Genomic DNA, 57,671 nt, shown 5'->3' with positions numbered 1-57,671 from the left:
ATCGCGAAGCCGCCCATCTGCCACGGCGCGTTGATAACACCCGCGCTGTTGGTCCACGTATCGTTGCCCGCGCGCCATGACCCCGCTCCGCCATTGACCACGCCATTGTTGAACTGCGTCGGCGCGACGCCGTCCCAGAACGTCAGCGGACCCGCGCCAACCGCGTTCACGACATTGATCTGATTCGGGATCGAGGTCTGCAGCAGCAGATCGACGTTGGCGGTGGAACCGGCGGGAACCGTGCCGAGCGTCATGCCGTTGTTCGTGAATGCGCCGCTGTACTGCACGACGCGATAGACGCCGGGGCCGAATGTGCCTGCCGACGTGATGTTCATCTTTCCGCCGAGCGTCAGGTCTCCGGTGACGTTGAACAGTCCGGCGGTACTGGGCGCGGCGAGCGTGACGTCCATCTGCGCGTCCGCGCCGAGCAACAGCCCGCGCATCGTAAGCATCTGGCCCTGCGTGCCGAGCAGATGGCCGCCATCGGCAATGGAGACATCGCCGCCCGTCACGCCCGTGCCGCCGAGCGTGGCACCCGATGCCACGCTCACCGCGCCGGTCGCCGCGCCCTGATTGCCGTCGATGAGCAGCGTGCCCGCATCGACGCGGGTCGCGCCCGTGTAACGGTTAGCGCCGGTCAGCGTCAGGACGCCGGGGCCCGTCTGCGTCAGCCCCCCCGTACCGCTGATGGCGCCGCCATGCGTGTAGGCGTTGCCACGCTGGAACGCCAGCGTGCCGTTGTTGACGATGTCGCCGGCGATGCTGCCGGTGGAACCGCCGGTGCCGAGCTGAAGCGCACCGCTATCGATGGTCGTGACGCCCGTGTGCGTGTGGTCGCCGGTCAGCACGAGCGTGCCCGCGCCGGCGTGGGTCAGCGCACCGCTGCCGGTCAGCGTGCCGGCATATGTCAGTGCGTCGCCGCGATTGAACACGACGAGGCCGTCATCGGCAATGTTGCCCGCGTAGCTGCCGGTGGTGGCACCGGCGCCAATCTGCAGCGTTGCACCGGACGCCACGGCCGTGGCGCCGGTATAGGTGTTGGCACCGCCGAGGGCGAGCGTGCCGCCGTCGATCCGCAGATTGCCTGTGCTGCCGCCAATCGCGCCGTCGAAGGCGCCACCGCCCGCGATGTCGAGCGTGCCGCCATTGACCAGCAGATTCCCGCCCCCCGTCAGCGCGCCGATGCGCTGCGCATGGCCATTGACGTCCGTGGTGGCGCCGCTTGCAATGGTCAGTGACGCGGTTTGCCCCAGCGCGGTATCGCTGCCCAGCCGCAGCGTGCCGGTGCCGACAGTGGTCGCGCCGGTATAGTCGTTCGCGCCGTTGGTCAGCGTGATGGCCGTGGTGGCATCGATCCGCAATGCACCGCTGCCCGTCATGCGCGCGCGCATCTCGTCCGCGCCGGCGGACGCGGTGGTATCGCCAGAGAGCGCGAGCGTCTGCGACGCCTGCAGATCGATCTGCGTCAGCTGATTGGTCGCATACAGGCCATCGCCGGCACCCGTCGACAACGCCGCGGTGTAGCTACCGACCGCCACCGTATTGCCGCCCTGCACGATGGCGGCCGTGCTGTTGCCGCCGAGCGGATTGCCGTTCAGATCGGCGAGCGACAGCGCGGTGACCGCGCCGCTTACGGCGGAGGCACGCACCAGCGGCGCGCTGATGCCGTCGTCCTGCGTCAGCAGCGTGCCGCCGCCAAGGGTGACCGGATCGATGCGAACCTGACCACCAGCAAGCACGAGCGGGCCTGTGGAGATCAGCCCGGTCGGCGCGTTGCCGTAGGCAAGCGTGCCGCCATTGAGGATCAGTCCGCCGATGGCCTGCGTCCCGGTGCCGACGTTCGTGGTGTTGCCCGCATCGAGCTGCAGCGTGGCGCCGGTCAGGCTCGACGTGTTGGTACCGGAAAGCGCGAACGTGCCGGTGCCGAGATCGAGCGTGCCGCCGAACGCCGTGCCCGTGCCGCTGCCGCTGCCGAATGCGAAGGTATTGGATGCGGCCGACAACGCAGCGCGCAGCGTGCCGCCGCCAGACAGCACGTTGCCGAATGTGTAGTTGCCCGATGCCGGAGTATCGACGAACATCGTTCCGCCGATGACGATCGATACGGCACCCGGCCCGATCGTGCCGATGCCGGTAATGCGCAGTGTGCCGGCCGTGACCGACGTCGTGCCGCCGTATGTATTGACGGCTGTCAGTGTCGTGGTGCCGATACCGCCCTGCGTCAGCGTTCCGGTGCCGCTGATCGTCCCGCCATGAATCACATCGGCGCGATGGTTGAATAACAGCGCACCATTGTCCGTGATGGGGCCCGTCACGAACCCGCCCGTTCCCGTGAACCCGTCACCTAGCTGAAGCGCGCCGCCCGAAATCGTCACCGCGTTCGGGAAGGGCACCTGGCCTGTGAGGACCGTGGCACCGCCACTGTTGACGAGCGTCCGCGAACCGAACGTGGCGCCGGTGTCGAAGACAAGCGAGTTGGTGAAAGGCCCTCCCATCGTGATGCCCGCCCCCGTGCCCGTCATCGCGCCGGCGATACGTAGCGTGACCGGACCGGTGGCGGTCGCCGGATTCGTGACGCTGCCACCGAGCAGCGACGCGCCGCTGTCGAGCGTCAGCCCACCCTCGAGCAGTTGCCAGTTCTGCGTCTGATTGCTCGCGTTGCCGGTCAGCGTCCACGTACTGCCTTCGATCTTCTGCAGCGTGCCGAACGACCGGTACTGCGCGCTCGCACCCAGCTGGCCAAGCGCGAACGTGCCGCTGCCGCTCTGCCCGCCCAGCGCGAAGGTGTTGGAACCGCCCCCGCCGGTGACCCAGCCGGTAATGACCGACGTCGGCTCCAGAATCAGCGTGTCGGCCGCGCCGCCCATCTGCACCGCCGATTGCGCCGCGCCGCCACCGGTCGCCAGCGTACCGGCGTTGCGGAGCGTAGTCACGCCGCCGGAGACGACGGCCCCGAGCGATGTGCTGAGGCTTTCGATGGTGGCACCCGCCTCGTTGGTGATGGCGAGCGTGGTGATCGCCGGCTGATAGATCGACCAGTTCGATTGCGACCGGATGACGCCGCCGCTCTGGTTGACGATCGTCGTCGTGCCGGAGCCGTCGGCCCAGACCGCCGGGCCGCCGTTACCGGAGATCGTCCCGCTATTGGTCAGATCGAGGCTGGTGTTGTTGTTGGTCGAGGCAATCGTGGGCCGGTTGCCCGCCGTGTTGTTCTGCATCAGCCCCGTATTGCGAATGATGCTGAGGCCCGGCGCGCCGCTGCGCCCCACGAGGTCCGCATCCAGCGAGTTGACCATGGATCCGTTGTTGATCAGGGTCCAGGTCGAGATGCCGGCGCCCCTGACGCCCACCATCTTCTCGTAACCGCGGCCGCCCGGCGCATCGCTGCCGACGAACGACGCACCGGCATCGATCGTCAGCGTCTGGTTGTTCGCCGTGAAGTTCATCCAGCCCGAATAGGTCGCGGGACTCTGGACGAGAACCGCGCTACCCGCCGTGCCGATCGTGCAGCCGGCGGTAACGGAAGCGGCGATGGTGCCGCCGCTCGTCGAGCATTGACCGTACGCATGCATCGAGCCGATGCCCGCGAAAATCGCAGGAATGGCCTGAAGCGGGAAGTTGACCTTGCAGCGGCTCGGCATGCGGACTCCCTTTGTGCATGTCGGCCAATATAGTCACAAATCGCCCAATGAAATGAGGCCTTCCCGGAACCAGATATCGCGTGAAAACAAGCCGCGAGATCACTGAGATCGCCGAGAGACAATGCGATCTCAGTGAATGAAAAGAGGTAGCGGGTACCCGTGCTCCGACCACGCAGAAACGGGTACGCTTAGTCCCAACCTTCTCCTGTTTCGTCAGGACTCGCGCGGCAGGAACGTGTCGCCTTCGGTCAGCGGCGCATGCCGGTATGTGGCCGGCGTGCGGCTCAGTTTGACCGGCGCGCCGAGACCCTTGTAGCCGCCGGGCATCTCGACGACCATCTCGCGGTGCGCCGTGTGCGGATGCTGGAGGGCGTCCGGCACCGACAGGACCGGGGCGCAGGGCACGCCCGCCGCGGCCAGTTCGTCGGCGAAGGTCTTGCCGTCGACGTCCTTCATGCGCGCTTCGAGTTCGACCTTGAGCGTCGCGCGATTGACCGAGCGCGCGCCAGCCGTGGCGTAGCGCTCGTCGTCGGCCAGTGCCGCCATGCCGAGCCGCTCGCACAGGATGCGGAACTGACGGTCGTTGCCGACGGCGAGGAAGATCGGGTCTGTGGCCGTGGCCACGGTGTCGTACGGATAGATATTCGGGTGCGCGTTGCCGGTACGCTGCGGCGTCTTGCCGCTCATGAACCAGTTGGCCGCATGCGGATGAAGCAGCGAGATGCCCGAGTCGTAGAGCGCCGCTTCCACGAACTGCCCGCGGCCGCTGCGCGCGCGCTCCTGCAGGGCCAGCAGCACCCCCAGCGCGGCATTGAGGCCGGTGACCATATCGACGACGGGCAAACCCGCGCGCAACGGCCCGCCTTCCGCCTCGCCATTGATGCTCATGATGCCGGCCATCGCCTGGATGGCCGCATCGTAGCCGGGCAGGCCGCCGAGCGGACCGTCCGCGCCAAAGCCCGACACGCGACAGTGGATCAGCCGCGGAAAGCGCTGCGACAACGCGTCGTAACCGAGGCCCCACTTCTCGAGCGTGCCGGTCTTGAAGTTCTCCACCAGCACGTCGGCATCGGCCAGCAGTGCGAGCAGGACTTCCCGATCGGCTTCCGTCGTCAGATCGAGCCGCATCACGCGCTTGTTGCGATTGAGCCCGAAGTAGTAGGACGCCACGCCATCGCGGAACGGCGGGCCCCACGTGCGGGTGTCGTCGCCCTGCGGCGGCTCGATCTTGAGCACGTCGGCGCCATGATCGCCGAGGATCTGTCCGCAGAACGGGCCGCCGAGGATGCGCGAGAGGTCGACGACGCGAATGCCAGCCAGTGCGCCCGTCGTTGTCCCGGTTGTCGTCATGTTGTCTCCTGTATTGTCAGTCCAGCTGCGCGCCGGACTTCTGCACCACAGTGCGCCATTTTCCGACCTCGGCCTTGACGAAGGTGCCCAGTTGCTCGGGCGTCGTCGACGGTGCGAACTCGAGGCCCTGGCCCTGCAGCGTCTTGCGGACCTCGGGCTGCTGGAGTGCCTCGGCAAAAGCCGTGTTGAGCTTGCGGACGACCTCCGGCGGCGTGCCGGCCGGCGCGACCACTCCGAAGAATACAGAAACATCGAAGCCGCCGAGCCCTAGCGCCCCGCCCTGTTCGGCCACGGTGGGCACGTCGGGCAGTGCCTGCGACCGGGCGCGCGTGGTCACGCCGAGCGCGCGCAGCTTGCCGCTCTTGATGAACGGCAGCGCGGTGAGCACATCGGTGAATGTCATGCTGACCTGGCCGCCCAGCAGGTCGTTGAGCGCCGGGCCCGTGCCCTTGTACGGCACGTGCTGGAAGTCCGTGCCCGCGAGGTTGTTGAACAGCACGCCGGCCAGATGCGACGACGCGCCGTTGCCCGACGACGCATAGGTCAGCTTGCCCGGGTGCGCCTTCGCGTAGGCGACGAGCTCCTGCACATTCTTCGCCGGCACGTTCGGATTGACCACGAGCACGTTGGGCAGCAGGCCGATCTGGATCACGGGGGCGAAGCTCTTGACCGGGTCGTAGTTGATCTTGCGGTACAGGCTCACGTTGATCGCGAGCGGCGCGGACGTGCCGAACATCAGCGTGTAGCCGTCGGGCTCCGCGCGCGCCACGGCCTCGGCGCCGATATTGCCGCCCGCGCCGGCGCGATTCTCGACCACCACGGTCTGGCCGAGGCTGTTCTTGAGCGCGGCCGCGAGCGTGCGGGCCATTGCATCGGTGGGCCCACCCGGCGGGTAGGTGACCACGAGCATGATCGGCTTGGTCGGGTAGTCCTTTTGCGCGTGCGCGGGGGCGACGGCGAAGCAGAGCGTGCAGGCGGCTACGGCCGCCACGCGTTTCCAGAATGGCATGAGGTTGTCTCCGGTATTGTGGTTGTTATCGGGTTCAGAACACGTTGACGTCGGCGACGGCACCGGCGTCGCGGACATGGGCTTCCGGCGGCATGACCGCATCGGCGAGCCACGAAGGTTCGACGTCGCCCGCGAGCGGGTCCTGCGGCAACACACGATGGACCAGCACGGCCTGCGCCAGCCGCATGCGGCGTGCCGAGCCGATGCGCCCGGCTTCCCACGCCATCGCGACCGCGCTGGTCACGTGATACAGGGCCGAAGCGGCCTGCCGCGCGAGCACGTCGCCATCGGCGTTGGCATCGGCCGCGCGCTGCGCCTGCGCGACCGCGCCCGCCAGCACGCGCTCGAAGCGCTCGCGGGCCGCGCCATGCAGCGGCGTATCGGCCAGCAGCGATTGCAGATGCGCCTGCAGCACCGGCAGCGACTGCTCGCGTCGAATTGCGCGCAGCACGTCCAGCGCCACGATATTGCTCGTCCCTTCCCAGATCGATCCGAGGTGCGCATCGCGCACGAGGCGTGGGTCGCTCCATTCCTCGATATAGCCGCAGCCGCCGCGCATCTCCATCGCGTCGCCGGTCACCTTGCGCGCGTCGCGGCAGGCGCGGAACTTGATCAGCGGCGTGAGGATGCGCATCAGCGCATAGGCATCGGTCTCGCCCGCATCGGCACGGCGGAGGGCTTCCGCGGTCTGGAACACCATCGTGCGCGCCTGCTCGGTCGGCAGCGTCAGCTTGAGCAACTGGCGCCGCATCAGCGGCATGTCGATCAGCCGCTTGCCAAATGCCTGGCGTTCGCGCGCGATGAACAACCCTTCGGTCAGCGCGCGCCGCATGAGGCCGGCCGCGCGTACGCCGTTGGAGAGGCGCGAGTTGTTGATCATGTCGGCCATCTGCACGAAGCCCCGGCCCGGTTCGCCGACGAGCCACGCGTGCGCGCCTTCGAGGCGAATCTCCCCGCTCGCCATCGAGCGCGTGCCGAGCTTGTCCTTGAGGCGAATGATGCGATAGTGATTGGCGCTGCCATCGGCGAGCGTGCGCGGCAGCAGGAACAGCGACACGCCCTTGATACCGGCTACCGCGCTGCCATCGGCTTCCTCGACGCGCGCGAGCACCATCGCGAGCGCGGCGTCGGGATTCGAGCAGAACCACTTGTCGCCGAGCAGCCGCCAGCCGCCCTCCGCCGACGGGTCGCGCACCGCGCGCGTGGCCGTGGCCGCGACGTCCGACCCCGCGCCCTGCTCGGTCATGAACATCGCGCCCTGATACAGGTCGTCGAAGACCTGCGTGGTCAGGTTCGGCAGGAAGCGCTCGACCAGCGCGGGGTCGCCGAACTTGCGCAGCGTGCGCGTGAGCGAGTCCGTCATCGACAGCGGGCAGCACAGGCCGAACTCGGCCTGCACGAACAGATAGGTCAGCGCATATTTGGCCGCGGGCGGCATCGGCTTGTCCCACCCGAGCACGCCACCGCGATGCGAGGCCGCCGCGAGCCCGAACTCCGCGAACGCCACGCGTTCGAGTTCGACATACGCGGGATGCTTGTGAATGCGCTGCGCGTCCAGCCCGCTGCGCGTGCGATGCGACAGTGTCGGCGGCGCATGGTCGGCGACGTTGGCAAGCTCGTCGAGCACGCCGCCCGCGAGGGCACCCATGCGCTCGAGATGCGGGAGCAGATGCTGATACAGGTCGGCGGGCAGATACAGCGGCAGCAGCGCACGCAGGTCGGGATCGGCCGTGAACAGGCTGCCGCCATGGCGGTCGGGCACGGGATGGACTTCCGGCGGGGCTGACGGATGCGCGGCCGCCGGGGCCGCGCGCAGGGCGCTCGTGGGCATGAATCGTCTCCTGAAGCTATGCCGGCCCTCGTGGCGTGCGGTGACCGGATCGGTTTGGGCTTCATTATTCGGATGCCAACGATTCGTGTCTAATTCTAAAATTGGCTCGATCCATATAATTTTCATATCGCCATGGAATTCCGCCACCTGCGCTACTTCCTCGTGCTCGCCGAGGAACTCCACTTCGGCCGCGCCGCCCGGCGGCTTTCGATTTCACAGCCGCCGCTGTCGCTGAACATCCAGCAACTCGAGGCCTCCGTGGGCGCCCGCCTGTTCGAGCGCGACAGCCGCGGCGTGCGGCTGACCGCGGCCGGTCGCGCATTTCGCGAATCGGCCACGGCGCTGCTGGCGCAGGCGGAGGCGGCCCGGCAACTTGCCCGCGAGATCGAGGCCGGCGCCGTAGGCCGGCTGCGCGTGGGCTTCGTCGGATCGATGCTGTATCGCGGCATGCCGCAGTTGTTGCAGGACTTCGAGGCGCGCTTCCCGGGCATCCAGGTGGCGCTGACCGAACTGAACTCGCAGGAGCAGATCGACGCGCTGCTGCACGGCGAGCTCGATGCCGGCTTTGTCCATACGCGGCGCGTACCCGACGAGCTGACCACGGTGCTCGCCCATCGCGAGCAGTTCGTCTGCTGCATGCCGGCCGGCCATGCGCTGGCCGAACGGGGCAAGGTCGCGCTGACCGACCTGCGCGGCGAGCCGTTCGTGCTGTTCTCGCGGCAGGCGTCGCCCGACTATTACAGCCGCATCTTCGAGATGTGCGTGGCACAAGGCTTTTACCCGCAGGTGCGCCACGAGGTCCGGCATTGGCTATCCGTGGTCTCGCTGGTCTCGCAGGGCATGGGCGTGGCGGTGGTGCCCGCGGCGCTTGCGCGCTCCGGCATGGCGGGCGCGGCGTTCCGTCCGCTGACCGATACCGACGTGCCGTCGGAGGTGTACTGCGTGTGGCGGCAGCACCCTGACGATCCCGCGCGCGATCATTTCGTGGAGACCGTGCGCCGGGCGGCAAACGCTGCGTGACGAAAAGAAAAAGCCACCGGTCCCGAGGGCCAGTGGCTTGGAAAGTACGCGTGGAACGGGGTGTTCAGCGTGCTTGCAGCTTACCGCCCGGCTGGCGGCGGACCAATAACGCAAATGTGGTATTCCAATAAAATCGGGCGTTTGGCGTGAATTTTTTACGTAATTTTTATATCCAAGGCGTGCTGTACGCCTTGCCCGACGCGGCCATGGCGGAGCGACCGGCGCCGATCTCGCGGCAATTGCTATACAATCGAGAACGATTTTTATTTACGACCCAGCAAGGGCCAAAGCATGATGCGGTTGTCTGAACTTCCCCGGCGTACCGCCGCCGTTGTGCAATCGGTGGAGGATCTCTCGCCCGACGATGCCATCGCGCGCCGGTTACGCGATCTCGGCTTCGTGCCGGGCGAAGCGGTGCAGATCATCGCGTTTGGTCCATTTGGCAGGGATCCGATCGTCGCGCAGGTCGGCTTTACGCGCTTCGCGCTGCGACGCGCGGAAGCCGCGCGCATTACGGTCGATCTGGCCAGCGCGTCGGTGTCGAGCATCGCCCCCGAGCCTGCCGCCGAGCCTGCCGAACAAGCGGCGCAGCAAGCCGCCGCCAAGCGACTGGCCTGACGGCCTCGCGCTTTCAATCCTGCCTATGTCCGTTGCTCCGAACTCCTCCGCGCTGCGCATCGCGCTCGTCGGCAATCCCAACTGCGGCAAGACCGCGCTGTTCAACCGCCTGACCGGCAGCCGCCAGAAGGTGGCCAACTACGCCGGCGTCACCGTCGAGCGCAAGGAAGGCCAGTTCGTGGCGCCGAGCGGCCGCACGGTGCGTATTCTCGATCTGCCCGGCGCGTATAGCCTGCGCGCGGCGAGCCTCGACGAGACGGTCACGCGCGAGGTCGTGCTCGGGCAGCGCGCCGACGAACCGCGCCCCGACCTGCTGGTGTCGGTAGTCGACGCCACCAACCTGCGGCTGCACCTGCGCTTCGTGCTGGAGCTGCGCCGCCTCGGGCTGCCGATGGTCGTGGTGCTCAATATGAGCGATGCGGCCGCGAAGCGCGGCATCCTGATCGATCGCGACAAGCTTTCCGCCGCGCTCGGCGTCCCGGTGGTGCAGACCGTGGCCGTCAAGCGCGATGGCGCCGCCGCGCTCGTCGAAGTGCTCGAGGGCCAGTTGCCGAAGGCGCTGCCCGCGCAACCGCTCGACGGGCTGTCGGACCTCGACACCCACGACGAAGTCAGGAAACTGCTTGCGGCCGCCGTCACGATGCCGGCGCGCACGGCGCGCGTCGACGATGCGCTCGATCGCGTCCTGCTGCACCCGGTGTTCGGGCTCGTGATTCTCGCGGTGCTGCTGTTCTTCATGTTCCAGGCGGTGTTCTCGTGGGCGGAGCCGCTCATGGATGGCATCGAGGGGGGCGTGCACATGCTCGGCGAAGTCGTCGGCACCTGGATGCCCGACGGCATGCTCAAGAGCCTGATCGTCGATGGCATGATCGCGGGCCTCGGCAGCGTCATCGTGTTCCTGCCGCAGATCCTGATCCTGTTCCTGTTCATCCTCACGCTCGAGGAATCGGGCTATCTGCCACGCGCCGCGTTCCTGCTGGACCGGCTGATGATGGGCGCGGGCCTGTCGGGCCGTTCGTTTATCCCGCTGCTGTCGAGCTTCGCCTGCGCGATTCCGGGCATCATGGCCACGCGCACGATCCAGGATCCGCGCGACCGCCTGACGACCATCCTCGTGGCGCCGCTGATGACCTGCTCGGCGCGGCTGCCCGTCTATGCGCTGCTGATCGGCGCGTTCATCCCCGAACGGACGGTGGGTGGCATCTTCAACCTGCAGGGGCTCGTGCTGTTCGTGCTGTATGTGGCGGGCATCCTCAGCGCGCTGATCGTGGCCTACGTGCTCAAGTATTTCCGCCGCGACCGCACGGATCACCCGCTGCTGATGGAACTGCCGTCGTATCGCATTCCGAACCCGCGCGACGTGGCCATCGGCCTGTGGGAACGCGCGCGCATCTTCCTGTCGCGCGTCGGCAAGGTGATTCTCGCGTTGACGGTGCTGCTGTGGTTTCTCGCAACCTTCCCGTCGCCGCCCGATGGTGCCACCGCACCGGCCATCGACTACAGCTTCGCCGGCATGATCGGCAAGGGGCTGGAGCACATATTCGCGCCCATCGGCTTCAACTGGCAGATCTGCATCGCGCTGGTCCCGGGCCTGGCCGCGCGCGAAGTGGCCGTCGGCGCGCTGGCGACCGTCTATGCCCTGTCCGGCAGCGACGATACCGTGGCCACGCAACTGGCCCCGATGATCGCCGCGCAGTGGTCGCTGGCCACCGCGCTGTCGCTGCTCGCGTGGTACGTATTTGCGCCACAATGCATCTCGACGCTGGCCGTGATCCGCCGGGAGACCAACTCGTGGAAGGTGATGGCGGCGTCGGCGGCCTACCTGACCGGGCTGGCTTACCTGGCATCGTTCGTGACCTATCGCGTGGCCCTGATGTTTAGCTGAACCGGCGAAAGACTCGCCGGTCGAACCGACCATGACGCTCTATCATGCCTTTGAAACCCTGCTGGTCCCGCTGATCGTGATCGCGTGCGCGCTCTCGGTCGCGGCACGTTATCTGCCCCGCACGCGCGAGCGCGTCAAGGCCGGTCTGGCCGGCATGCTCGGCGGCGCGATGGCGCCGGGCTGGCGGGGCTGGATCGCCCGACGCCTGAGCCCCACTGCGGCGGCAGGCTGCGCGAGTGGCTGCGACACCGGCGGCGGCTGCAATACCTGTGGATCGAACACCTCGGCGTCGGCAACGCCTTCGTCCACCGTCAGCGACGAGCAGGTGATCCGGTTTATGCGGCGACCCTGAGGCCTCGACCTTCCCCCCAAAAAGCGACCCACCGGGTCGCTTTTTTTTGCGCCCGCCTTGGCGCGGACGCGCGATAGCGGGCACGCAGAAACGGGTACGGTCTACGCAGAAACGGGTACGGCCTCCGATTTTCGGCGCGCCACATCGTGCGTCGGCGACGCAGAAACGGGTACGCCTTACCTTTTCCCTCCCGCGACGCGACCTCCTCCGAAACCGGTAAAAGTGGCGCGTAAATCTCAACGTATCTAATTGTCGCGAGTTGTAAATTCTTGTACATGAGAATGTTAACCATTATCATTTGCACCTTCATTCGCAAAAGAACGATTTCAAAGTGCCTGTACCGCCCTTCCAACTGCGCCGAAGCTGTATCGCAGCCGTCGCCGGCGCGCTACTTTGCCCCGGCTTTGCGACCGAGGCCTGGGCGCAATTCGCCACGGGCGATGCCCCGCTGCTGCCGTCCATCGTCGTGACGGGCACGCGCTCCGAGAAGCCGATCGACGAGACCCCCGTCAAGACGGAAGTGGTCGACCGGCAGGAAATGGATCGTACGCATGCGCGCACGCTGAAGGACGCGCTCGAGAACGTGCCCGGCCTGCAATTGCGCGAAATCCACGGAAAATCCGGTTACGAGGTGACGCTGCAGGGCATGACCAGCGACCAGGTGCTGATCCTGATCGATGGGTTGCCGATTACCGCCAGCACGGGCTCGACCGTCGACGTCTCGCAGTACCTGCTGACAGAAGTGGACCGCGTGGAAGTGGTCAAGGGCGCCAGCTCCGCGCAGTACGGCAGCTCCGCCATGGGCGGCGTGATCAACGTGATCACGCGCCCGATCTCGAAGGGTCTTTCCGCCGCGGCCACGGCCGATGCCGGCACGTACGGCGGCCAGAACGCCGACGGTACGCCGGGCCTGCTCCACGGCAGCATGCGCGTCGAAGGCGGTACCGAGACGCTGCGCGCGCGCGTCGCCGCCGACGCCCTCGACAACAAGGGCTTCGCGGTCGATCCCGATGGCTGGACCCAGCATGGCGACAAGGTGCGTCGGCAGCAGTATTCGGGACGCCTCGAATGGCTGCCCAGCACCGCCGGCAATTTCTGGGTCGATGCGAGCGCGTACCGCGAGACCGACGAGCAGCGCTACCAGTATTACGCGCCGCCCAACTACGTGCCGCAGCGCAAGTCGGAGGACATCGATCGCAACCGCTTTACCGGCGGCGGCCAGTGGAAGTTCGACAACGGCGTACGCGCGCGCGTCGCGGGCATGACCGAGGGCTACGACAGCACCACGCGCGAATACTCGAACACGGTGCAGACGGGTACGCGGATGTCTTCGCAGCGGACCGACCATCTGTCGATGCAATTCGACATGCCGGCCTGGCGCTCGCAGCTGTGGCAGTTCGGCGCGGACCTCCACCGCGAGCGCCTGAACCAGACCAACAACAGCGTCTCCGAACTCGCGGGCAATGCCGAACGCCGCAACGGCGAGGTGTACCTGCAGAACGACATCCTGTTCAGCGAGCGCTGGGAAATGATCGTCGGCCTGCGCGGCCAGCACGACTCCGACTTCGGCAGCCACTTCGCGCCCAAGGTCGGCCTGCGCGGCAACCTGCTGCAGAGCGATGACTGGAAGGGTGTGGTACGCGCCAACTTCGGCCAGGGCTATCGCGTGCCGAACCTCAAGGAGCGCTACTACCTGTTCGACCACAGCTCGCTCGGCTACATGGTGCTCGGCAATCCGAACCTGAAGCCCGAGTCGTCGAACAGCTTCCAGCTCGGCGGCACACTGAACTGGCGCGACCGGCTCGTGCTCGACACGAACCTGTTCTACAACCACGTCAGCAACCTCATCCAGACCGACATGGCCAACTTCACGGTCGTGAATGGCATTGCGGTCTACACCTACCGCAACGTGTCGCGTGCGCGCACGCGAGGTGTCGAGACGGCGCTGAGATGGGTGGCCACCGATGCGCTGCGCTTCAACCTCTCGTACACGTACACGGACACCGAAGACCTCAATACGGGCACCGAGCTGACCCGCCGGCCGCGCAACATGGGCCGCTTCGGCGTGGACTGGCGTCTGCTGCCCGGTACCGAACTGACCACGCGCGCGCGCTTCCAGAGCAGCGAGCTGGTCGACTCCGCGAGCACCGCGCGCTCCGCGGGCTGGGGCACGCTGGACCTCGTGCTGAACCAGAAGATCGGCCGCAACGTGACCGCCTTCGTTGGCGTGAACAACCTGTTCGATCGTCAGCGCGATTTTTCGAATGCCAATGACTTCGGGCCGGTGGCAGGCCGATTCGTGTACCTCGGCGCGCGCGTCAACGTCGACGTGCTGCGCTAGTTCAACTGGGAGGAAGCTCAAATGAAAAACAATCGAACGATTTACGCATCGGCGCTCAACACCGCGATGCTGGCTCTCGTCACCGCGGCGCTGGCGGCGTGCGGTGGCGGGGGCGACAGCGCGCCGGCCGCCCCGGCCTCCACCACGCCGACCACGCCCGCCACACCCGTGACGCCGACAACGGCATTCACGCAGTCGGGTACGTGGACGTTCACCCTGCCGGCCAACGGCACGTCGATCTGCTACGACTTCAACGCGCAGGCGCAGACCGCGGATTGCACCGGCACGGCATGGGACCTGAAGGTCAAGAGCAGCGGCCTGACCGCCACGCTGTGGACCAACAGCGGCACGAGCGGCACCGGTGGCGGCGGCGCGTTCGGCGGACCGTTCGACCACACGTGGACCGAACTCCAGGCATGGAAGAATGCGACGACCGATCCGGTGAACGGCGCCATTCCGTCCACGCTGTTCTTCAAGGATGCGGCGAGCGGCGTCTTCACCAGCGCCAACGACATCCAGTCGGCCGCGTTCGAGTATGGCGTCGGCGGGTCCACCGACCACCTGCTGTATCCGACGTGGCGCACGTTCCTGATCACCACGAACAGCGCCGTTGCCGATGCGACGGGCGCCGGCGCACAGGTGTTCGCCCTGCAGGTGACGGGCTACTACGGCGGCGCGGGCGGCACCACGTCCGGCAACCCTTCGTTCCGCTGGGTCGATCGCGCCAACCCGGCCGCGGTACGCACGGCGACCGTCAATGCCGCCACGGACTGGGTCTACTACGACCTCAATGCGGGCGCCGTGTCTACGGCCACCGGCACGTGGCATATCGCGTTCAATCGCTACAACTTCAAGCTGAACGGCGGCGAATCGGGCTCGGGTACCGTTGCCGGTTTCGTGGGCCGCACGCCGGCGGGCTTCTATGACGCGAGCAACAAGCCCGTCGCGGCGAAGTTCACCGATGCGACCAATGCCGCCACCCGGCTTGCCGACCTGAGCGACACCACGCTGTCGGTGCCCGCGAGCGCCGCTGCGTGGGTCAAGGATGCGACGGCATCGTCACTCAATCCGAAGTACACCGGAACCTACCCGAACGCCCTAAACTATGGCTGGTTCTCGTACTTCCCGACAGCAGCCGCGGCGACTGCGGCGGGCCTGCCGGCCGTGGCGCACGTGATCGCGGCAAACCCGGCGAACGCGTCGCTGATCCGCGGTGGCGAGGGCACGACGTATGCACGCTTCCACCTGACGCAGATCCAGTATGCAGACCCCAGCAATTCGAGTAGCGCGCAGACCTGGACCATCCAGTACGACGTGCAGCCCTGATTGGCAAGTTCCCTGGCTTCCATGCAAGACACTATGCAACAAGACAGTTTCGACACCCTGCGCGCGCGCCATCGGCAGCTCACCGACCAGGAGCCCGGCCTGCGCATCCGCGACCGCGCGCGCAAGCTCGGCGCGACCGAAGCCGCGCTGGTCGCCGCCGAATGCGGCGTGACCTCGCGCGAGCTCAACGGTCCCGCGCAGGCGCTGTTTCGCGACCTGGGCTCGCTCGGCCCCGTCATGGCGCTGTCGCGCAACGACTCGGCCGTGCACGAGCGTCACGGTACCTACACGGATATCCAGGCCGAAGGGCCGGTCGGTATCGTGCTGGGTCCCGATATCGACCTCCGCATGTTCTTCGGCAGCTGGAAGTATTTCTATGCCGTCAGCGAGAATGGCCGCGACAGCATCCAGTTCTTCGACAAGAGCGGCGAGGCCGTGCACAAGGTCTACCGCACCGATGCGACCGACGCGGCGGCGTGGGAAGCCTATGTCGCGCGCCATGCCAGCGACGCTCGCACGCCGGTCGTCGCCGAAGCCGTGCAGGCCACCAGCGAGGCCGAGGCCCCGGCGGATATCGCGGCATTCCGCGCACACTGGCGGGGCCTGACCGATACGCACGACTTCTTCGGCATGCTGCGGCAGTTCAAGGTGTCGCGGCTCGGCGCACTGCGCGCCGCGGGCGACGACCTTGCGCAGGCCGTCGATAACGCGGCCGTGGAAACCATGCTTCAGCGCGCGGCCGAGACCCGTCTGCCGATCATGTGCTTCGTCGCCAATCGCGGCATCGTGCAGATCCACACGGGACCGGTGCAGCGCCTCGTGCGAACCGGTCCGTGGTTCAACGTGCTGGACCCGACGTTCAACCTGCACCTCAACACGCAGGCCGTGACGACGAGCTGGGTCGTCAACAAGCCCACCGTCGATGGCTGGGTCACGTCGCTCGAGCTGTATGGTGCCAACGGCGAACTGATCGTGCAGTTCTTCGGCGAGCGCAAGCCCGGCAAGCCCGAACTGCCAGCATGGCGCGCGCTGCTGCAGTCGCTGTGCACGCATGCGCTGGCGGCCTGACATGATGCGCGCTGTCTCCATGAAGACCGTGCGCGGCGCGTTGCTCTCGATGCTGTGCATCGCGGGTCTGGCGCACGCCGCGCCCCCGGCGCGCGTGGTGGGCCTGGGCGGCGCGGTGACCGAGATCGTCTATGCGCTCGACGCGGGCAACAGCCTCGTTGGCGCCGACGCCTCGAGCATCTACCCGCCCGCCGCGCTCAGGCTGCCGAAGGTCGGCTACTACCGTACGTTCTCGGTGGAGGGCGTGGCGAGCCTCAAGCCGGACCTCGTGCTGGCTTCCGATCAGAGCGGTCCGCCGCAGTCCCTCGAACAATTGAAGCGGCTCGGCAGCAAGGTGGTGGTACTGCCGTCGGCGCCGACCGTGGCGGCGCTCGACCAGCGCATTCTGGGCGCGGCCACCGCGCTCGAACGCGGCGCGCAGGGCAAGGCGCTCGTGGACCGCATTCATGCGGAGCTCGATGCGATCAAGCCTGCCGCGCAGTCGCCGCGCGTGCTGCTGGTCAGTGCCCACACGGGCAAGATGCAGGCCGCCGGGGAAGACACCGCGGGCGCCGCGATGCTCAAGCTCGTCGGTGCCACCAACGTCCTTGGCGACCAGACCGGGTACAAGCCATTCTCGGCGGAAGCCGCGGCGGCGCTGCGTCCCGATGTCATCGTCACGACGACCATGTCGATTCAGGCAAGCGGCAGCGTCGAAGCGTTTCTTGCGCAGCCCGGGCTCAATGCGACGCCGGCCGCCCGCAACAAGCGCATCGTGGTGATGGACGACCTGCTGCTGCTCGGCTTCGGTCCGCGCCTGCCCGAAGCGCTACGGCAGTTGCAGGCGGGGTTCGTGCCGCCTGCGGCGCGATAGCGGTATCGATAGCGGCATCGATGGCGGAATCAACGACTCCGGCCGTGGCGAAGCTGCGCGCGTTGCGATATCTGTCGCCGCCGCAGGTGCTTGTCGTCCTGTGCGTGCTCGTGGTGCTGGTCGCGCTGATGGCATCGGCCAGCGGCGCGCTGGCGATTCCACGGAGCCGGCTGCTCTCGCTGCTGTGGACGACCGATCTCGACGCCGAAGCCACGATCTGGCGCAACGTGCTGATCGAGGTGCGGCTGCCGCGCATCGTGCTGGCCGTCGTGGTCGGCGCCGCGCTGGCCCTGTCCGGCGCCGTCATGCAGGCCCTGTTTCGCAATCCGCTCGCGGAACCCGGCCTCGTGGGCATTTCGCTGGGCGGCGCGGCCGGCGCGGTCATTGCGATCGTGCTCGGCGCCAACGGCCTCTGGGGCATCGCGCCGCTCGCATTCGTCGGCAGCCTGATCGCCACCGCACTGGCCTACAAGCTGGGCACGCGGCGCCCCGGCGTGGCCAATCTGCTGCTCGCGGGTGTGGCCATCAATGCGATCTGCGCGAGCGTCGTCGGCTTCTTCACCTATCAGGCCAGCGACGTCCAGCTGCGCAACCTGACGTTCTGGAACATGGGCAGCCTGGCGGGCGCCACGTGGAGCATGCTCGCGTGGATTGTGCCGCTGGTCGCCGTGCTGTGCGCGCTGCTGCTCCGTGACTGGCGGGTAATGAACGCACTGCTGCTCGGCGAGCGCGAAGCCCATCATCTGGGATTCGATATCCGCCGCGTGCGTCGCCGGCTGATCGTGCTCACGGCCCTGCTCGTGGGCCCGCTCGTCGCGGTCACGGGCACCATCGGCTTCGTCGGGCTTGTCGTGCCGCATCTGGTGCGGCTGCCGCTCGGGGCCGACCACCGCTGGCTCTTGCCCAACACGATCGCGGGCGGCGCGATGGCGCTGACGCTCGCGGACTGGCTCGCCCGCATCGCCGTGATTCCCGCGGAATTGCCGATCGGCATCGTGACCAGCCTCGTCGGCGGCCCCTTCCTGCTGTGGATGCTCACGCGAAAATCCTGAGACGCCGATGCTTTCCACCCGACAACTGACCTGCGCGCGCGGCGATCGCACGGTGCTGCATGCGATCGACCTCGACCTGCACGCCGGCGAGGTGCTGGGCGTGCTCGGCGCCAACGGCGCGGGCAAATCGACCCTGCTCGGCACGCTCGCGGGCGAACTGGCGCCGACCGGCGGCACACTCACGCTCGATGCGGCGCCGCTGGCGCGCTGGTCCGCGCGGGCGCTGGCGCGGCGGCGCGCGGTGCTGCCGCAATCGCCGAGCCTCGCCTTCGACCTTTCCGTGCGCGAGGTCGTGGAGATGGGCGCCTACCCGTTTCCCGAGATCGATGCGGATACGGTAGCCGCCCGCGTCGATGAGGTGCTTCAGCTGGCCGACGTGACGTCGCTGCGCGACCGGCGCTATCTCGGCATTTCGGGCGGCGAGCAGCAACGGACGCAGTTCGCCCGCGCGCTGCTGCAGGCGCTGACCGGCCGGGCCCCACGCGAATACCGCGCGCTGTTTCTCGACGAACCGACCTCGAGCCTCGACCCGCGGCACCAGTTGCTGCTGCTGCGTGCGGTGCGCACCCTGGCGCGCGACGAAGGGCTCGCCGTGCTCGTGGTGCTGCACGACGTCAATCTCGCCGCGCGCTGGTGCGACAGGCTGCTGCTGCTGGCGGACGGGCACGCGATCGCGCTGGGCAGACCCGCCGAGGTATTGGTGCCCGCCGCGCTGGCCCGCGTCTACGGATTGCGCGCCGAGGTGACCGCGAGCGAGGCCGGGCCGTCCGTCACGTTCGCGCTGGATTGACCGGCCGCGGTTACCGCAGCAGGTACGGCAGCAGGCACGTCAGCAGGCACGTCAGCAGCAGCGACGCTCGCTCCGGTCAACGGCTGGCGGTGCGCAGCACATTGGTGGCGCGCGGTACCCGGACACCGTTGAAGTACAGCACCCCCATCCTGGGGCCGTCGCCCAGTATCCAGGGCGCGCGTACGACCGTGTGCTCGTGCGCCTGGATCCTGCCAGGACTGTAGACGCCCATGTCCGCCGCGATGTCGATGCGGCCGTTCGCCTCGACGTTGCCCAGATTCAGAAGCATGCCATCGCCGAATAGCGGCCAGCCTGACTGACGGTCGCGGCTCGCGCGGATGTCCATGCTGCCGCCGCGAAGCGACGCATTCCTGTCGATGAACACACCCTTCGCCTGCACGCGCACGGCGTCGTTCGCGGCCACGGTCCCCTGCAGCTGCACCATCGCATCGCTGAAGACATCGACGCGTTTGCCCATCACGACGCCCGGATGCACGTAGTCGCCTTTCGACTGGATCGTCACATCGGCATCCCACTGGCCCACGAAACCGGGCGTCCGCACGCCCGTCCCCTGCTCCGTGGCGATCAGCCGGATGCGCTCGCCGTGCATCGCGCCGAACTCGGTGCCGTCGATCGCGAAGCGCTGCGAAGGTGCATCGCCCGGGCTGGTCTGGCCCACCACCTGACGCGTGCGATAGTCGAAGCGGTTCGGCCCCGCGATCACAGTCAGGTCCCGCACCTGGACACGACTTTCCACCTTCACGTTGCGCGCCACGACGTCGAGCGTGCGCAGTCCGTGTCCGGCCTTGCCTGCCTCGAACGCGACGTCGCCGCCCATCACGTCGAAGCCCGCCAGCGCGCCCTCGGCGTCGAGGTGCGGCGTGCCTGTCGTCAGCGTGACGCGATCGGTATTGATAAACCCGCAGCCCCTGCAGGTCATGCCGTGCGGATTGGCGACCACGACATCGGCGCGATCGCCATGCACTTCCGTCATGCCGGCCAGCACGCTTCGATTGGCGGACACCACCTCGTTGAGAACGAGATTCGCGGTACGGTAGAGATGCGGATTGCCGGCGATGGCGCCGGCAATCTCGGACGGCCTTGGCGCCTGCCCTGGCAACGCATTGTTGAGCACGAGCCCGGCAGCGTCCACGTTGTAGGCGTCATAGCGGTTGTGCGAAATTCCCGCGGCATTGGGCACGGCGATATCGACGATGGTGGCGCCGTTGTCCGCGAGACGCACGGTGGCATTGCTGCCCGCAACGGTAACGGATTGGGCGGACGCCGCCCCGACCGGGACGGCGCCGCCCGCCACCAGACAGGCGAAAACACGGACGACAAAGCGGGCGTGAGCAATGTGTGGCATGTCGGAGCTCCGGTGAAGAGGGAGCGCCTACGGTCTCACGGATGCATCCTGCAGGCTGTAGCCGATCCGCGAAATGTCCGAGCGGATCGGCGCGCCGGCTACATGACGGTACCCGCGATCGTCATGGTCAGCGGCATCTGCTCGGCGCCCGCCGTGCAGGTCACGGTGACCGCGAACGGTCCCGGTGCGCTCGGCTGGATCTGGATGGCGTTGGGCGCGAACACGACCGGGACCAGCGAGACGTTGCTCGAGCCCGTGGTCCAGTTCCATCCCGCGCATTGCATGATGCCTTCGTCGATACCGCGATGGACCACCTGCACGGCCACCGTGGCCGGAATCGGGTTGACCAGCTTCAGCGGCTGCGGACCGTTGTAGATCAGCGCCCAGGTCGGCTGCTCGGTCACGAACAGGCTCGCGCGCGGGCGTGGCGTCAGCGTGAGGCTCCCCGCGGTGACGGACAGCACGCTCTGATACGCATCGGCGCCATTCGCCAGGCTCGTGCCAATCGTCGTCGTGCGTGTGCTGGCATCGGGCTGCACGGCAAGCGTCGGGGACGTCGTGGTGAACGTCCAGAGCCCGTCGAATGCGCTCGTGGTATCGACCTCGTCGTTACGGACCACGCGCGAGGCGAACGACTGCGGACGCCCGTTGAGCACGGAGAGCGCATTGATCTGCGCGCCGCCCTGCGACAGCACGAGGCGGTAGCTGGCCACGCCGGCACCCACCACGGAGACCGGGAACAGGCCCGACAACGTGCCGCCATTCGGCGCCGTAACGGACACGCTGACGAGCGCCTGCGCCACCGCCGCGGCCGTGTTGAACGCGCGCAGCGTGCCCACATTGGCCGCGCCCGTGACCTGCACCGCGGCACCGCTGCTGTTCCACGTCCATGCCGTGCCCGCGGAGGAACGGTCCGCGCCATGGCTATCGATCAGCGACGCCGTAACGGGCAGTACCTGGCCATGCGTCATCGACAGCGCCGGATACGGCAGCGCGAGCGCGTAGGTCGTGGCGCCCGCGGCCAGCACCGTCACGCTTGCCGACTGCATCGGCAGCTGCGTGACCGCGCCATCGGCGGCCGTGACCGTGCCGACCACGCTGATGGTGGCCACGCCCACGCCCGTGCCGCGCACGTTGGCGGTGCCCGGCGCGCTCGCTGGCGTCACCGTGGCGATGGCGCTGTTGGACGTCGACCACGTGAACTGCGTAGAGACGGTGACGTCGTTGCCGTTGCCGTCGACGACGGTCGCGGTCATCGGCAGCGTACCGCCGACGGCGACCTGTCCCGACGTCAGCCCGAGCTGCATCACGTAGGTCTTGGAGGCGGAATTGTTGGAGCCCGAGCCACCACCCGACCCACCACCCGACCCGCCGTTCGATCCGCCGCTGCCGCCCGCACCGGCCGTCGTCGGGGTGCCCGACCCGGAGCCGCCGCCGCCACCGCCGCACGCCGCGAGCGTCAATGCGGTAAAGATGGCCAGCAGCCACGTTGTCCACGTATTCGTTCTCATGATCTGTCCCCTCGGTCCCGGTTGCGGCGCCGCAGCACCTGCTCCGTTCTCTGTTTGCGTACCACGTTCGCCTGCAATGTCTTCGTGCCCGCGCATGGGCCTTCTTCGTGCTATCAGCCTATGCGCGATAGGACCGTGGCAATACCGGTCAGAGGACTGAGCGGCGGCCCACACAACGGGCGTAGGTCAGCCATTTTTCGCGCGCGCGATACGCGGGATCATCCGTTTGCCCGATCCCGCCACGTGGCGCGCCGCACCGACGCGGTTGACGCAAGGCGCGGTTTTCGACTACGCTCCCTCATTCGTCCGATACATGCCCTTCGCTTCAACGCATGCACGCCACCGCTGCCGCCCCTGTCGATTTCGCCGATGCCCCGCGCATCGCGGCGAACTCGCGCGCGCCGCGTGTGCCGGTTTGCGGCGGTGCGGCATCTGCTTCTCCCCTCCTTCTCGCGCTATCGCTAACCCTAGTGATCGGTTGCCGGGCCTAGTGCCTGTGGCAGTTCGGCAGCCTGTCGCCACGCGTTCGCGTTATCTGTTTTCCGCGTTTCCCGTTTTTAAGATTTCCCGTTTCCGTACTGGAGCTTCCGCGAGGAAGGAGAACCCATGCTGTCCAATCCCGCCGCCAAATACCGTCCCGCCACCGCCGTAGACTTGCCCGACCGCACCTGGCCCTCGCGCCAGATCACGCGCGCGCCCCTCTGGATGAGCACCGACCTGCGCGATGGCAATCAGGCGCTGATCGAACCCATGAGCGTCGAGCGCAAGCTGCGATTCTTCGAGCAGCTCGTGAAGATCGGCCTGAAGGAAATCGAGGTGGGCTTCCCGTCGGCCTCGCAGACCGACTTCGACTTCGTGCGCATGCTGATCGAGCAGAAGCGCATTCCCGACGACGTGACGATCATCGTGCTGACGCAGTCGCGCGAGGATCTGATTCGCCGTACCGTCGAGTCCGTGCGCGACGCGCACCGGGCCACCGTGCACCTGTACAACCCGATCGCGCCCGCATGGCGCCGCATCGTGTTCAATGCCTCGCGTGAAGAGATCCGCGAGGTGGCGGTGACAGGCACGCGGCTCATCCGCGAGCTGACCGACGCGCAGCCGGGCACGCACTGGGGCTACGAGTACTCGCCCGAGACGTTCAGCCAGGCCGAACTCGATTTCGCGCTCGAGGTGTCGAATGCCGTGGCCGAAGCGTGGGGCGCGGCGCCGGGGCGCAAGATGATCCTCAACCTGCCGACCACGGTGGAATGCAGCACCCCGAACGTGTTCGCGGACCAGATCGAATGGATGCATCGCCATCTCGCGCGGCGCGAACACATCGTGCTGTCGGTACACCCCCACAACGACCGTGGCACAGCCGTGGCCGCCGCCGAGCTGGCCGTAATGGCCGGTGCCGATCGCGTCGAAGGCTGCCTGTTCGGCAACGGCGAGCGGACCGGCAACGTGGACCTCGTCACGCTCGCGCTGAATCTCTACACGCAGGGCGTGTCGCCGGGCCTCGATTTCTCCGATATCGACGAAGTGCGCCAGTGCGTCGAGCACTGCAACCAATTGCCCGTGCATCCGCGCCACCCGTATGTCGGCGACCTCGTGTTTACCGCGTTCTCGGGCTCGCATCAGGACGCGATCCGCAAGGGCTTCGCGCAGCAGCAGGCCGACGCCATCTGGGAAGTCCCCTACCTGCCGATCGACCCCGCGGACCTCGGCCGCAGCTACGACGCCGTGATCCGCGTCAACAGCCAGTCCGGCAAGGGCGGCATGGCCTACCTGCTCGAGCAGGTGCACGGCATCTACATGCCGCGCCGTCTGCAGATCGAGTTCAGCCGCGCGGTGCAGGCGATGACGGACGAGACGGGCCTCGAAGCCAGCGCCGAAGATCTCTACGCGCTGTTCCGCCGCGAATACCTCGATCGCGAGTCCCCGCTCCAGTACGTGGCCCATCGAATGACGTCAGCCGCCAACGGCAATGTGGAGATCGATATCGAACTGATGCGCGACGGACAGCCGACCCGCGTGCGCGGTGCCGGTAACGGTCCGATCGATGCGGTGGTCGATGCCTTCGTGCGCGAACTTGGCGTACCCGTGCGCGTGATGGACTATCACGAGCACGCGCTGTCGGCTGGCGCCGATGCGAAGGCCGCCTGCTATGTGGAAGTACGGGTGGGCAATTCGGGCACCGGATTCGGCGCGGGCGTCGATGCGAGCATCGTCACCGCATCGCTGCGGGCGGTCGTGTCGGGCGTCAATCGCCATCTGGCGAGCGAGGCGGGCCAGATCGTGGCGCCTGTCGAGGCCAAGGCCGCCTAAAAACGGGTGTGCCCCACCCCCATGGGGCACACCACGAAAGACGTCCTGTTGGACGCCCACGACATGCGCGGTACAAGACCACGTGCCCACAGCGTAACGGGCGCCACGTGGCCGCGCCACGAATAAATCCGCATGTAAATAGAAGCCGCATGTCGCGAGGGATTTTCGCGACATCGCAATACCTTGCGTTGGGTCAATGCCGGCGAATGCCGATGGCGCCACACTGGTCTCGCAGTTTGACGAAAAAAGCGAAGACCAAAATGACCGCCACTCTCTCCGGATATTTCTCTCGTATTACCCCGCGCATTACGCCGCGCATTACCTCTCGCATCCCGTCCCGCTTTGCCCTGTCACTGGTCGCCGCCCTGATCGGCACCATGCCGCTCGGCGCCGCCGCGGCCGACGACGCCACGCAGGGCAACTGGATGATTCGCCTGCGCTCCACGTATCTGAAGATGGACGACAAGTCGGACCCGATCGGCGGCGTGGGCGCCTCGGACCGTATCGGGGTCAACAACAAGTGGATTCCCGAGATCGACGTGACCTACTTCGTCGTCCCGCATGTGGCGCTGGAACTGATGGCCACGGTGCCGCAGAGCCAGGATGTGAGCCTGGACGGAAACAAGATCGGGACCTTCCGCCATCTGCCGCCGGCGCTGGTGCTCCAGTACCACTTCCTGCCCGAAGGCACGTTCCGGCCCTACGTGGGCGCCGGCGTGAACGTGACGCGCATCTACGGTGCGAATCTCGCGGGCAACTCGCTGCAGCTCGACCGGTGGAGCGTGGGGCCCGTGCTGCAGATCGGCATGGACTACAAGCTCACGAAGCACTGGTTCCTGAACGTGGACGCCAAGAAGTCGTGGATCTCGAGCAACGTCTATGCGGGCGGCACCAAGGTGTCGACCGTCAACCTCGACCCCTGGCTGTTCAGCGCCGGCGTCGGCTACCGGTTCTGACGCGCGGCGCCCGCGGGCCTAGCGGAACGCGGGCTCGTCGAAGCTGCGCAGCTTGCGCGAGTGCAGCGCTTCCACGCCGCTCTCGCGCAGGATGCGCACGGCCTCGAGACCGATCGTCATATGCTGGCTGACGCGCTGGCGATAGAACGCATTGGCCATGCCGCGCAGTTTCAGCTCGCCATGAAGCGGCTTGTCGGAGACGCACAGCAGCGTGCCGTACGGCACGCGCAGGCGAAAGCCGTTGGCCGCCACGGTCGCGCTTTCCATGTCGATGGCGATCGCGCGCGACTGGTTGAACCGCGCGTAGAGCGCCTTCGACTTGAGCTCCCAGTTGCGGTCATCGGTCGATACCACGGTGCCCGTGCGCATGCGCGTCTTCATCTCGTTGCCCGACAGACCCGTCACGCGCGCCACGGCTTCCTGGAGCGCCACCTGGATCTCCGCGATCGGCGGCACGGGGACCCACGGCGGCAGGTCGTGGTCGAGCACATGGTCGTCGCGCACGTACGCGTGCGCCAGCACGTAGTCGCCCAGCTGCTGCGAGCGGCGCAGGCCGCCGCAGTGGCCGATCATCAGCCAGCAGTGCGGACGCAGCACGGCAAGATGATCGGTCATGGTCTTGGCGTTCGACGGCCCCACGCCGATGTTCACGAGCGTCACGCCGAGCTTGTCCTCGCGGACGAGGTGATAGGCCGGCATCTGCGGCAGCGCCCGCGGCCGTGCGGCCTCGTCGGGATCGCTCGCGCCGAGTTCCTGCGTCACGTCGCCGGGTTCGACAAATCGCACGTAGCCGTCGCCGCCATCGCTGGCCATCAGCGAGCGGCCGAGCGCCACGAATTCATCGACGTAGCGCTGGTAGTTCGTGAACAGCACGAAGCGCTGGAAATGGTGAGGGGCGGTCCCCGTGTAGTGATACAGCCGCTGCAGGGCAAGATCGACGCGCTCGCCCGGAAACAGCGAGAGCGGCCATGCCTCGCCCGGTACCGGCTCGTACGTGCCATTCGCGATCGAATCGTCGATGCGTGACAGCTCGGGCAGGACGAACGACGCCTCGAGCTCGCGGGCCTGCGTGTAGCTGATATCGGTGGTCGATGCCTCGATGACGAACGGCAGCGGAATCGGCCGCCGCGACAGGCCCACCACGACCGGCACGCGGTGATAGCGGATCAAACGCTCGATCTGGTCGCGATAGTAATCGGCCAGCAGGTCGGGCCGCGTCACGGTGGTGCCATACACGCCGGGATACGCGACGGTACCCCAGGCCGGGCGGCTGTCCGTGACCATGGTCTCGAGATTGACCGAGACGCCCAGGTACGGGTAGCACGCGTGCGCGGCGGACGGCAGGGACTCGCCGCGCGCGAACGCCTCGAACCGTGCGCGTACCGCGGCGACGGAACTGTCGTAGATTTCGCGGATGCGCGCCAGCGCGCTGTCGGCGTCGGAGAACTCGGCCAGCTGATCGGCCGGATGGGCGGAGGAGTAGATGGCGGCGTTCATGCTGGTCATCATACCGCGCACCCATGCCACCGTGCCAGTTTGACGCGATGGCTAGCGCTCGTTACACTCTGTCGCCATTCAGAAGGAGTGCCGATGGAAATCCGGAATCCGTTACCCGTGGAAGTCGAGGCTGCCAGACGTCTGCTGGCGGCGAACGGGTGGGACCACCGGGTTGGCAACGCGGAACGCTTCGCGCAGCTGATCGCCAATTCGCAACGGGTGGCGGTGGCCGTGGAAGACGGCGAAGTCGTGGGCTTCGTGCGCGCCCTGTGCGACGATATCGCGAACGGCTATATCTCGATGATCGCCGTCGCGCCGCAATACCGCCGCCGCGGCATCGGCCGCGCGCTAATGCGCCATATCATGGGTAACGATCCCGATATCACGTGGGTCCTGCGCGCCGCGCGCTCTTCCGAGGCGGCCTTCTTCGGCCAGCTCGGCTTTTCCCCGTCGATGGTCGCGATGGAGCGGCGGCCGCTGTAGGCGCGCCCCCCGCGCTCCCCTCCCCGCTATACCTCGCAACGACCTCACCTCACTGCTGCGCCATCGCGCGCCGGAATTCCTCGGCGGTCCCCATCTGACGGAACAGTTTCCCGCCCGGCGCGAAGCGATCCGCCGTCGATAGACCGCCCACCACCACCGGTTCGAATCCCGCGTCGCGCACCAGTTGCGAGGCGACCTCGAGCGCCTGCGCATCGTCGCCCGCGATCGGTACGGCCAGCGGCGCCCCGCTGCGATGGCTCTCGCGCGCGAATTCGGTCGCGCCGGTGAAGTTGAACGCGCGGACGATCTTCGCGCCACGCAGGTATTTCGACGTCGTGGCGCCGATGCCGTTTCGCTGCACCTCTTCCACCACCGCGCCGTCGCGCGCCGCAATGGCGTTGGTCGCGTCGAGCACGGTCTTGCCGCGCCACGCCGATGCATTCTGCTCGCCGATCGCCGGCACCGCGCCGTAGGGCACGGCCAGCAGCAGCACGTCGGCAAAGGCGATGGCCTGTGCCACGGTGCCCGTCTGCGCGAGCGGGCCGAGCTTGTCGGCCATCGACTTCAATTCCTCGGGATGCCGCGAGGAGAACATCACGGAATGGCCGGCCTTGACCCACAGTCCGCCAATCGTGCCGCCGATGCGGCCGGACCCGATCACGCCGATACGCGCTTTCGCCGCGTTGGACGCGTTCGCCACGTTCGTCGTAGTGGCTGCCTTCGCCGCCGGGGCCTGCGCGCGGACAAGGCCGCCTGTCACGGCCAGCGCGACGCCGGCCAGCAGCACGGTGCGCCGTGACACGCGCGCAGAAATCTCGGGATGACTCATGGTTGCCTCCGCGTTGTTCCGACCCAGTCACTCTAGGCCAAAACGCGCCCGGTTTCCGGTCCCGGCTGTCTCGCCAGGTGATCAGGCTGTCACGCCGCCGTCATCGGGGGTGCCTAGACTGGCGCGCGGCACGCACGACCACAAGGACAAAGAACAATGACACGCGATTCGAGGAAACCGCTCGCCCTGCCCTGCCTGACCCGCCTGACCATGCTGGCGCTGGCCACCGTCGCCCTGACCGCCTGCGGCGGCGATGGCGACGGCGGCGCCAACGCCAGCCCGAGCACCGGCAATAACGGCGGGGGCAGCACGCCTGGACAGACCGTGACCGTCAAGCCGCTGGCCGGCGGCACGACCTATGTGGGCGCGGTCAGTTTCGGCGATACCCTCTCGGTCACGCTCGACCAGCCCGCGGCCGGTCAGCTGACGGTGCGCTTTCTCGATTCGCGCGTCGGCCTCGCCGGCAGCCTCGTCGGCCAGTACGGGCTGGACGCAGCCAGCGGCACCTACCGCGTCTCGGGCCTGACGGCCAGCGCCGACGCGCCCGCGGCACTGGCCACCGCCGCATCGGCCATCACGTTCACGTTCACGATCGACGAGGGCGTGCTGTCCGGCGCGCTGGGCAAGGTGCCCAACGTCAGGCTGGCCGATGGCACCCTGCTGCAGGGCTATATCAGCGCGGCCAACCGTGGCGCGCAACTGTCGGAGATCGCCGGCACCTACGCATTCCTGCGCCAGACTGGCGCCAGTGCCTCGGCAGGCCAGCTCGATATCGCCGCCGACGGCAGCGTGCGCGTCTGCGCGGGTCAGGGTTTCGCCGCGGACTGCGCGGGCGGCCAGATCGGCAGCCTGACCGCGGATGCGGACCAGACGCGCTACCCCGGCGCTTACACGCTGACGCTGGCCGGTGCCAAGGTCGGCCGCGTGTTCGCGGGCCGCCAGACGGGCCAGGTGGCCCTGTTCGTCGACGAGCCAGGCACCGGTGCCGGCAACACGGCCGGCAACTGGATCGTGCGCACCGCGCAGGCGCTGCCGGCCACTGCGATCGATGGCGACTGGGTCTGCGCCGAGCCCGAGCTCGACGCGGCCGACGCCCTGACCGGCCGCACGCGCCGCAATATCGTTTCCGTGAGCGGCAATACGCTCGCGGCGGACAACGTGCCCGTCGATGTGCCGCTCACCTACAACACGGTGGCGGGCGTCAAGGCGAACGGTCTGATCGGCGGCACGTGGCAGACCACGGTGGCCGGCCAGGCCGCCACGGCCAGCCTCACGCTGCTGCCGGTCAGCGCGAAGCTCGCCTATCAGGTGCGTCAGGAGCCGGGCAGCAAGCATCTGCTGCCGGCCGTCTGCGCGCCGCTGCCGGCCCCGGCCCCGATCGCCACGTACGTGAACGCGAAGGCCGGCGACAACCTGCTGGTGACGCTGCGCGACCTGCGTCCGACGCAGCCCGCGATCGGGCGCGACCAGATCTACTACAAGCTGGGCCGCTATGCGAAGGATCCCGTCAAGAACTTCGATGACGCGTGCGAGAACAATGGCCAGAACAAGAGCGACAAGAACCTGAACCTCACCACCGCGCGTATCGACAACCTGAGCTCGTTCGGCTGCACGCAGGTCGTCGGCAACAAGCCACAGGACATGAAGACGCTCGTGGTCGGCCCGTACGGCGAGCCCTATCTGACCGACGGTCACCATGCGTTCACGACGATGACCGAAGCCCCGACCGGCGGCCCGCAGTCCAAGGCGTACGTCAAGGTGCAGGACAATCTGATGAACCTGAACCGCGCGACGTTCTTCCGCACGCTGCGCGAGCGCAGGCTGGTCTGGCTGAAGGATCCGGACAACCGTCCGATCTATCCGGCCGATCTGCCACGCGCGCTGGGGCTCGCCAACGGCCTGGGCAACGATCCGTACCGCTCGCTGGTCTACTTCACGCGCGACATCGGCTATTCGCAACTGTCCGACGCCACCGAGTTCACGGAGTTCTACTGGGGCGACTGGCTGCGCAAGGTGGTGGACCTGAAGACCGTGAACCTCGACGACACCACGAGCTACCTCGCCGCGGTACGCAAGGCCGCCGAAGCCATGGTGGCGCTGGCGCCCGATGCGCCGGTGAGCAACGGCAAGACCGCGGCACAGCTGGGCCGTCTGGATGCCTTCGTCGAATCGGAGTTCACCAAGCTCTCGCAACCGGTCACCGCATCTAGCCCGGGCAAGCTGCCGTACGCGGTGGACTACCGCCTGGGCCTGAAGAAGTAAGGCCCCCAGTCGTCGCGGAGACGGGCGAGCGTACCCGTTTCTGCGTGATGGTCCGGGCAACGAAAAGCCGCCGGTCTCTCACGAGAACCGGCGGCTTTTTCTCGTCCGCGCGCCGCGGTCCGCTTATTCCGGCTGGATATTGGCGGACTTGATGATGCGGCCCCACTTGGCCGATTCCTGCCCCTGGAACTTCGCCAGTTCCGCCGGGGTGCTGGTGAACACCTCGGTGCCGGTGGTCTGATAGAAGCTGGCCGCGGTTTCGCTCTTTGCCGCCTTGACGAGCATCGCGTTGAGCTTGTCCACCACGGCCGCCGGCGTCTTGGCGGGCGCGTAGGCCGCGAACCAGTAGCTCATCTCGTAGCCCTTGACCCCGGCCTCGTCGATGGTCGGGACGTCCGGTGCCAGCGGCGAGCGGCTCTTGCCCGATACGCCCAGCGCGCGCAGCTTGCCGGTCTTCACCTGCGGCAGGCCCGTCGCGGTATCGGTGATCATCATCTGGATCTGGTTGCCGAGCAGGTCCGTGATGGCCAGCGGGTTGCTCTTGTACGGCACGTGCAGCAGTTCCACATGGGCCATCTGCTGGAACAGTTCGCCCGCGATCCGCGACGACGAGCTGCCGCTGCCGAAGCTCAGCTTGCCCGGCTCCTTCTTGGCCAGCGCGATGAACTCGCCCACGGTCTTGGCCGGCACCGCCGGATTGACCACCATGATCTGGCCGCCGCGGCCGAGCGCGGTGACGGGCGAGTAATCCTTGACCGGATCGTACGGCAGCTTCTTGAACAGATGCTCGTTGGCCGCATGCGTGGTGTTCGTGGTGATCAGCACCGTGTAGCCGTCCGGGCTGGCCTTGGCGACGTCCGTGGCGGCGATAAAGCCATTGGCGCCGGGCTTGTTATCGACGACGACGGTGACCTTCGACTCGAGCGTCACGGCCTGGCCGACCGCGCGCGCGAGCTGGTCGGTCGCGCTGCCGGCCGCGAACGGCACGACGAAGCGGATCGGCTTGTCGGGATAGTCGGCCCAGGCACTGCCCATGGGCAGCACCAGCGAAGCGAGCGTGGCGGCTGCGAGCGCGAGCGGCTTGCGGGCAGCGAACAACATTGCGGACATCTTGGTCTCCTCGGGTGAATTCGTTTTATGGGGGCAACGGGCTCAGGACCCGCCGGACAATCGCGGCGGCACTGGCACCGGCATGCGCAACACCAGGAACGCGAGCGCCTTGCCGTGCGTGTCGAGATTGAGCGAGTCGTTGACACCGCCATCGAGCACGCCGTCGATCACGAAGTTCATCGCCTGCAGCGACGGCACCAGATAGCGCGTGACGGCCGTGGGCTGGCGATGGGCGAACAGGGCGCGGACGGCGTCTTCGGTCACGTGCTCGACAAGGTGATCGAAGTCGCGCGCGTCGTAGGCGATGACGCTGATATTGGAGCGGTCGCCCTTGTCGCCGGTGCGACCGTGGGCGAGCGAGTACAGGGAGGTAGTCGGCGATGGCATGACGGACTCTCGATCAGGCTACGAACGTATAGGTCGGCGACACCGCCGCGCGCGGCACCAGGCACGACATGGCATTGAGGCGGCTGCGCAGCGCCGTGCGCACGCCGCCTCCGCCTGCCGGGCCACAGGTGTATAGCGTGTTGACCTCGCGCAGCAGTGCCTGCGCGACGGCCTTGTCCTCGTGCACGAGCGCCGCGCGCAGCCGCACGTCCTGGGCATCGGCCTCGCCCGGCTGCGTGGCGGCGAGCATGGTACCCGCGTCGTCGGCGAACACGCTCAGCACGCCGATCAGATCGAAGCGAATGTGTGCGTCGAAGCCGAGCATCGTCATGCGCTTGCGCACGATATCGGCGGCCAGTCGCGCGCGCGCGGCGGCATTGGGACCCGCGTAGGAAATCTCGCCCTCGGCGATCCAGCCGCCCTGATAGAACAGGTTGGCCTTCAGTGTCTCGGTACGCGCGTGCCCGCGGATATTGCGAACGGCGACGCGGTCGGGGCCGATCTGCTCGACCGTGACCTCGCCGATATCGGCCACGACGTCGGGCGTCAGGTAGGCGCGCGGGTCGTGGACCTCGTACAGCAGCTGCTCCTTGACCGTGCGCAGGTCGACACAGCCGCCGGTGTTCGCGGCCTTGAAGATCTCGATGGCGCCGGTTTCGTCGAGCTGTGCGATGGGAAAGCCCACCGCGTGCACGTCGGGGACGTCCTTCATGCCCGGATCGGCGAAATAGCCGCCGCTGACCTGCGCGCCGCATTCGAGCAGGTGGCCCGCCATGGTCGCGGCGGCCAGACGATTCCAGTCGTCCCATGCCCAGCCGAAATGCGCCATGGCGGGGCCGACGGCGAGGGCGGGATCGGCCACGCGGCCGCATACGACGATCTGCGCGCCGTCGCGCAGCGCGTCCGCGATGCCGCGCGCGCCGATATAGGCGTTGGCGCAGACGAAGCGCGCCTCGGGAAAGCTTTCGCCCACGCGCTCGCGCAGCAGGGCACGGCCAGCGTCGCCGGACAGGTCGTCGCCTTCGACGACGGCCACGCGCGGAGCGGGCAGTTCGAGGTCCGCGGCGAGCACGGCGATGCGCCGCGCGGCGGCGCGGGGGTTGGCGGCGCCGAAATTGCCGATGATCGGAATGTTGTGCTTCAGGCAGAGCGCCAGCACGGGGGTCAGCAACTGGTCGAGCAGGGGTTCGTAACCATGCTCCGGGTCCTGGCGGCGGGCGAGTTGCGCGAGGGCGAGCGTGCGTTCGGCAAGCGTCTCGAAAATCAGCGCGGCGGGGCCGCCGGCGGCGATCAGCGTGCGAACCACGGGCAGGGCGGCGTCGGTGCGGTCGCCGGAGAAGCCGGCACCGGAGCCGATCAGCATGGGGACAGTCATGGGGTGCCTCGGGTGGAATGGCGGCGATCCCATTTTAGGCTCGGCTTCCGTGTTCCAAAAAATGGATTATTTGGATTAATCTATCGGTTTGTTGGATGAAAGGCGGCCGCCCATGAACATCTCCGTCAGGCATCTGCGCGCCTTCGTCGCGCTTGCGACGCATCGCAATTTCACGCGCGCGGCGCAGGCGTGTCATTTGTCGCAATCGGCGTTCAGCACGCTCGTGCAGGCACTTGAGGAACAGGCCGGCAGCCGGTTGTTCGAACGCACCACCCGCCATGTCGAACTCAGCGCCGACGGCCGGCGGTTCGAGGAAGTCGCACGGCGCCTGCTCGAGGACTTCGAGGCCGCGTTTGCCGATCTGCGCGACCACGCCGAGCGCCGCAAGGGCCGCGTGGCGATCGCCGCGCTGCCATCGCTCGCCGCGGGCGACCTGCCGCCGTTGCTGGCCGCGTTCCACGCACGCTATCCGGGCATTGCGCTCGAGCTCCACGACCAGCTTGCCGACGGCTGTATCGAGCTCGTCCGCCGCGGACAGGCCGACTTCGCGCTGGCGCCCGCGCCCGCGCAGGATGCCGATCTGCGCATCGAACCGCTTGTGCACGACAACTTCCACCTCGTCTGCCGCGCCGACCATCCACTCGCGCGAAAGCGCCGTGTCGCCCCGCAGGCGCTGGCCGGGCTGCCGTTCATCCAGCTATCGCGCACGAGCAGCGTACGGCAGCATCTCGATGCGGCCCTGCACCCTCTGCGCCTCAGCGGCGTGATGGAGGTCGAGCACCTGGCCACCGTGGCCGCGCTCGTCGAAGCAGGACTCGGCATCTCCGTAGTGCCCGCGCTCGCGCTGTTCCAGTTCCGCCGCGAGGCGCTCGCCATCCGTCCGATGCAGATGCCGCAGCTCGTGCGCGATATCTGTCTTGTCCGGCTAAAGGAGCGCGGCGACTCCTCGGCCGCCGCGGCCATGATCGAAATGCTGCGTCAGAAGTGGCCGAGATAGCCACCATCGACGGCGATGACCTGCCCGGTCACGTACGACGCGGACGGCGAGGCGAGGAACACGGCCGCGCCCGCGAGTTCGGACGGCTGTCCCCAGCGGCCCAGCGACGTACGCTGCCGCAGCCACGCGTCGATCGACGCGTCGGCGACCATCGCCTTGTTGGGTTCGGTGGCGAAGTATCCGGGCGCGATCGCATTGACGGTAATGCCATGCCGGCCCAGATCGGCCGCCATCGCGCGCGTGAGCGCATCGAGGCCGCCCTTGGTGGCGGGATACAGCACGTCGTTGGCGCGCGCGACCTGACCCGCGATCGACGTGACATTGATGATGCGCCCATAGCCATGCCGCTGCATCGGCACCGACGCGTGGCGGCAGAGCGCATAGGGCGCGATCAGATTCGTCTCCAGCATCGCGCGCATGTCGTCGGCATCGAGGTGCGCCATCGAGTTGCGATGCCGCGCGCCGGCGTTGTTCACGAGGATATCGAGCCGTCCATGCGCGGCGTCGATGCGCGCGAACGCGTCGGCCACAGCCGCCTCGTCGGTGATATCGAGCACGAGCGATTCCGCGGCCAGCCCCTCGGCTTCAAGTTGCGCGACCGTCTGTGCCACGCGCTCCGCATTGCGCGCGCAGACGAGCACATGCGCGCCCGCGGCGGCCAGGCCGGCCGCGATGGCCTGGCCGAGTCCCTGCGCGCCGCCCGTCACGAGCGCGATCCGGCCGGTCAGCGAGAAAGGAGAGGAAGGTGACGTTGCCATCGGGCAACTATACCGCAGCACATCGGCGTCACCGGGAACCGCCTATCGAATCAGCTTGCCCGTCGAGGACACGATCGACATCTCGACGAACGACGAGCCCGTATGTCGCGTGGGGCTGTAGCTGATGAGGATGCCACCGAGGTCGTAGTCGCGCAGGTTCTCGAGCGCGCTCACGAGCTTCTCGCGCGTGGGCTCGGGCCCGGCGCGGCGCAGCCCTTCGACGAGCACCTTGGCGGACATGAAACCCTCCATGCCGGCATTGGTCGGCTCCACGCTCTGCTGGCGCGCCAGGCTGCGATACTCGCTCGCCAGCGTCATCTGGCTCGAGTTCGTGCCCGGGACCACCTGCGTGATGATGAGCCCGCGGCCGTCTTCGCCGAGGTCCCTGATAAACGAGTCGGCCGCGTTGTTCGACAGCGTCACGAACTGCGCCTGGCTGCCGCCACGCTTCATGTCGCGAATGACGCGCGCCGCTTCCGCGCCGGAGCCGATCACGAGCACGGCCTGCGGATTGGCCTTGTTCAGCGTGGCCACGCCCTGGCTGATATCCCCCATCGGCCGCGCATAGGATGCCGCGCCAGCGGGCTGCACGCCACGCGCCTGCAGGGCGGTGGTAAAGCCTTCGTACACGTCCTGCCCGAAGCCGTCGTTGGCATAGAAGATCGCGATGCGCGTCATGCCCGAGGTGGCCAGATGATTGATCGCGCGTGCCACTTCGTCCTGATACTTCGCGCGAACGTTGAACACGTAGCGGTTGACGGGACGATGCAGCGTGATGGCGCCCGTGAGCGGCGCGACCAGCGGCACCTTCTCGGCAGAGATCAGCGGCAGGATGCTTTCGTTCTGCGGCGTGCCGCGCACCATGAACAGCGCGAACACCTTGTCTTCCTGAATCAGCTTGCGCACGTTGTCCGGCGTGCGTTTGGCGTCGAAGCCGTCGTCATACGTGACCAGCTCGATCTTGCGGCCGTTGATGCCGCCCGCGGCGTTCACGGTGTTCAGATATACCTGCGCGCCCGATATCTGTTCCTTGACCGACCCGGCCACGGGCCCGGTAACACCCGCGGATTGACCGATACGAATCGTGTTCCGGCCGATGCCGGGCTCGGCGCTGACGGTATGTACGGCAAACCCCAGCGCGGCGGCAAGCATGCCCCGCGCCATCCATGATGCGCTCATTGTCTGACCCCTCCCGCGCCATTGGTGGCACGAATCGCCTGCGTGTTTATTTGTTTTCCGCTGCGCGCGAACGGGCGTCACGTTGCATGACGCGCGTCCACGAGTCGCAAATTACCGCAAACGAGTAAGAAGGTGCAAACTTCCGCGCCGCGCGCGAGGTGCCGATGTTGCAGTGACGGCACACTGCACCGCAACATCGGGCGCGATGACGGTCAGGGGTACGCTCAGGGGAACGCCGGTACCGCGGGATCGAGGCCGCCGAAGCGGGCTTCCGGATGCGTGGTACGCAGCAGCGCTTCGATTTCCTCCACGCGGCCGCGCGGCACGTCGACCATCAGCAGGAATCGGCCTTCCTCGATGTCGCGCTCGAACGCGCGCAGCCGGCTGTTCGGCGCGGAGCTGCCGATCATGCTCGAGGCCCATGCGCCAAACACCGCGCCGAGCACGGCGAGTACCCCGACGAGGCCCCATTGCGGCGTATCGCTGACGATGGGGAACATCGCCACCACGACACCGGCGACGATGCCCACGGCACCCCCGAGCATGAGGCCCATCTCCGCCGCATGCACGATGTCCGAGGTCTGGAACAGGTTGGCCTCGTGCAATCCGTTCATGTCGGTGCCGTCGCGCGCGACGAAGTGGATATGTCGAGTTTCGATGCGCGCGAGCAGGAGGTCGTCCATCGTTCGTCGCGCGCTGGGCAGGTCGGGCAGTAACCAGAAGATTCTTTTGCGCATGGCTATTCTCCTCGGTCAGGCCGCCCCCCGTTCTTGAGGTGATCCGTCGTGCGGGACGGTTAGATCCGTTTTACGCCGTCGGCTTTGCAAGCGCAAGGCGCATACGGCGCGAGGGGTGATGCAGGTCACGCAAGCGCGCCACGCATCACCCCTCGCACGTCACAACGGTCAGAACGTGATAGGCAGGCGCAGTGTCACCGTCAGGTCCGGCGTATCGCGCGTCAGGCCCGCGCCCACCGACAGGTTGAGCGTGTAGCGCTGATTGAAACGGTACGAGTAGCCCACGAGCAGCGTGCCCTGCGTGATCCGCACCGAGCCCGGAATCGTCTGACCGTTCAGTTTCGTCGGCCAGATGATGCTCTGGTCGTAGCCGATACTGAACGAGGCATGCTCGTTCAGCGAGAGGCCCATGCCGAAGTTGAACTGGAAGATATCCCCCGGCGAGATCTTGCCCAGGAACTCCTTCTCGCCGTTCAGCACCGTGCGGCTGACGTTGTCGCGCGCGAAGTTGTGCAGATAGCTGAAGGTGCCGAAGAACACTGCGGGATCGGTCGGCAGCAGCCACGTCACACCTGGCTGGACCGCCTGGAAGCCGGTGCCGGTCGGCATGCCCAGGGGCAGGCCCGTGCCGGTGGTATTGCTCACGCAGCGTGTCACGCAGTCAGTGACCACTTCGAACGGATCCTTGCCGGTATTGGACTTGTAGCGGAACCAGCCGATGAAGTACGGCATCTTCTCGTTGCCGTAGTTCAGCTGGTAGCGCAGGGTCGCTTCGACGTCGCCAAGGCCGCTGCCGCTCGCGTTGAACACGTTATCGACCGCGGTACCGGTGAAGACCTCGCGGCTCACGGTCTGCCCGCTCGTATGCACGTATGGCACCTTCGCTTCGATCTCGAGCCGCTTGGTGATGCCGTAGCGCAATGCGACCGCGCTCAGGTATGTCGTGGTCTTGACCTCGCGCACGTCGATCAGGCCGATGAGCACGGCAGGGATCACCGAGTAGCCGACCAGCGCGACGCGATTGTTCGACGAGTAGCCGTACTGGAAGCTCGGTTCGACGACGATCTTGCCCTGCGGCGTGAGCACGCCCGGCTGATCGAAGATCGGCGCGATTTCCGGAGGGCGGCCGTCGGACTCGGGCGGACGGCCGACGGGTTCCTCGACCGCGGGCCCCGCCATCGATTCCCCGGCCTGCGCGCCCTGGGCACTGCCGCGCCCGCCCGGCTGCACGGCCTGCGGCGCTTCCTGCTGCGCCTGCATGCCCTGTTGAACGGTGTTGTTGATCTGTGTCGCGCTCGAGCCGGCTCCGGCCGCCGCGGCGCTGGTGGCCGCGTCGCTCGGGGTACGCTGGCCCCCGCGCTTGCGCGCGAGTGAATCGTTGGTCATCACGTTGCGCAATTCGCGGATGGTGGCTTCCTGTTCCGCAAGTGCGCGCTTCATCTGCTCGAGCTGTCTGGCTTGTTCCGCCAGTTCCTTCTGCAGGCTTTCGAGCTTGGCCACGCCTGGTGGCCCGCCATCCGGGACGGTCTGGGCCTGGCTCAGACCGCCGAGCAGCAGCATCGTCGAGCAACCGGCAAAGCCGATGCCCTGCAGCGAACGCTTCTTCATGACGTCTCCCTCCCCCGGGACGGGCTGATTTGCAGGAGCCCGCTACCTGATTGCCTGTATCGACTGGGCGCTTACCTCATGCGCTGAATCACGCTGTTCAAGGCTGTGTTGGCGACTTGCGCCCGGAATGCGGCGAGCGTGTTCACGCTCGCGCTGATCGTCATCAGGCTCTGGATGCTTTGGTTGTTGAGCGTATTCTGGATGACGGTCGCTGGCATGTTCGCCATCGCACCTATGTTCGCGGTATTGCCCGTGCCGTTCTGCACGACGTTCGACAATCCGTTCGTCGCCACCGTGCCCGTGGCGGTAGCCACGATGCTCGTCGGCAGCCCGCTCGCGCCGGTCGCCGAGGCGGACGCGCCCGTCGCGGGACCGCTGCTCGCCGACGCGCTGCTGCCCGCCGCGCCGGTGGCGGCGGCCACGGCGCCCGCGGCGGTCGCCTGCGCGGCGGCGCCAGCTTGTCCTGCCTGTGCCCGTGCATCGGCAGCAGCCGCGTTTGCCGCGGCAACCGCGCTGTTGGCCGCCGTGTTGGCCTGGGCGACGGCGGCGGCGACACCGCCAAGCGCCTGTTGCAGCTGCGCGGCCTGCGCCGCGGTGATGCGGCTCACGTCAGGAATCGAAATGCTGGTGGCCACGGCAAGCGAGCCATTGACGTAGACCGCGCGATCGATACCGAAGCCGACCTGCAGGCCGCCGACATCGAAGCCGCCGCGCGCCTCGTCGAGCTTTGCGTGCGCAACCGGTTTCCATTTGGCCATGTCGTTCCGCGCGTGGGCCACGCGCGCGGGTTCGCGCTCGGCGAGGTCCATGGCCTTGGCCATTTCGTCCCGCGCGCGGCGCGCGACGGGTGGGGCCGGCGGTTCCGCGGCCACGGCGGCAAGCAGCGCGAGTGCGTCGGCACGGGCGATGGCGGGCACGGCAGGGGGAACGGCGGCTGTGGACGGCAACGGCTCGGCCAATGCCATCGGAACAGGGACGGCGACGTCGATGGGCGCGGCGACGGCCTCTTCGGCCAGGCCCGTGCTGATCGACGCTGGCGTCGCGGCAAGGTCGGGGTTGACGGTCTCCGTCCCGCCGATGCTCGCCTGCGCCTGGCCGGCACAGGCGAGTCCCGCGCCAAGCAGCATTGCCGCCGCGGCCGGAACCGCCGCGCGGCGAGGCGCGTGTGATGCGGTTGTCTGAACCATGATGATGTTCCTCAGAAATCGCTGGCGCCATGCTTGGGCATGACGGTGAAGAACAGACTGTCGCGGTTGACTCCCATTGAGTATGGACCTGTTGGCGCAACACGCCAGTCGGCCGCGAGATTGAAGCGGGCGTTCTCGGTGCGGTTGTGGATCACGAACAGCAGGTTGCTGTCCCAGATCCGTTCGAAGTGCTCACGCTCGAGCGCGCGCGTGCCGCGTGCCGGATCTCCGATCAGCACGCGATTGCCTTTGACTCCCTTCACCACCACGAAATGGTGATAGCCGTTCTCGACGATCAGTACGATCGCCGGGACCTGCGTTTCCTCGAGCTTGGACAGCGGCACCTCATAGCCATCCGCCAGAAAGCCGCGCGATTCGAGAAAACGCTTCATGTCGAGCAGCGAGAATCCCTCGGCGCGAATCTTCGCCTGGTCGCCATTGACGTACATGTTGGCGAACACGACCTGCTCGGTCACGGGATAGCCGTACTGATAGGTGAGCAGCGTGGCCACGGCAGCCGAGCCGCAGCTGAAGTCGAACTGCTGCTTGACGGTTGTGCGGAAGCGCGCCTCGCGCAGGCTCGTCACGGGCACCGTATAAACGTTGCCGTTCTGGCCGGGAAGCTGGATCGTATCGGCGCGCGCCACGGAGGCGAGCGGTGCGGCGGCGAACGATCCCACGATGGCGGCGGCCGAAGCCGCGAGCCACAGCATACGGCGCGCGCGCGTCTTCATTTGAACTGGACGTTGAGAATCGTTGCGTTCTGGATCAGCACGTTGGACCCCGTGTTCTGGATCACGGTCGGCAGACCCGCGGAATTGGCGAACGAACCGTCGGCAATCGCGTTGCTGCCCGACCTGACGTTGATCGCGGCGTTATCGGCAACGGTGCCGTGCAGCTTCATGTCGTTGACCACGGTTTCAGCGCCGCCCCGCACGCCCTCGAGCTTCTCGCTCGACACCGCCCGCGCGGACGCGGCGAAAGGATTGGGCCGGTTGACGGATTCGGTAGCCGATGTCGATACCGATGCGGATGCCACCTCGTCCGGCGGACCGGCAGTGGCATGCAGCGCTGGCCAGGCCAGCAGGGCCGTCACGGTGATGACGGCAAAGCGATGCGCTCGCATGGTGCGTCTCCTTGATTCCCCGCGCGCGGGCCCGTCGGGACCTTGTGCGATGGAACGGTCAGGCTTCTCCGAGCCTAACCGTCACGCGCGCGAGCGAACACGCGGCGTGACGGCCCAGTCGTACGCTTGTCGCGGCGGCACCGGCCGGAAGCGCCCGCGAGGACGCGGCCCGGTCGATGCCGTCCCGCATCAGCGGCCGACCGACAGGTTGGCCTGCACGTTGACGCTTTGTTGCACCAGCGAAGAGATACCGCTGTTCTGGTTGGCGATCATGATGCCCGCCGCCGATTGACCGACACTGGTCATGGCGTTGGACATGTTGAACGAGCCGGCATCGACCATGTTGTAGCCGCCGTTGCCGCCAGCGCCACCGACCGCACCGTTGCCGGCGCCGCCCGTACCGCCCATGCCCGTGCCACCCGCGGCGCCAGCGCCGCCGGCACCCGACGTTGCGCCCACCGCGCCGTTGCCGGCCGTGGCGCTACCGTTCGAGGCCATCGACGTTGCGCTGCCGTTGGTCGCCGCACCGCCAGCACCGCCCGCGCCCGCCACGCTCGTTTGCGCGCCGCCCGCGCCGCCCGTTGCCGTGGCCGCGCCAGCCGTTGCAGCCCCGGCAGTCGAGGTCGCCGCGCCGCCAGCACCGCCGGTGCTCGTGGCCGCGCCGCCGGTCGAAGTGGCCGTGCCGCTTGCGCCCGCACCGCCCGCGCCGCCCGTGCCCGTGCCCGCGCCCGCCATGGCCGTGGTGGCACCGGTCGTACCGGCACCGCCCGCGCCCGCGGTGGTCGAGGTGGTACCGCCAGCGCCATCGCCACGTTCGCTGCCACGGCTGCCGCCGGCCGCGCTCAGGCCGCCGAGGGCACCGCTCGCGCCGAGGGCGCTGCCGCCCAGGCCCGCTGCGTAGCCACCGCGGCCGCCGTCGCCACCGGCTGCGCCGGAGCCGCTGCTGCCGCCGCTGCTGCTGGACCGGCCACCATTGCCGCCAGCGCCGAGGCTCGCCGTCAGGGCGCTGCCGCCGCGCGACGAAGCGTTGCCGCCGTCGCCGCCATAACCGCTGGCGCGGCCGCCGTCACCACCGATACCGGCCGTTGCGCTGCCGTTGGTCACGCCGCCGGCAGTGGCGCTGCCGTTGGTCGCCGAGCCGCCATTGCCGCCGGCACCGCCGTTGCCGCTGGCGCCACCGTTGCCGCCGTTGCCGCCGGACCCGCCATTGCCCGTGCCGCCGTAGCCGCGGCCGCCCGCGCCGCCCGTGGCGCCGTTGGCATTGCCGCTGTTGGTGGCATAGTTGCCAATGTTGCTGACGGAGTTGCCGGTCACCGTGCCGCTCAGCTTGGACAGCGCGATCGCCTTGCTCGAGTTGAACGCGTTGCTGAAGTTCGCGGTCGCGGTGCTGCCGTTCGCGGCTGCGGCGGTGCCGAAGCCATCGACGTCGAGGTTCGCGCGGTTGGTGGTGGTGTTACGGGTGCTGGTGCTCGTCTTGTTGGACGTCAGCATCACCGTGTTGGTCTTGGTTTCGGTATTGGACTTCGTCTCGGTGTTGGAGTAGCTCTTCGTCTCGGTGTTGGTGTTCGTCCTGGTGCTCGTGTGCGTGCTGCTGTCCGTTGCAGTCTGCGTATTGTTGCCGTCGCCCGAATCGTTTCTGTTCGACTGCGCGAGGGCTTGACCTCCAATGAAGGTCAGTGCGATCGCCGACGCGATTAATGTCTTTTTCATACGATGCTCCCAGGAAGTTTGTTCAGCGGCTCAGCTCCAGCAGCGCTCTCGAGAACGATGGCTGAAGGTTCCGGTCCGGCAAGACGCCAAACCAGCCTCCACTTGCGCATAATCAATGCCAGCGCTCGCTAACACGCTTGTAATGCCTTGAAATACAAGACGTACCGAGTGGTCACACCCGCTTCGGACACCGGAATTTCCTCGCCTTCGCACGCCACGGTCCTGTGAACCGCACTAGACATGTCACACCGCTGTGACAGCGCTTTTGCCCAGACCCGTAGGCCTCTCGCCGCAATTCCGCGAAAAGGCCGTTTATTCAAGGATTTAGCGGAAGGCTTAGGGGAAAGCCCGCAGCCCCTGACGCGGTTTCGGCAGTGAAACAGCGAGGGCGGCGGTGTGCTGGCGAACGCATCGATGTCTGCTTTGACGAACGGCGCGCATGCAGATATATCGAACGCAGCCAGCGCGCCGATATGGAAATCCGGCCGATGCGACGTTGCAACAGAAACGCGAGCGGGCCTGCACGGCGAGCCGAACGGCGCGCGAGATTCATGCTAGGCTCTATGTCTGATTTACAGTACATTAGTGGCGTTCGGACATGTCAGCGCTGATCGCCAAGGCATACCATGAGTGAAGCCGTCGTTCCCCTGTATCACCAGATTTACGTGGTGCTCCGCCAGCAGATCGTCGAAGGCCGATTCGGCCAGGGTCCGCTGCCCGGTGAAATCGACCTCGCGAAGCAGTTCCACGCCTCGCGCGTGACGATGCGCCGCGTGTTCGATCGCCTCGTACAGGAAGGCCTGGTCCGCCGTCATCGCGGCCTCGGCACGTTCGTGAATCCGCATCCGGTCAAGCCGGCGGTGGCGGCCGAGGAACGTTCCACGAGCAGCCTGCTCGGCCATATCATCGACATGGGCGAGAAGACCTCCGTCAAGGTGGTATCGATCGACGAGGTCCACGCCACCCCCGACGTCGCCGAAGCGCTGCAGCTGCAGGTCGGCGATGCGGTCGTGAAGGTCGTGCGCGTGCGTCATTACCGTAATCGCCCGCTGTCCCATATCACCGCGTATCTTCCCGCGGAGCTCGGCCGCTCGATTACCCGCAAGGATCTCGAGACCACGCCGATGCTTCGCCTGATCCAGAACACCGGCGTCGAACTCGGGCGCGCCACGCAGGTGCTGACCGCGCGCCTGGCCGACGTGGTCGTGGCCCCGCTGCTCGACGTGCCCGTTGGCGGCGCGCTGCTCGCGGTGCGCCGGGTGGTGCTGGACAAGGCCGGCCGACCCGTGCAGTTTCTGCTCGGACAGTATCGGCCCGATCGCTATGAGTACCGCATGGAGTTGTCGCCCATGGGCGGCGACAGCGCCAACGTCTGGGTCGAGAACGAAGCGCGTACCGGACTGCGCGACTAGGACGGGCGCACGCGCCCACGTCTTTCCCGGCGCTGTTTCGCGCGAGATACTGTGCACTCCCTGATCGCTGTCGAGGAGCCTTCGTCATGCCAGTCGTTCGTCCCGCCTCCTGGGCGCCCCGTCTCGCCTGCCTTGCCCTGGTCTCGCTGATGCCGCTCGCGCAGGCGGCGCACGCGGCCGTCGCAGGCGGCAAACCCATCCGCATACTCGTGGGCGCGCCCGCCGGCGGTACGACGGACACGCTGGCGCGCACGATCGCGCAGGAGATGTCGCGGGAGCTCGACCAGCCGGTCGTCGTCGACAACCGTCCCGGTGCCGGCGGCAATATCGCGGCGGACCTCGTCGCCAAGAGTCCGGCCGACGGCACCACGCTGCTGATGAGCTTCACGAGCCATACGATCAACGCGACGCTCTACAAGAAGCTGCCCTTCGATCCGATTCAGGATTTCACGCCGATCACCCTCGTGGCCACCGTCCCGAGCGTGCTCGTGGCCACGCCCAGGCTGCCCGCCAACAATATTCCCGAGCTGATCCGGCTGGCGCGCAGCGAACCCGGCAAGCTGAACTTCGGCATCGGGGCGGTCGGGTCGTCCGTCCATCTGGCCGGCGACATGTTCAAGATGATGACGGGCACGTACATCGTGAACATCCCCTACAAGGGCACGACACCAGCGCTCACCGACTTGCTCGCGGGTCAGGTCGATCTGATGTTCGCGAGCACGCTGAACGTGGCGGGGCACGTGAAGGCCGGACGGCTGAAGGTGCTCGGCGTGACGAGCCCCACGCCGTTGCCGCAGTTCCCCAATGCGCAGCCGATCGGTGCGACCGTCAAGGGCTTCGAGTCGAGCGCGTGGTTCGGCCTGTTCGGGCCCGCGAACCTGCCGCCGGAACTCACGCAGGCGATCTATCAGGCGGCGCGCCACGGCCTCGACACGCCCGACGTGCGCAAGCGCCTCGAGGCGGATGGCGCCCAGCCCCAGGCCATGCCGCCCGAAGCATTCGGTAATTTCGTGCGGCAGGACGTCAAGCGCTGGGCCACCGTGGTCCGCTACTCCGGAGCCCAACCCGAATGACACGGTCCGCCACGCTCGCGCAGAAACTCGTCGCGCGCGCGGCCGGCGTGCCGCATGCCACGCCGGGGACGGTCGTGATGTGCAAGGTCGACCTCGCGATGTCGCACGACTCCAGCGGACCGCGACGCGTCGCACCGATGCTGCGCGAACTCGGCGCAAAGGTGTGGGACCCCGAGAAGTACGTCGTGGTGACCGACCACTACGTGCCCGCCGGCGACGCGGAGGCCGAGCAGATCGTGCGTTTCACGCGCGACTGGGTCCGCGAGGCGGGGCTCCGGCATTTCATCGACGGCGAGGGCATCTGCCATGTCGTGCTGCCCGAGCGCGGGCACGTGCTGCCCGGGCGCTTTATCGTCGGCGGGGACAGCCATAGTCCCACCGGCGGCGCGTTCGGCGCGTACATGTTCGGCATCGGCGCCACCGAGATGGCCGGTGTGCTGGCCACGGGCGAGATCTGGCTACGCGTGCCGCAGACCATCCGCCTCGAGTGGCATGGGCAGCTTGCGGACGGTGTCTGCGCGAAAGACATGATGCTGTTCCTGTGCGCGGAGCTCGGCCTTGCAGGCGGCCGCTACGAGGCCATCGAGTACACGGGCGACGCCGTGGCCGCGCTGCCGATGCAGGAACGCATGACGCTGACGAACATGAGCACCGAGCTCGGCGCACAGACGGGGCTGATCGCGCCCGACGCCACGACGCTCGCGTGGCTCGCGCAGGCGGGCGTCGATGCGGAACGGCTTGCCGCGCTCGATCTCCCGCACTGGCGCAGCGACGATGACGCGCCGCTGCTCGCGCATCATCGCTTCGATGCCTCGCGCCTCGCGCCCCAGGTCGCGGCGCCGCACTCGCCGGCCAACAGCGCGGCCGTCGACATGGCGGCCGGCACGCCGATCGACATCGCCTATCTGGGCGCCTGCACGGGCGCCAAGCTCGAGGACCTGCGCATGGCCGCGCGCGTACTGCGCGGACGCCGGGTGGCCCAGGGCGTGTCGCTGCGCGTGGCACCGGCCTCGCTGCGCGACCAGCAACAGGCGGCCAACGAAGGGACGCTCGCCGCGCTGATCGACGCCGGCGCCGAACTGCTGCCAAACGCCTGCAATGCCTGCGCGGGCTATGGCGCCACGCGGTTCCCCGAGAACAGCCGCGCGATCGCCTCGACGGCGCGCAACTTTGCCGGACGCATGGGCGATGCCGGCAGCGCGGTATGGCTGGCATCGCCACTCACCGTCGCGGCGACGGCCGTGACGGGCCGCATCACCGATCCGCGCGCGTTGCTCGCGTGACGGGTTTCCGCCGACCCTTGCCAACCGCCATTTGCATCGCATGACCCCTTGCACATCCACCGGCCGCATCTGGCGCTTTGGCGACAACGTCGATACCGACGCCATGGCGCCGGGCGCGCATATGAAAGGCGGCATCGACGCGCTCGCCCGGCATTGCCTCGAGAACCTCCGGCCGGAGTTTCCCGCCGGCGTGCGTCGCGGCGACGTGGTGGTCGGCGGCGCGAACTTCGGCATGGGCTCGTCCCGCGAGCAGGCGCCGCAGGCGCTGCGGCATCTCGGCGTGGCGGCCGTCATCGCGCCGTCCTTCGCCGGGCTGTTCTATCGCAACGCGCTCAATCTCGGGCTGCCCGTGCTCGTCTGCCCCGATACGGCACCACTGGCCGACGGGCTCGACGTGACTTTCGATCTCGATCGCGCCGCGCTACGGCTTGCCGACGGCACCGCCGTCGCCTGCGAGCCGGTGCCCGACTTCCTGCGCGAGATGCTCGCCGCGGGCGGGCTCGTGCCGCACCTCAAGGCGCGCCTGGGCCCGCAGTGACGCCACGCGGCATCGACGGCTGCGGCGACACCTGCGGGGGCCGCAATGGCGGCCACATGGCGGCCTCGCGCATCAGGGCCATCGCCTCGTCGTCGCTGGTCTGCGTGAAATCCAGATAGTAAGCACCCACCGCGCCGAATTCGGGCGGGGTGTTGAGGCAGATCACCGCGTCGGCAACCGATGCCAGCGTTAACAGGCCCTGCATGGCACCCACGGGCAAGGCCGCCACGACCCCGGCGGCACCGGCCGCTCGCACGCTGGCGAGCGCCGCGCGCATCGTCGCGCCGGTCGCCACGCCGTCGTCCACGACAATCACGTGCCGGCCCGCGAGCGCGGCAACGGGACGTCCCTGGCGGTATCGCTGCTGTCGCCGGCAGATCTCGTCGAGCTGGCGCCCGCGTTCGGCCGCGAACATCCCACTCTCCACGGCGCGGCGGGCCCAGGTATCGTCATTGGTCACCGTAAAGGGTGGCCGGCCCTCCATGCTGCCCTCGACCACGGCACCGAGCGCGAGCTCCGGGTAGCCCGGCGCGCCGATCTTGCGGACCAGGAGCACATCCAGCGCGGCATCGAGCGCGCGTGCCACTTCGAATCCCACGGGCACGCCGCCGCGCGGCAGCGCCAGGACGAGCAGATCGCCCCGGCCGGCATAGCCGAGCTCCGCGAGGCGGCGGCCGAGATAGCGGCCGGCTTCGCGACGGTCGGCGAAGCAGGGCGGAAACTGCATGGGCGGCGTCATGGCGATCCCCGGACGGTGTCACCCAGCCACTATAGACCTGTCGCGGACGTGCGCGGCCGCACATTTCGGTTATTGCGTGGAATGCACTATCGGACCGATAGGCAAACACGATTGATAAGAGATCTGAAACAGTGTTTTCAGCGACAGGGCGATGATCTCCGCGGCCGGGTTGATTAGCATCGAGTCGTGGCGGATACCTCCGCCCTCCAGACTACCCGGCACAACCCCTCGGACCCACCCGGTCCGACAACCGAAGAGAGCGATATCGTGAATCCGCAAACTCATAACCGGACCGACGCAGAAGCCAACCGTTTCGACCTCGAACTCGACATTCCCTTCGGCTCGCTGGAAGCAGCGGCCATGGCGGAGCTACCGTACACGTTCAGCCAGTCGGGCACCTGCACCCGCTACTACAACGAATACTTCGGCTGAGATCCCAGGCGGAAATTTCCAGGGCGGCTGGCCGTTTCGCGGCCAGCCGCCCCGGTGCCCTGTGAGTACATCGCATAGGGCAAAAACCTGTCGGACAGATCGTTGCCGGACGGATGATGACCGGTCGCCGTGCTCAGGGTCCCTGGGCCTGCTCGATGGGCGCCACATACTCGGCGCGAGCGGTGACATCGCCAATGTGAGCGCGCGCGAACTGCGGCACGGTCAGCGGGTTGAGCCCTTCGAGCGCCTGCAGGATCAGCACGATGAACATGACCGGCATGACGTCCTCCCTGGGGAATACGGCGGTCACGATGGCGCAAGCTTCATGCCATCGCCGGGGTACCGCGCCACGCGCGCCATGACGCGACGTGGGGCGTAAGAGGGATAATGCCACCATTCCGGCGCACCGGCGCGGGGAATGCCCCGACCGCGCGCCGTCCGCTTTCCTGTCTCGTTTCTTCCCCTTGCGTACCCGTTTCTGCGTGGCTGCCGTTTGACGCGGCCGCATCGATCGCGACCGCGATCCCCCTCCAAACCTTGCAGCAGTCATTTCCGATGTAACGCCACATTATTGGCGCCCACACGTCGGACCCGCTTCGCAACGCCTCCGTCACATCCCCGCCAAGCCTTGCCCCACAAGGGCTGGCGGGTTGCAGGAACACACGCCCGAAGACCTCTGACCAGGCAGATATCGTGAGAAACAGCCTTACAAGTGCAACCGCGCGGGCAGCGGACGCCTCGCTACATTGAAGCCGTGTTCAACGCGTCCCGTACATGGAGCCCAAATGAAACGCGCCATTGCCCTGGTGGTCCTGCTGACCGCCGCCACGTCCCTCCTGTCGGCATGCATCGTCGTGCCGCCCGACGGCCCCCACTATCACCGCGGTGACCGTTACCGCTATTAAGCCGACGCCCGTTCAACGTCGATCGAAAGGAGCCACATCATGAAACGCCAGCTTATGCTTGCCGCCGCCATTCTCGCCGCTGGCGGCGCCTTCGGACTGATCGCACCGGCGGAAGCCTATGGCCCGCCCGCCTACACGCACGCCCCGCCCCCGCCCCGTGCCGAAGGCCGGCCGATGGCGCGCCCGGGACAGGTCTGGGTGCCCGGCCATTACGTGGGCAACCGTGGCGGCTATCAGTGGCGCGGCGGCTATTGGCAGAACGCGCGTCCGGGCTATCGCTACGTGCCGGAGCGCTGGGTCCAGACACCGCGCGGCTGGGTGTTGCGTCCGGGCCGCTGGGTACGCTGACATGACGGTGTCTGACATCGCGCCGCGATGTCAGACCGCCTTCATCCACGGTTGGATTGAAGCGCGTTGCAATGGCCGGAACGAAAGCGGCGCGTCCGCATCCGCGCGCGGCGCGCCTCATCCGGCAGCACGAAGCGGGACTCATCCTTACGAACTAGGCCGCATGTATCCCCCACTCGCGCAGTGATACCGATTCGGACGACAGTGCATTTTTTTCATTGGTTTCATCATTGCGTCATGAGTCGACACATTTACAAATCAAATGCCCCGAAGGGGTGAGAATTCGTTATTCATTGTGCCTCTGGCATTTTGAAGAGTTGCAGTATTGACACGACTTGCACGACCCCTGTTTCACGGATGCAACCGACCGTGCAGGCCCCGTCAGATGCTGTCGGACATACACTGGCAACCAAACGAACTAGGGCACGCCCTTGTCGCCGAGGGATTATGAGTTTTAGTTCATTCAGCCCTGACTCCTCCCGAAATCCGGTCGCTTGCTTTCAGTCGGACCAGCCCATAAGATGAATTTAATCCGATTTAGGAGCGAGATTTTTCGGGTTCGGGTTCGGGTCATACTTCCGGTCTTCGCGAACAAGTCCATCCATACAAGGGGACATCGCCTGACACGGAAGCACGGGTTATCGGCTGGAACGGCGGAAGCGCGATGCGTCCGTCCTGTCTGAAGAGAACCCGCACGCAAAGCGCCCCGCATGCCTGCCCACCAACGGGGAGTGAAAAAAGAATGAACGCCTTGCTGATCGAGGAGCACCCGCTATTGCGGCTCGGCCTCCTGCAGATGCTCGAAAATATTCAGGAATGGGGACATGTGCTGGCGACCGCGCCGGCAGACCTCGCGCGACTGGACGCGCAGCATTGCAATCCGGATCTCATGGTGTTCGGCATGCCCGCCGATACCGCCGCAGGCTGGCAACAACTCGAATTCGCCCGCGATCGGCTTTCGCCCCAGCGCATTCTCGTTCTGACGGACACGCTGCCGCTGCATCTGCCCTGCGCGGAAGCCGCGCGCGGCATCTGTGGATGCCTGCCGAAGTCCGCATCGCTCGCGGTGATCGAGGCGGCCATCCGCCTGGCCATCTCGAGCGTGCATGGACTGGTGTTCTCGGGCGAGTCGGCGGCGTCCACCACGGCACTGACCACCGCACCGGCCGCATCGCGTTCCGCGCTGCCGGCCACACCATCGCTCGCTTCCGCCGCGCCGCTGCCACTGACCTCTACCGTGCAGGCGGACCCGCATGCGCTCGCCGCATGCGCCAGTACGCCGCGCGCGGCACTGCGCGGCGCCGTGAGCCAGTCGGTCCTGCCGCAGCCCGGCACCGAGGACGAGCCCAGCTACGACGAGGCGGAGATGCTCAAGATCACGCCGCGTCAATATGAGGTACTCGTGTTGCTCGCGCGGGGCTATCCGATCAAGACGGTCAGCCGCATGCTGAATATCTCGGTGGCCACGGTGAAGAGCCATGCCTGCACGCTGTATCAGCGGCTCAAGGTCCGCAACAAGGGAGAGGCCGTCTACGCAGCGTTGCAGCGTGGCGCGACACTTGAGTGGGTGAGCGGCGACGAGCGCATCGTCAGCGGCGACGAACGCATCGCGCGCGATAGCCGGCCGCGGCCGGTGATTGCCAAGCGTAGCGACGGCGCCGGCTACGAAAGCACCGCCCTGCCTCTCTGAAGCCACGACGTCCCTGTCGTCCCGCACGGGCGCGCCGCATGGAAACATGCGGCGCGCCCGTGTGCATTTTCGGGCCGCGCTTTCACTGCCCTCGCACCGCCAGTGCACTGTGTGGGCTAGCAGACAGTACCGCCGCGGCCATCGACCCTACAGTCGTCGCATCCGTAATTCACATGGGACTGTCATGGGCGCAAACGAGCTGGATAACCTTGGCCTCCGCACTTCGGACGATGCTTCGGAGCGTGCTTCCGCCACGCCGGCACGCGGCGCTCGCCGGCGTGCGCTGATTACCGGCATCACGGGGCAGGACGGTTCGTACCTGACCGAGCTCCTGCTGCAGAAGGGATACGAGGTGCACGGCATCAAGCGCCGCAGCTCGCTGTTCAATACCGACCGTATCGACCATCTGTATCAGGACCCGCAGGCGGAAGACCGTCGGCTGATCCTGCATCATGGCGACATGACGGACACCGCCAGCCTCGTGCGCGTGGTCCAGCAGGCCCAGCCCGACGAGATCTACAACCTCGCGGCGCAGAGCCACGTGCAGGTGTCGTTCGAAGAGCCCGAGTACACGGCCAACACCGATGCCGTGGGTACGCTCCGCCTGCTCGAAGCCATGCGCATTCTCGGCATGGAGAAGCGCGCGCGGTTCTATCAGGCGTCGACGTCGGAACTGTATGGCCTGGTGCAGGAAATTCCGCAGAAGGAAACCACCCCGTTCTACCCGCGCAGTCCGTACGCGGCGGCCAAGCTGTATGCGTACTGGATTACCGTGAACTACCGCGAAGCGTACGGGATGTACGCGTGCAACGGCATTCTGTTCAACCATGAAAGCCCAGTGCGCGGCGAGACCTTCGTGACGCGCAAGATCACGCGCGCGCTGGCGCGCATCGCACTGGGGCTGCAGGACACGCTGCATCTGGGGAATCTCTCCGCACTGCGCGACTGGGGACATGCCCGCGACTACGTGGAAATGCAGTGGCTGATGCTGCAGCAGGAACAGGCCGAGGACTTCGTCATCGCCACCGGCGAGCAGCACAGCGTGCGCGAGTTCGTGGAATCCGCCGCGCGCTACCTCGGCATCACGGTGGCGTTCGAAGGCACCGGAGTCGATGAGGTCGGCGTCATCACGGCGATCGACGATCCCGATCGGCGGCTCTCGTCCACCTGCAAGGTTGGCGACGTCATCGTTCGCGTGGACCCGCGCTACTTCCGCCCCACCGAAGTGGAAACATTGCTGGGCGATCCGACGCGCGCGCGCGAGCGCCTGGGCTGGACGCCGCGCACCACGTTCGCCGAACTCGTGCGCGAGATGATCGAGGCCGACTTCGTGTCGGCGCGTCGCGACGCGCTGGTCAAGATGGCCGGCTTCCGGACCTATGACCATCATGAGTGAGCGCAAAAAACGTGTCTTCGTGGCCGGCCATCGCGGCATGGTCGGCGCCGCCATTGCGCGCGCACTATCGCATCGCGCCGACGTCGAGCTCGTGTGCCGCACCCATGCCGAACTCGATCTGACCGACCAGCAACAGGTCCGCGCGTTCTTCGCCGCCGAGCCGATCGACGAGGTCTATCTGGCGGCAGCGCGCGTGGGCGGCATCCACGCCAACGATACCTATCCGGCCGAGTTCATCCAGCAGAACCTCGCCATCGCGAACAACGTCATTCACGAGGCCTGGCGCCACGGCGTGACGCGCCTGCTGTTTCTCGGCTCCAGCTGCATCTATCCGCGGCTCGCGCCCCAGCCGATGCGCGAGAGCGCGCTGCTGACCGGCGAGCTCGAGTCCACCAACGCGGCCTACGCGCTCGCCAAGATTGCCGGGATGAAGCTGTGCGAGAGCTACAACCGCCAGTACGGCGTGGACTATCGCAGCGTCATGCCGACGAACCTCTACGGTCCCGGCGACAACTATCACCCCGAGAACAGCCACGTCATTCCGGCATTGATTCGCCGCTTTCACGAAGCGCGCGAGCACGATGCGCCCACCGTGGCCATCTGGGGCTCGGGCACGCCGATGCGCGAGTTCCTGTATGCCGACGATCTCGCACGCGCGTGCGTCCACGTCATGGCGCTGTCTCCGGACGACTACCGCACGCATAGCGCGCCGGCGGGCTTCTTCAATATCGGGACCGGCACCGAGGTGTCGATTCGCGAACTGGCGCTGCTGATCGGAAAGGTGATCGGCTATCGCGGCGAGATCGTGTTCGATGCCACGCGCCCCGACGGGACGCCCCGCAAGCTGCTCGACTGCGGCGCCATCGCTGCCACGGGCTGGGCCCCGCTGATCGGCCTCGAGGCCGGCCTGCACCTGGCCTACCGCGACGCGCTGGACTCCGGCCGCCTGGCGGCCCCTCTTGAAATCACTACCGCACTGGAAAACTCGGTGTAGGAGACTGCCATGCGTCTGTCGTCCAGCTTTGTTTGGGACATGGTGTTGGCCGCGGCGCTGCTTCTGATGGTGGGCTACTGCCATGCGATCTCGAGCATCGAGTCGCCGATGCTGCTGATGTCGACGCTGTTGCTCACCACCACCGTGATCATCCACTGGTGCCTGCATACGCGGGAACGCGAATCGTCGCTGGCTGATGCCTCGGTGCTGCTCTTCGAGATGCTCTTCCTCGTGGTGGCGCCCGCCGTGCAGCGGGTCTACTACGACCTGCAGATGGTGAACACGGCGCTGATCGTGGAAGGGTACGCGATCGGCACGAACCTGCTTTGCACGCTGTTCATCATGGTGTACGTGGGCACGCGCCAGGCCGCGCTGCGCCGCGCCTCCCTTTACCGTGCCCGGCACGGCGGCCGCGAGCTTCCCCCGCCGGGCGGCGAGCGCGTGCTGCGCCTGACGGTGCCCAAGGCGCTGGTGCTGGGCGGCGTTGCCGCGGCGGCCGCGCTGCTGTCGCTGCAATCGATCGACCTGCGCGCGGCGGAGGAACTGGTCGATGCCACGCCGCAGTACCTGCTGCAACAGAAGTACTTCTGCTTCCTGCCCATTCCGGCCCTGCTGATGCTGATCAACGTGAAGGGCCGCAAGCTGCTGCGCCAGCCCTTCTGGCTGATGCTCGCGGTACTGCTGTTCGGTTGCGTGCTGATGGCGCAGAATCCGCTAATCGAGAAGCGCAACGCGATCGGCCCCGTGTATCTGAGCCTGCTGCTCCTGCTGTTGCCGTGGTTCTCGCGCACGCCGCGGCGCCAGGTCACCACGCTGCTGCTGCTTACGGGCGTGTTCTTTCCGCTCGCCTCGATCTTCACGCACGTCAATCCGGATGCCTGGGATATCGCGGAGATTCTCGACCCGTGGATGTATTTCTCGCACTTCCTGGATCTGCACTACGATGCCTGGTCGAACATCCACACCGTGCTGGAGATGGTGAACCGTGACGGCGCGCGCTATGGCGAGCAGATTCTCGGCAGTCTGCTCTTCTTCGTCCCGCATACGCTGTGGGAAACCAAGCCGCACGCGACCGGCATCGATATCGGCCAGTTCCTCATGGCCTATTACAAGCTCGACTTCGACAACCTGTCGTCGCCGCTGATCGCCGAGGGTTACATCGACTTCTCGGTCTTCGGCGTGGTGCTGGTCGCGGTGGTGCTGGCGCTGGTCACGCGCTTTCTGGACCGCCTGGTCCACGCGGGCGGACCGGTCGGCAAACCCGCTGGCATCTATTTCTCGATCTATCTGATCTTCGTGCTGCGAGGCGCGCTGATGGTTGCGGTGGCCTACGGTAGCGGCGCCGCGATGGCGTTCATGACGATCAGCTGGTTCGTGACGCGCCGCCGGCGGCGCGTACGGCGCGCCGCGCCCACCGTGCCGGCCGGTGCACCGCTCCATATCCTCGGCAATCCTGCCCGGCCTGCTGGCCCGCCGCGCCGCGCCTGAGCGGCCCTGGCGCGCGGGTTGACATCATCCTGCGCGCCTGAGCAGACCGAGCGCGCGGGCCGGCATCATCCAGAGTGCCGTCACCCCGTTTGCCACCAGCAGTGCGATCACGACATTGGGGAAGGTCACCGCATCGGCCAGATACAGCGCCCCGCACAGCACCGAAGCCGCCACCAGTTCCATCGTGCCGATATTGCCGAGGCTGCTGAACGCCTGCGCGCCCATCAACACGGGCGTGCTCGCGGCGGAGGCCACCAGCACCGCGAAGTAGGCCGCGCACAGCGTGGCCTGGCTTGCCGGGATCACGAATTCACCCGACGTCCACAATGACACTGCTGCGCTCCCCACCAGCGGCGCGGCGGCCACGGCTAGCAGGCCGTACGCGACATACACCGCGCCAAGCTTGCGATAGGTCCGAGACACCCATTCCCAGTCGCCGGCCAGCATATGCCGGTGGATGATCGGCCAGAGCGGCTGGTTGATCATGTACACGAGGCTGTGCAGCAGCAGGTTGGCGCGATAGAGCAGCGCCAGCAGCGCCGCGTCGCGCGGACGGTCCATCTCGTAGCAAAGCAGCACCGTCCCCTGCTGGATGAATGCGAGCGCAAGCTGGGCCTGCACGAGCGACCGCGTGTTGCGCGCAAGGTCCAGCGCGAACGCCTTGCCCGGCCATTGCCGCGGCCGTCCGACCCGCATCAGCACGGCGCCCATGTTGATCACGCGCACGAGCACGAAGCCGAGCTGGCTGGCCACGAACAGGAACGTCACGTCCGCCGCGTGCGTCGGTGCCACGAACGCGATCAGCACGATGCAGATCACGTTGAGCACGCTGCCACCGGCAGTGATGAGGTTGTTGACGTGCTGGCGGTGCTGCCCCTGGTTGACGGCCTCGCCGATCGACAGGACCGTCAGCGTGGCAAAGCACGCCAGGGCCGCGATGAACAGATCGAAATGCCCCGCGGAGAACAGGTTGATGCCGCTGGTCTCGAGCCACGGCCTGAGCAGCAGCGCCGCGGCGATCAACGCGATGAACAGCGACGACAGCGCCGCGGTGGACACGGTCACCACACCGGCGAGCATGGCCTGCTTGCGATCGTCGGCCGCAATCGCGGTGATGGTGGGCCAGATGCCGATGGCCACCAGCGCGAGCCATGCGGAGATGCCGTTGTAGACCATCAGCGCGCTGAAATCGGCGACGTCGAGGACCTTCGCAAACAACGGGATGCTGACGAGCTGCAGCGTGACGCTGCACACCTTGGACACCATGGAGCTCGCCACGGCCAGCCGCAGCGCGCGCGCGCCCTCGCTGGCCCGCTTCACGGCTCCAGGCGCCTCGGCGGGTGCGGGCGCTCCGGACATCGCATCGGGCTCACCCGACGGCATTTCACCGTTCAAGATCTTCACGCAAGCTCCCTTGTTGGTATCGGTTTGGCCGCTCTGGTGGCTCGCCTGGCGGCTGGTTTGGCGGCTGGTCTGGCGGATTTGGCAGGGTCCGGATGGGACGGACTGCCGCAATGCAGCATAGCCCCGCGCGCCGCCGCGATTCTGTTCGCTTGCCCACGCCGGCTCCGTGGGGGGTCGAACATTCACCCGCCACAGTGCCGCATAGACTCCATCGCTGGATAACCGTCGAGCCGAGCCCACACATGAAGATCCTGCTTTACTGCCTCAACTACGCACCGGAGCTGACCGGCATCGGCAAGTACATGGCCGAGCAGGCGGAGTGGCTCGCCGCGCGCGGGCACGAAGTACGCGTGGTCACGGCACCGCCCTACTATCCGGCCTGGCAGGTTGGCGAGGGCTATCGCGCCGGCCGTTACCGCCGCGAGGTACTCAATGGCGTGACGGTCCTGCGCGCGCCACTGTGGATTCCGGCGCGGCCGTCGGGTCTGAAGCGCGTGCTGCATCTCGCGTCGTTCGCGGTCTCGAGCATCGCGAGCCTCGCCACGCAACTGGGCTGGCGCCCCGACGTGGTGTTCGTGGTCGAGCCGCCGCTGTTCTGCAGCCCCGCCGCGCTGGCGCTCGCGCGCCTGACAGGTGCCCGGGCATGGCTGCATATCCAGGACTATGAGGTGGACGCCGCGTTCGAGCTCGGCCTGCTCAAGGGCCGGACCCTGCGCCGCCTGGCGGAGTCATTCGAACGCTGGCTGCTGCGGCGGTTCGATCATGTCTCGTCGATCTCGAACGCGATGGTCGCGCTCGCGCGCCGCAAGGGTACCCACGACGAACGGCTGTCGCTGCTGCCGAACTGGACGGACCTCGGCGCGCTGACGCGGCATGCGGGCGTGGACTTCCGCGCGCGGCTCGGGATTCCCGCCGATGCGGTGGTCGCCCTTTACTCGGGCACGATCGGTGCCAAGCAGGGCATCGAGATTCTGGCGGACATCGCGGGGCGGCTGCAAGACCGTACCGACCTGCACTTCATCTTCTGCGGGACCGGTGCCGGCGCGCCCGCGCTGCACGCGGCCTGCGCGGGCCTGGAGCGCGTGCACTGCCTGCCGCTGCAGCCGGCCAGCGATTTTCCGTCGCTGCTGGCCACGGCCGATATCCACCTGATGCCGCAGCGCGCCGGCGCCGCGGACCTCGTGCTCCCATCGAAGCTCGCCGCGATGCTGGCCAGCGGGAAGCCGGTGGTGGCCACGGCGGAGGGGACCACCGAGCTCGGCAAGCTGGTCACCGGCTGCGGCGTGCTGGTCGAACCCGGCGACGCCGCGGCCATGGCCGATGCCATCGCGGCGCTGGCGGACGCGCCCTCGCACCGCCTCGCGCTGGGGCGAGCCGGCCGTGTCTGGGCCGAGCAACATCTCGACCGCGATGCGGTGCTGCTGAAGTTCGAGGAAGCGCTGGTT

At 67.3% G+C, this 57,671-nt stretch carries 48 protein-coding genes (2 of these 48 only partly in view); 26 read left to right on the top strand and 22 right to left on the bottom strand.

Going from position 1 to position 57,671, the window contains the following annotated elements:
• From FOB72_RS27145 to FOB72_RS27130, 4 genes are all read right to left on the bottom strand, one after another.
• On the bottom strand, positions 1-3,641 hold the 5' portion of the coding sequence (locus FOB72_RS27145; RefSeq protein ID WP_150376042.1) for an autotransporter outer membrane beta-barrel domain-containing protein. 5,560 nt of this gene lie to the left of the window's left edge; only the first 3,641 of its 9,201 coding nucleotides appear in the window; the start codon lies at positions 3,639-3,641; its stop codon lies beyond the left edge, outside the window.
• Positions 3,642-3,854: 213 nt separating this feature from the next.
• Complete coding sequence (locus FOB72_RS27140) at positions 3,855-4,991, bottom strand: CaiB/BaiF CoA transferase family protein (protein WP_150376040.1); 1,137 nt, start codon at positions 4,989-4,991, stop codon at positions 3,855-3,857.
• Between the two features lie 16 nt (positions 4,992-5,007).
• Positions 5,008-6,000: a Bug family tripartite tricarboxylate transporter substrate binding protein gene (locus tag FOB72_RS27135; protein WP_150376038.1), complete on the bottom strand. Its 993-nt coding sequence runs from the start codon at positions 5,998-6,000 to the stop codon at positions 5,008-5,010.
• Between the two features lie 34 nt (positions 6,001-6,034).
• Positions 6,035-7,831, bottom strand: coding sequence for an acyl-CoA dehydrogenase family protein (locus FOB72_RS27130; RefSeq protein WP_150376036.1), 1,797 nt, complete (start codon positions 7,829-7,831; stop codon positions 6,035-6,037).
• Positions 7,832-7,963: 132 nt separating this feature from the next.
• Between FOB72_RS27130 and FOB72_RS27125 the strand changes: the two genes are divergently transcribed.
• From FOB72_RS27125 to FOB72_RS27080, 10 genes are all read left to right on the top strand, one after another.
• On the top strand, positions 7,964-8,851 hold the full coding sequence (locus FOB72_RS27125) for a LysR substrate-binding domain-containing protein (protein WP_150376034.1): 888 nt from the start codon (positions 7,964-7,966) through the stop codon (positions 8,849-8,851).
• Between the two features lie 294 nt (positions 8,852-9,145).
• Positions 9,146-9,469, top strand: a complete 324-nt coding sequence (locus FOB72_RS27120) for a ferrous iron transport protein A (RefSeq protein WP_150377460.1) — start codon at positions 9,146-9,148, stop codon at positions 9,467-9,469.
• A 25-nt stretch (positions 9,470-9,494) separates the two neighbouring features.
• Entirely contained in the window at positions 9,495-11,354 is a 1,860-nt protein-coding gene (gene feoB / locus FOB72_RS27115) for a ferrous iron transport protein B (RefSeq protein ID WP_150376032.1), read from the top strand.
• Between the two features lie 31 nt (positions 11,355-11,385).
• Positions 11,386-11,706, top strand: coding sequence for a DUF6587 family protein (locus tag FOB72_RS27110; protein WP_150376030.1), 321 nt, complete (start codon positions 11,386-11,388; stop codon positions 11,704-11,706).
• Between the two features lie 331 nt (positions 11,707-12,037).
• Positions 12,038-14,047, top strand: a complete 2,010-nt coding sequence (locus FOB72_RS27105; protein WP_223851591.1) for a TonB-dependent receptor plug domain-containing protein — start codon at positions 12,038-12,040, stop codon at positions 14,045-14,047.
• Positions 14,048-14,068: 21 nt separating this feature from the next.
• Positions 14,069-15,373: an HmuY family protein gene (locus FOB72_RS27100; protein WP_150376028.1), complete on the top strand. Its 1,305-nt coding sequence runs from the start codon at positions 14,069-14,071 to the stop codon at positions 15,371-15,373.
• A gap of 33 nt (positions 15,374-15,406) precedes the next feature.
• Positions 15,407-16,441 (top strand): hemin-degrading factor, encoded by a 1,035-nt coding sequence (locus FOB72_RS27095; protein ID WP_150376026.1) that lies wholly within the window; start codon positions 15,407-15,409, stop codon positions 16,439-16,441.
• Position 16,442: 1 nt separating this feature from the next.
• Positions 16,443-17,294, top strand: coding sequence for a hemin ABC transporter substrate-binding protein (locus tag FOB72_RS27090; RefSeq protein ID WP_411859850.1), 852 nt, complete (start codon positions 16,443-16,445; stop codon positions 17,292-17,294).
• A gap of 20 nt (positions 17,295-17,314) precedes the next feature.
• On the top strand, positions 17,315-18,346 hold the full coding sequence (locus tag FOB72_RS27085) for a FecCD family ABC transporter permease (protein WP_150376024.1): 1,032 nt from the start codon (positions 17,315-17,317) through the stop codon (positions 18,344-18,346).
• Between the two features lie 7 nt (positions 18,347-18,353).
• Positions 18,354-19,136 carry a heme ABC transporter ATP-binding protein gene (locus FOB72_RS27080; RefSeq protein ID WP_150376022.1) on the top strand — a complete coding sequence of 261 codons (783 nt, stop codon included), beginning with the start codon at positions 18,354-18,356 and terminating at the stop codon, positions 19,134-19,136.
• A 76-nt stretch (positions 19,137-19,212) separates the two neighbouring features.
• Here FOB72_RS27080 and FOB72_RS27075 read toward each other — a convergent pair whose 3' ends face one another.
• Positions 19,213-20,502, bottom strand: a complete 1,290-nt coding sequence (locus FOB72_RS27075; RefSeq protein WP_150376020.1) for a filamentous hemagglutinin N-terminal domain-containing protein — start codon at positions 20,500-20,502, stop codon at positions 19,213-19,215.
• Positions 20,503-20,600: 98 nt separating this feature from the next.
• Complete coding sequence (locus tag FOB72_RS27070) at positions 20,601-22,013, bottom strand: hypothetical protein (protein WP_223851590.1); 1,413 nt, start codon at positions 22,011-22,013, stop codon at positions 20,601-20,603.
• A 606-nt stretch (positions 22,014-22,619) separates the two neighbouring features.
• Between FOB72_RS27070 and leuA the strand changes: the two genes are divergently transcribed.
• On the top strand, positions 22,620-24,323 hold the full coding sequence (gene leuA / locus FOB72_RS27065) for a 2-isopropylmalate synthase (protein WP_150376018.1): 1,704 nt from the start codon (positions 22,620-22,622) through the stop codon (positions 24,321-24,323).
• A 260-nt stretch (positions 24,324-24,583) separates the two neighbouring features.
• Positions 24,584-25,279, top strand: a complete 696-nt coding sequence (locus FOB72_RS27060) for an OmpW/AlkL family protein (RefSeq protein WP_150376016.1) — start codon at positions 24,584-24,586, stop codon at positions 25,277-25,279.
• 18 nt (positions 25,280-25,297) lie between these two features.
• Here FOB72_RS27060 and FOB72_RS27055 read toward each other — a convergent pair whose 3' ends face one another.
• Positions 25,298-26,785, bottom strand: a complete 1,488-nt coding sequence (locus FOB72_RS27055; RefSeq protein WP_191002435.1) for an AMP nucleosidase — start codon at positions 26,783-26,785, stop codon at positions 25,298-25,300.
• Positions 26,786-26,869: 84 nt separating this feature from the next.
• Between FOB72_RS27055 and FOB72_RS27050 the strand changes: the two genes are divergently transcribed.
• A complete protein-coding gene (locus FOB72_RS27050) occupies positions 26,870-27,259 on the top strand; it encodes a GNAT family N-acetyltransferase (RefSeq protein WP_150376012.1) in 390 nt (129 codons plus the stop codon).
• Between the two features lie 49 nt (positions 27,260-27,308).
• Here FOB72_RS27050 and FOB72_RS27045 read toward each other — a convergent pair whose 3' ends face one another.
• Entirely contained in the window at positions 27,309-28,088 is a 780-nt protein-coding gene (locus FOB72_RS27045; RefSeq protein ID WP_150376010.1) for an NADPH-dependent F420 reductase, read from the bottom strand.
• Between the two features lie 156 nt (positions 28,089-28,244).
• Between FOB72_RS27045 and FOB72_RS27040 the strand changes: the two genes are divergently transcribed.
• A complete protein-coding gene (locus FOB72_RS27040; RefSeq protein ID WP_223851589.1) occupies positions 28,245-30,350 on the top strand; it encodes a ParB/Srx family N-terminal domain-containing protein in 2,106 nt (701 codons plus the stop codon).
• A gap of 123 nt (positions 30,351-30,473) precedes the next feature.
• On the opposite strand, the gene FOB72_RS27035 is transcribed toward FOB72_RS27040, so the two are convergent.
• The 3 genes from FOB72_RS27035 to FOB72_RS27025 are packed head-to-tail and all read right to left on the bottom strand — an operon-like array spanning position 30,474 to position 33,222.
• On the bottom strand, positions 30,474-31,451 hold the full coding sequence (locus tag FOB72_RS27035) for a Bug family tripartite tricarboxylate transporter substrate binding protein (protein ID WP_150377453.1): 978 nt from the start codon (positions 31,449-31,451) through the stop codon (positions 30,474-30,476).
• Positions 31,452-31,502: 51 nt separating this feature from the next.
• Positions 31,503-31,847 (bottom strand): hypothetical protein, encoded by a 345-nt coding sequence (locus tag FOB72_RS27030; RefSeq protein ID WP_150376008.1) that lies wholly within the window; start codon positions 31,845-31,847, stop codon positions 31,503-31,505.
• A 13-nt stretch (positions 31,848-31,860) separates the two neighbouring features.
• Positions 31,861-33,222 (bottom strand): acyclic terpene utilization AtuA family protein, encoded by a 1,362-nt coding sequence (locus tag FOB72_RS27025; protein ID WP_150376006.1) that lies wholly within the window; start codon positions 33,220-33,222, stop codon positions 31,861-31,863.
• A 112-nt stretch (positions 33,223-33,334) separates the two neighbouring features.
• Here FOB72_RS27025 and FOB72_RS27020 point away from each other — a divergent pair, with 112 nt between their 5' ends.
• The gene (locus FOB72_RS27020; RefSeq protein ID WP_150376004.1) at positions 33,335-34,219 is read left to right on the top strand and encodes a LysR family transcriptional regulator; all 885 of its coding nucleotides are present in this window, start codon (positions 33,335-33,337) and stop codon (positions 34,217-34,219) included.
• On the opposite strand, the gene FOB72_RS27015 is transcribed toward FOB72_RS27020, so the two are convergent.
• The 8 genes from FOB72_RS27015 to FOB72_RS26980 all read right to left on the bottom strand — a co-directional run bounded on the left by FOB72_RS27015 (position 34,201) and on the right by FOB72_RS26980 (position 42,524).
• Positions 34,201-34,977: an SDR family oxidoreductase gene (locus FOB72_RS27015; protein WP_150376002.1), complete on the bottom strand. Its 777-nt coding sequence runs from the start codon at positions 34,975-34,977 to the stop codon at positions 34,201-34,203. The two genes, FOB72_RS27020 and FOB72_RS27015, sit on opposite strands and share 19 nt — an antisense overlap.
• Positions 34,978-35,019: 42 nt before the next feature.
• A complete protein-coding gene (locus FOB72_RS27010) occupies positions 35,020-36,156 on the bottom strand; it encodes an ABC transporter substrate-binding protein (RefSeq protein ID WP_150376000.1) in 1,137 nt (378 codons plus the stop codon).
• 224 nt (positions 36,157-36,380) lie between these two features.
• Entirely contained in the window at positions 36,381-36,893 is a 513-nt protein-coding gene (locus tag FOB72_RS27005; protein ID WP_150375998.1) for a DUF1269 domain-containing protein, read from the bottom strand.
• Between the two features lie 168 nt (positions 36,894-37,061).
• On the bottom strand, positions 37,062-38,501 hold the full coding sequence (locus FOB72_RS27000; RefSeq protein WP_150375996.1) for an acetate kinase: 1,440 nt from the start codon (positions 38,499-38,501) through the stop codon (positions 37,062-37,064).
• A gap of 71 nt (positions 38,502-38,572) precedes the next feature.
• Entirely contained in the window at positions 38,573-39,688 is a 1,116-nt protein-coding gene (locus FOB72_RS26995; RefSeq protein ID WP_150375994.1) for a hypothetical protein, read from the bottom strand.
• A gap of 11 nt (positions 39,689-39,699) precedes the next feature.
• Positions 39,700-40,422 carry a C39 family peptidase gene (locus FOB72_RS26990; protein ID WP_150375992.1) on the bottom strand — a complete coding sequence of 241 codons (723 nt, stop codon included), beginning with the start codon at positions 40,420-40,422 and terminating at the stop codon, positions 39,700-39,702.
• A complete protein-coding gene (locus FOB72_RS26985; RefSeq protein WP_150375990.1) occupies positions 40,419-40,814 on the bottom strand; it encodes a hypothetical protein in 396 nt (131 codons plus the stop codon). Before FOB72_RS26985 ends, FOB72_RS26990 begins: the two co-directional genes overlap by 4 nt.
• Before the next feature lie 189 nt (positions 40,815-41,003).
• The gene (locus FOB72_RS26980; protein ID WP_150375988.1) at positions 41,004-42,524 is read right to left on the bottom strand and encodes a hypothetical protein; all 1,521 of its coding nucleotides are present in this window, start codon (positions 42,522-42,524) and stop codon (positions 41,004-41,006) included.
• Between the two features lie 626 nt (positions 42,525-43,150).
• Here FOB72_RS26980 and FOB72_RS26975 point away from each other — a divergent pair.
• The 4 genes from FOB72_RS26975 (at position 43,151) to FOB72_RS26960 (ending at position 46,830) form a co-directional block, all read left to right on the top strand.
• Entirely contained in the window at positions 43,151-43,936 is a 786-nt protein-coding gene (locus tag FOB72_RS26975; protein WP_150375986.1) for a GntR family transcriptional regulator, read from the top strand.
• An 86-nt stretch (positions 43,937-44,022) separates the two neighbouring features.
• On the top strand, positions 44,023-45,009 hold the full coding sequence (locus tag FOB72_RS26970) for a tripartite tricarboxylate transporter substrate binding protein (RefSeq protein ID WP_150375984.1): 987 nt from the start codon (positions 44,023-44,025) through the stop codon (positions 45,007-45,009).
• Positions 45,006-46,292: a 3-isopropylmalate dehydratase large subunit gene (locus tag FOB72_RS26965; protein WP_150375982.1), complete on the top strand. Its 1,287-nt coding sequence runs from the start codon at positions 45,006-45,008 to the stop codon at positions 46,290-46,292. The genes FOB72_RS26970 and FOB72_RS26965 overlap by 4 nt, the downstream gene beginning before the upstream one ends.
• A gap of 40 nt (positions 46,293-46,332) precedes the next feature.
• A complete protein-coding gene (locus FOB72_RS26960; protein WP_150375980.1) occupies positions 46,333-46,830 on the top strand; it encodes a 3-isopropylmalate dehydratase in 498 nt (165 codons plus the stop codon).
• Here the strand turns inward: FOB72_RS26960 and FOB72_RS26955 are convergent.
• Positions 46,805-47,557: a phosphoribosyltransferase gene (locus tag FOB72_RS26955; RefSeq protein WP_150377451.1), complete on the bottom strand. Its 753-nt coding sequence runs from the start codon at positions 47,555-47,557 to the stop codon at positions 46,805-46,807. The genes FOB72_RS26960 and FOB72_RS26955 overlap by 26 nt on opposite strands.
• A 279-nt stretch (positions 47,558-47,836) precedes the next feature.
• Between FOB72_RS26955 and FOB72_RS32315 the strand changes: the two genes are divergently transcribed.
• A complete protein-coding gene (locus FOB72_RS32315; RefSeq protein ID WP_191002281.1) occupies positions 47,837-48,001 on the top strand; it encodes a hypothetical protein in 165 nt (54 codons plus the stop codon).
• 133 nt (positions 48,002-48,134) lie between these two features.
• On the opposite strand, the gene FOB72_RS32310 is transcribed toward FOB72_RS32315, so the two are convergent.
• Positions 48,135-48,311: a hypothetical protein gene (locus FOB72_RS32310; protein ID WP_191002280.1), complete on the bottom strand. Its 177-nt coding sequence runs from the start codon at positions 48,309-48,311 to the stop codon at positions 48,135-48,137.
• Positions 48,312-48,945: 634 nt separating this feature from the next.
• On the opposite strand from FOB72_RS32310, the gene FOB72_RS26950 reads away from it, so the two are divergent.
• From FOB72_RS26950 to FOB72_RS26930, 5 genes are all read left to right on the top strand, one after another.
• Positions 48,946-49,254, top strand: a complete 309-nt coding sequence (locus tag FOB72_RS26950) for a YXWGXW repeat-containing protein (RefSeq protein WP_150375978.1) — start codon at positions 48,946-48,948, stop codon at positions 49,252-49,254.
• 742 nt (positions 49,255-49,996) lie between these two features.
• Positions 49,997-50,944: a helix-turn-helix transcriptional regulator gene (locus FOB72_RS26945; protein ID WP_150375976.1), complete on the top strand. Its 948-nt coding sequence runs from the start codon at positions 49,997-49,999 to the stop codon at positions 50,942-50,944.
• 184 nt (positions 50,945-51,128) lie between these two features.
• Positions 51,129-52,340: a GDP-mannose 4,6-dehydratase gene (gene gmd, locus FOB72_RS26940; protein WP_150375975.1), complete on the top strand. Its 1,212-nt coding sequence runs from the start codon at positions 51,129-51,131 to the stop codon at positions 52,338-52,340.
• Complete coding sequence (locus FOB72_RS26935) at positions 52,333-53,334, top strand: GDP-L-fucose synthase family protein (protein WP_223851588.1); 1,002 nt, start codon at positions 52,333-52,335, stop codon at positions 53,332-53,334. Before gmd ends, FOB72_RS26935 begins: the two co-directional genes overlap by 8 nt.
• A 9-nt stretch (positions 53,335-53,343) precedes the next feature.
• A complete protein-coding gene (locus tag FOB72_RS26930; RefSeq protein ID WP_223851587.1) occupies positions 53,344-54,822 on the top strand; it encodes a hypothetical protein in 1,479 nt (492 codons plus the stop codon).
• 24 nt (positions 54,823-54,846) lie between these two features.
• Here FOB72_RS26930 and FOB72_RS26925 read toward each other — a convergent pair whose 3' ends face one another.
• On the bottom strand, positions 54,847-56,226 hold the full coding sequence (locus FOB72_RS26925; RefSeq protein ID WP_150375971.1) for a hypothetical protein: 1,380 nt from the start codon (positions 56,224-56,226) through the stop codon (positions 54,847-54,849).
• Positions 56,227-56,468: 242 nt separating this feature from the next.
• On the opposite strand from FOB72_RS26925, the gene FOB72_RS26920 reads away from it, so the two are divergent.
• Positions 56,469-57,671: the 5' portion of a glycosyltransferase WbuB gene (locus tag FOB72_RS26920; RefSeq protein ID WP_150375969.1), read on the top strand. Its footprint extends 60 nt past the window's final position; the window shows 1,203 of its 1,263 coding nt (coding positions 1-1,203); the start codon lies at positions 56,469-56,471; the stop codon falls past the right edge of the window.

Source organism: Cupriavidus pauculus (genome assembly GCF_008693385.1).
In the GTDB taxonomy this organism is placed as follows: domain Bacteria; phylum Pseudomonadota; class Gammaproteobacteria; order Burkholderiales; family Burkholderiaceae; genus Cupriavidus; species Cupriavidus pauculus_D.
Note: the sequence above shows the minus strand (reverse complement) of the source record. Positions and strands in the feature narration are given on the sequence as shown.

Coding starts and splice junctions, on each gene's coding strand:
- FOB72_RS27140 (WP_150376040.1), bottom strand. CDS start 4,991: ATGACGACAACCGGGACAACGACGGGCGCACTGGCTGGCATTCGCGTC.
- FOB72_RS27135 (WP_150376038.1), bottom strand. CDS start 6,000: ATGCCATTCTGGAAACGCGTGGCGGCCGTAGCCGCCTGCACGCTCTGC.
- FOB72_RS27130 (WP_150376036.1), bottom strand. CDS start 7,831: ATGCCCACGAGCGCCCTGCGCGCGGCCCCGGCGGCCGCGCATCCGTCA.
- FOB72_RS27125 (WP_150376034.1), top strand. CDS start 7,964: ATGGAATTCCGCCACCTGCGCTACTTCCTCGTGCTCGCCGAGGAACTC.
- FOB72_RS27120 (WP_150377460.1), top strand. CDS start 9,146: ATGCGGTTGTCTGAACTTCCCCGGCGTACCGCCGCCGTTGTGCAATCG.
- feoB (WP_150376032.1), top strand. CDS start 9,495: ATGTCCGTTGCTCCGAACTCCTCCGCGCTGCGCATCGCGCTCGTCGGC.
- FOB72_RS27110 (WP_150376030.1), top strand. CDS start 11,386: ATGACGCTCTATCATGCCTTTGAAACCCTGCTGGTCCCGCTGATCGTG.
- FOB72_RS27100 (WP_150376028.1), top strand. CDS start 14,069: ATGAAAAACAATCGAACGATTTACGCATCGGCGCTCAACACCGCGATG.
- FOB72_RS27095 (WP_150376026.1), top strand. CDS start 15,407: ATGCAACAAGACAGTTTCGACACCCTGCGCGCGCGCCATCGGCAGCTC.
- FOB72_RS27090 (WP_411859850.1), top strand. CDS start 16,443: ATGATGCGCGCTGTCTCCATGAAGACCGTGCGCGGCGCGTTGCTCTCG.
- FOB72_RS27085 (WP_150376024.1), top strand. CDS start 17,315: ATGGCGGAATCAACGACTCCGGCCGTGGCGAAGCTGCGCGCGTTGCGA.
- FOB72_RS27080 (WP_150376022.1), top strand. CDS start 18,354: ATGCTTTCCACCCGACAACTGACCTGCGCGCGCGGCGATCGCACGGTG.
- FOB72_RS27075 (WP_150376020.1), bottom strand. CDS start 20,502: ATGCCACACATTGCTCACGCCCGCTTTGTCGTCCGTGTTTTCGCCTGT.
- FOB72_RS27070 (WP_223851590.1), bottom strand. CDS start 22,013: ATGAGAACGAATACGTGGACAACGTGGCTGCTGGCCATCTTTACCGCA.
- leuA (WP_150376018.1), top strand. CDS start 22,620: ATGCTGTCCAATCCCGCCGCCAAATACCGTCCCGCCACCGCCGTAGAC.
- FOB72_RS27060 (WP_150376016.1), top strand. CDS start 24,584: ATGACCGCCACTCTCTCCGGATATTTCTCTCGTATTACCCCGCGCATT.
- FOB72_RS27055 (WP_191002435.1), bottom strand. CDS start 26,785: ATGACCAGCATGAACGCCGCCATCTACTCCTCCGCCCATCCGGCCGAT.
- FOB72_RS27050 (WP_150376012.1), top strand. CDS start 26,870: ATGGAAATCCGGAATCCGTTACCCGTGGAAGTCGAGGCTGCCAGACGT.
- FOB72_RS27045 (WP_150376010.1), bottom strand. CDS start 28,088: ATGAGTCATCCCGAGATTTCTGCGCGCGTGTCACGGCGCACCGTGCTG.
- FOB72_RS27040 (WP_223851589.1), top strand. CDS start 28,245: ATGACACGCGATTCGAGGAAACCGCTCGCCCTGCCCTGCCTGACCCGC.
- FOB72_RS27035 (WP_150377453.1), bottom strand. CDS start 31,451: ATGTTGTTCGCTGCCCGCAAGCCGCTCGCGCTCGCAGCCGCCACGCTC.
- FOB72_RS27030 (WP_150376008.1), bottom strand. CDS start 31,847: ATGCCATCGCCGACTACCTCCCTGTACTCGCTCGCCCACGGTCGCACC.
- FOB72_RS27025 (WP_150376006.1), bottom strand. CDS start 33,222: ATGACTGTCCCCATGCTGATCGGCTCCGGTGCCGGCTTCTCCGGCGAC.
- FOB72_RS27020 (WP_150376004.1), top strand. CDS start 33,335: ATGAACATCTCCGTCAGGCATCTGCGCGCCTTCGTCGCGCTTGCGACG.
- FOB72_RS27015 (WP_150376002.1), bottom strand. CDS start 34,977: ATGGCAACGTCACCTTCCTCTCCTTTCTCGCTGACCGGCCGGATCGCG.
- FOB72_RS27010 (WP_150376000.1), bottom strand. CDS start 36,156: ATGAGCGCATCATGGATGGCGCGGGGCATGCTTGCCGCCGCGCTGGGG.
- FOB72_RS27005 (WP_150375998.1), bottom strand. CDS start 36,893: ATGCGCAAAAGAATCTTCTGGTTACTGCCCGACCTGCCCAGCGCGCGA.
- FOB72_RS27000 (WP_150375996.1), bottom strand. CDS start 38,501: ATGAAGAAGCGTTCGCTGCAGGGCATCGGCTTTGCCGGTTGCTCGACG.
- FOB72_RS26995 (WP_150375994.1), bottom strand. CDS start 39,688: ATGGTTCAGACAACCGCATCACACGCGCCTCGCCGCGCGGCGGTTCCG.
- FOB72_RS26990 (WP_150375992.1), bottom strand. CDS start 40,422: ATGAAGACGCGCGCGCGCCGTATGCTGTGGCTCGCGGCTTCGGCCGCC.
- FOB72_RS26985 (WP_150375990.1), bottom strand. CDS start 40,814: ATGCGAGCGCATCGCTTTGCCGTCATCACCGTGACGGCCCTGCTGGCC.
- FOB72_RS26980 (WP_150375988.1), bottom strand. CDS start 42,524: ATGAAAAAGACATTAATCGCGTCGGCGATCGCACTGACCTTCATTGGA.
- FOB72_RS26975 (WP_150375986.1), top strand. CDS start 43,151: ATGAGTGAAGCCGTCGTTCCCCTGTATCACCAGATTTACGTGGTGCTC.
- FOB72_RS26970 (WP_150375984.1), top strand. CDS start 44,023: ATGCCAGTCGTTCGTCCCGCCTCCTGGGCGCCCCGTCTCGCCTGCCTT.
- FOB72_RS26965 (WP_150375982.1), top strand. CDS start 45,006: ATGACACGGTCCGCCACGCTCGCGCAGAAACTCGTCGCGCGCGCGGCC.
- FOB72_RS26960 (WP_150375980.1), top strand. CDS start 46,333: ATGACCCCTTGCACATCCACCGGCCGCATCTGGCGCTTTGGCGACAAC.
- FOB72_RS26955 (WP_150377451.1), bottom strand. CDS start 47,557: ATGCAGTTTCCGCCCTGCTTCGCCGACCGTCGCGAAGCCGGCCGCTAT.
- FOB72_RS26950 (WP_150375978.1), top strand. CDS start 48,946: ATGAAACGCCAGCTTATGCTTGCCGCCGCCATTCTCGCCGCTGGCGGC.
- FOB72_RS26945 (WP_150375976.1), top strand. CDS start 49,997: ATGAACGCCTTGCTGATCGAGGAGCACCCGCTATTGCGGCTCGGCCTC.
- gmd (WP_150375975.1), top strand. CDS start 51,129: ATGGGCGCAAACGAGCTGGATAACCTTGGCCTCCGCACTTCGGACGAT.
- FOB72_RS26935 (WP_223851588.1), top strand. CDS start 52,333: ATGAGTGAGCGCAAAAAACGTGTCTTCGTGGCCGGCCATCGCGGCATG.
- FOB72_RS26930 (WP_223851587.1), top strand. CDS start 53,344: ATGCGTCTGTCGTCCAGCTTTGTTTGGGACATGGTGTTGGCCGCGGCG.